The sequence below is a fragment of the Mesorhizobium sp. P2_D6 genome, assembly GCF_056404315.1.
The window spans coordinates 57,672-115,342 of the sequence record NZ_JBFUEG010000011.1; the positions used below are offsets into that span (position 1 = coordinate 57,672).

A 57,671-nucleotide genomic window follows, 5' to 3' on the forward strand; every position below is an offset into this window, starting at 1 on the left:
GAACGGCCCTGCCTAACCGATCAGAATGTCTCGACAAAGGGCCGCAGCTCGACCTCGAAGCTCCAGGCGCTGCGATGCTGGCGATGGATTGCGAGATAGGTCTGCGCGATCGCATCGGGCGACAGCTGGCTGTCCGGCCGCTCGGGCTTCTTTCCAACCGGCTCGATCTGGCCGTCGATGATGAAATGGGCGACGTGGATGTTTTTCGGCCCGAGTTCGCGCGCCATCGACTGCGCCAGGCCGCGCAGGCCGAATTTCGGCATGGCAAAGCCGGCCGAGTTGGGAAAGCCTTTGATGCTGGCGGAGGCGCCGGTGAACAGGATCGAGCCGGAGCCGCGTGCCAGCAGCCGCCGCGCCGCTTGCTGGCCGACCAGGAAGCCGCCATAGGCGCCGACCAGCAGCGCCTGCTTGACCGCATCGGCATCGACCTCGGCGATCGGGCCGCGCGTGCGGCCGCTGGCATTGAAGACGGCAAGCGCCAGCGGGCCTTGCTTGTCAGCCGCCTCGAACAGGCTGGCGACGGACGCAGGATCGGCGACGTCGGTCTCGACGGCCAGCGCGCCGGTCTCCTCGACCAGCGCCGCGAGCTTGGCCGTGTTGCGGGCGGCGAGCACCACGCGATAGCCTTCCCGGGTTAGAAGGCGGGCCAGCGAGGCGCTCAGACCCGCGCCCGCGCCGGCGATCACTGCGACTTCGGATGGCATGTGGTTTCTCCCTGGAGATTGTGTACGGACTTCGGCATATGCCGATGTCGCTCGTCCCATAGCTGGCGTCTTGAGCGGCAAGAGACAAGAACGGCGTTGCTCCATTTTCGCTGTTCGGCGAAAAAGGCTGCCGGCATACCATCAGGATCCAAAGCAATCGCCCCGGACAGGTGGCCGATGTCAGCGCCGCCCCTCATTGCCCTGCCGGGCATTTCTCCCCGTATAGTGACGGGGAGAAAGGGCTGACCGCAGCCTCGGCGCCCTTTTTGCAACGTTGGAAATTGGCGAAATCATCAATGAGAGCGCCCCTCTCCCCGTCACTATACGGGGAGAGGATGCCGGCAGGCAGGTGAGGGGCAGCGCAAACGTCACGGAAAGTTCAAATCCCGAAACGTTTGCCTTGACCAACAGGGCCAAAAGACTTGCCCGCCCGGCCGATCCGTTGGACACGTGGTTCAACGACGATTCGAGAAAAACGACCATGGAACCAATCTGGGCCGTCGGCCTGATGACCGGCACCGTGCTTGACGGCAATATCGACGTCGCGCTCATCAAGACGGACGGCGAGCGCATCGCCGATTTCGGCACCTATACGCTGGCCCCCTACCCCGCAGAGATTCGCAGCCTGCTGGAAGAGACGCTGCGCCAGGCCAGGGCGTGGAATTTCGACGGGCCGGAGCCGGCGATCTTTCGCGAGGCAGAAGAGGCGCTGACGCGGGCGCAGTCGGCGGCGGTGAAGGACCTTGTCGAGAGCTACGGCCTGACCATGACCGATATCGGCGTGGTCGGCTTTCACGGCCAGACCGTGCTGCATCGCGCCCCGCAGCCGGGACGGCGCGGCGACACGCGCCAGCTGGGCGATGGCGAACTGATGCATTCGATCCTCGGCGCCAAGGTCGCCTATGACTTCCGCTCGGCCGATGTGCGCGCCGGCGGCCAGGGCGCACCGCTGGCGGCGGCCTATCACGCCGCGTTGCTCAGGGAAGCGGACGCGAGCGGCGACACGGCGGTGCTCAATCTTGGCGGCGTCGGCAACATCACCTGGTGGGACGGCAAGGACAATGTCGTCGCCTTCGACACCGGTCCGGCCAACGCGCCACTCAACGATTTCATCAAGGCGAAGGGTCTCGGCGAGATGGACCGCGACGGCAGGCTGGGTGCGGCCGGCACCGTCGATGAAGCACGCTTAGCCAGATTGCTGCAGCATCCGTATCTGACCAAGCCCTACCCGAAATCGCTCGACCGCTTCGACTTCGGCGCCGCGATGGCCGACGGCCTCAGCGCCGAGGACGGCGCGGCGACGCTGACGGCCTTCACCGTCTCGGCCGTCGGCAAGGCGCTCGACCTGCTGCCGCGCCGGCCGAAGCGGCTGGCGGTCAGTGGCGGCGGCCGCCACAACCCGACGATGATGGCGATGCTTAACCGCCGCGCCGGCGTCGAGGTGGTGCAGGCCGAAACGCTGGGCTGGAAGGGCGATGCGGTCGAAGCCGAGTGCTTTGCCTTTCTCGCGGTGCGCGTTTTGCGCGGCCTGCCGATCAGCTTCCCCAGTACCACCGGTGTACCGCGGCCGATGCAAGGCGGACGACTGGCAGCTTAAGCGAGCCTTTTCTGCAGGAAAATGCGGCTGCGGCCGGCCGGAAAGTCCGGCAGCGTGCCGAAAGGCCGGTAGCCCTGTCGCTCGTAGACTTTGGCGGCCGTCGGATTGAACGTGTCGATCCAGGCGTTCTGGCAGCCGCGCGCCAGCGCTTCGCGCTCGGCGGCATCCAGCATGTCGCCGGCCACATGCTGGCCGCGCAGGCGTTCGTCGACCCACAGCCATTGCACATAGAGCCAGCCCCAGGCGGTGTAGCCTGAAATGCCCGCGACGACGGCGCGGTCCTCGTCGCGCACGAAGACGGCGAGCGCTTTGCGGCCGGAGGCGCCGACATCGCCGTCATTGAACGCAGTCAGCCGCTCGGCCAAAAAGGTGAGTTCCTCTGGCGAGGGATCGGCGGTGGTCTCAAGCGTCGTGTTCATCCTGATACGGCTCGCATGGTGAGCCGAACCTCTAGCGAAGGACAGGACCAGGACGCAAGCTTTGCCGCCGCCGCTTACGCCCTGACGGGCGAACGCCATGTCCCGGCCCCGGCTGCAACCAGCATCAGCAAGGCCGCGACGATCGCGCAGGCGGCAAAGCCGAATGTCGAATAAAGCGGCCCGAAGCTGGTGGTGCCGATAAAGACCGCGAGATAGGTGACCGAGCTGTTCAGGCCCATGATGGTGCCGCGGCGCGACGGATCGAGCGCGGTGAGGCGCATCACCAGCACGTTCAGGCCGAAATGATTGGCAAGGCCCCATATGGCGATCATGGCCAGGATCAGCGCGAAATTGTTGCTTGCGAGCGCAATCGCGACATAGACGGCGGCGACCAGCAGATAGGCGAAAGGCATGACGCGTCGCGCGCCGATGCGGTCGATGACGCCGTCGAGAAAGGCCGCCGTGCCGAAGCCGGCGCCATAGGCGAGAGCGGCGAGCGCGTTGGCGCTGACGGGCTCACCGAGATCCTGGTGCAGATGATCGCCGAGATAGCCGTAGACGCCGTAAAAGGCGGTCATGAAGGCGGTGCAGGCGATGAGCAGCGGCACGATGCCGGGAATGGCGAGCGCACCGAACGGCGTCGGCGCCGGGCCGCTCTTCCTGACGTCGCTGAGCGAGGTCATCGACAGAGCGGCGAGCGCAATTGCTGAAAGCACCGCGACTACCGCGAACACGGCGCGCCAGTGCACGAGGTCGGCGAGCACGGCCGACAGCGAAACGCCGGCGACCATGGAGACCGTCCAGCCGGTCAGCACGACACCGATCGTGCCGCTTTCGCGGCCGGGCGGCGCGATCGCCGCCGCACTGGCATAGATTGCCGGCATGGCAACGCCGGCGGCAATGCCGGCAACGGCCTGGGCCGCGACCAGCGCGATCACGGTCGGCGCCAGCGCACTGGCTAGAAGTGCAACCGCCAGCAACAGCAGCGCGCCCTGCAGCATGCGGCGGGCGCCGACGCCGTCGATATAGCGGGCGAGGAACAAAGCGCTGGCCGAAGTGCCGAGGCCGAAGGCAGCCGACGCGGCCATCACCGCCGGCACGCTGGTGCCGAAGGACGCTGCCACCGCCGGGGCGATCGGACCCAGAACCAGCGAGTTCGAGCCAATGACGGCGATACAGCCGGTCAGGAGATAGGCCAGCGCCGGGATCGGTGCTGTTGTTGGGAGCGTTGCTGCTTGATGCGCGTTCGTCATAGGGGCATAGTGGCCGAATTAAATTCCGCGACAACAAGGAATTTCGATATGGATGAAGAAACAGATGGTGTTCTGCAGAACAAGCCTGTCGCCCGCGAGCTGGACGTGATCGACCGAAAAATATTAGGCGTGCTGGTCGACGACGCCACGGTCAGCTACGCCGAACTCGGCGAGCGGGTCTGCCTTTCGCCCCCGGCGGCGCATGAACGGGTGAAGCGGCTGCGGCGCAGCGGCGCCATCCGCGGCACGGCGGTGATCATCGACCCCAAGGCGGTGAAGAAGCCGCTGCTCACCTTCGTGCATATCGATACCAAGGGCTGGGGCAAGACGCCGGAGCTGATGGCCGTTTCCCAATATCCTGAGGTCGAGGAGATCCATTCGGTGGCCGGCGATACCTGCATGCTGCTCAAGGTTCGCACCGAGGACACCAGGGCGCTCGAAGGCCTGCTGGCGCGTCTCTACGAAACGCCCGGCGTAACCTCGACGCGAAGCTATGTCGTGCTGTCGACCTATCTCGAACGGCCGGTACAGCCGGGCGTCACGACGGAATGGCCGACGCCCCGGCACATGGCAACGCCGCTGTATTGATCTGGGCCATCTTCGTCTTGCCGGAGCCACAACAATCCTTCACAAACGGCACCCTATACTGATTTCAGGCATTGATTTGGGGTGACGAGAGGCGCGGCTTGGAATTCGACCTGAAAACCATCGAGGCGCTGGCCCCCGATCAGGCGTCGCTGAGCGCCGCCTCGAAACTCACCAAGCGTTCGAACTGGCCGAGGCTGGAGAAGAACGAGCAGCAGGCGCTGATCTGGGGGGAATGCCAGGGCTCCGGCTCCAACCCCTACCGCACCGTGGTCGACACCGGCGACCACGGCTACAAATGCACCTGCCCGTCGCGAAAATTTCCGTGCAAGCACTCGCTGGCGCTGATGTGGATCGCCGCCACCGCGCCCGCCAGCTTCACCGCTGCCGAATCGACGCCGGAGTGGGTGAATGACTGGCTTGGCCGGCGCCGGAAGACGACGGGCCAGCCGGCCACTGCAACGCCGGGCGCGGGGGCCGGCGCGTCCGGCAAGAGCATCGGTGAGGCCGCGCAGCCGGATGAAGTCACCGCAATCGAGGACGCTGCCGCAGCGGAGCGCCGCGAGGCGGCACAGCGCAAGCGGGCGGAAGACACGCGGACAACGGTGGCGGGAGCGCTGGACGAACTCGACCAGTGGATCGCCGACCAGCTACGGCTCGGCCTTTCCGCCTTTGCCGATGCCAGCAGCGAGCGCTGCCGCCGGATCGCCGCCAGGCTGGTCGACATGAAGGCGACCGCGCTTGCCGGGCGTATCGACGAGATTCCGGCGCGGCTGATGGCGCTGCGCAGCGAGGAACGGCCGGATGCAGCGATCCGCGAACTCGGCAAGTTGGTGCTGCTGGCCAAGGCCTGGCGCGCGGCACCCGACGATCCCGAGCTGAAGCGGCTGGTGTCGGCGTCCGAAACCCGCGACCAGGTTCTGGCCAATCCCGAGGCAAAACAGGTCGACAGCCAGTGGGAGGTCATCGGCGAGAAGATCGAAACCCGCCGCGACGGTCTCGTCAGCCATTCGACCTGGCTGCTCGATCTGAAAAGTCCGACGCCGCAATTTGCGCTGCTGCTCGATTTCTTTCCGGCCTCGGCCGGCCGCCGCTCGGCGGCGTTCACGCCCGGCGACCGCTTCGATGCCCGGCTGGTGTTTTATCCCTCGCGCCAGCCGCTGCGGGCGCTGGTGGCGGAACGCAAGGGCGATGCCGCGTCCGGCGCCTGGCCGGATTTCGGCCTCGGCACCATCAAGGATCCGCTGGCGGCGCATGCATCGCATCAGGACGCCGCGCCCTGGTCCACCGATAGCCCGCTGATGCTGCCTGCCGGCGCGATCCTGCTCGACGAGCGCGGCGTCGCCTGGTGGCAAGCGGCGCACGACCCGCAAGGGATTGCCCTGCCTGTCGCCGGAACCGTCGATCAGACCGTGCTTGGCCTCGATCTCGCGGCCACGGCAGCACTTTGGAACGGTGCGCGGCTCGATCTGCTGGCCGCGCAAAGTGGCTTCGGGAGGCTCGACCTGTCATGAACGAGCTCGAGCAGACCGGCCTGGCGACGATGCGCGACTGCTGGATCACCGGCGGGACCACATTCGATCTGGCGCCGGCCGCATGGAAGGAAATCGCCGCCGGCGCAAGCCCGGACGAACGCGAACGGCAACTGCTTGCGATCGCGGCGCAAGCGCTCGATGTCGGCTTGCGGCCCGCCGCGCCGAAGACATTGAAGCGGCGCCCGCCGCTGCCAAGGCTTGGCCTGCCGATGCTGCCGGAGCGGTTGCGGCCACTGTTGCGCGCTACCCTGAAGAACGCCGCCGATACGCGGCGCAAGTCATGCGTGGCCACACTCGTCGCCAGCCGCGGCTACGTGCTGCATCCGATGGACTGGATGCCCTCCGCGTCGGATCAAAACAGCCCCGACGTCTATGCGCCGTGGATCGACTGGCAGGCCAGCGTGGAGGGGCTGAAGATCGCCCCGCAGGAGCAGCTGACGGTGCAGAACTGGGATGACTTCTATCCCGCCGCGCGCCGCATCGCGCTGGGCGAGATGCGCCGCCGCGATCCGGCGGCGGCCCGTTCGCTGATTGAGACCAAGGCGCCGGGCGAACCGGCGGAAGTCCGGCTTGCACTGATCGAACTCATGCATTTCGGCCTGACGCCCGCGGATGCGCCGTTCCTGAAAAGCCTGGCCGCCGACCGCTCCGGCAAGGTGCAGGAACTGGCGGGTCGGCTGCTGGCAAGGCTGGGCGAGCACGGCCGCGCCGGCGACGGTGGAGCCGACGATCCCGTTGCCGAACTCGCCGCCTTCATTGCAGAAGGCAAATCCGGCTTCATCCGCCGCCGCATCACCTACACGCCGGCAAAGCTGAAGTCGGCTGCCCAAGAAAGTCGTCGCGTCGACCTGTTTGCGAGCTGTTACCTGGTCGACCTTGCCGCGCGCTTCGGTAAAACAGAATCCGATTTCATCGGGGCATGGCAATTCGGTGCGGACGACAGAGCCGATCTGTCTCTCGTTCGGATGGTCGCGGTATCCGGCAGCGATGCTACGGTGGCACTGTTGGCAGATACGCTGGCCGCCGAGGGCGGCAAGTCGGCATTGTTTGTCTTCCACCTCATGTTGCGTTTGGACAGCGGCAGGAAGCGTACCCTGATCAGGCAGATCCTGAAGGACGCGCAGAATCTTGAAGCGCTCAACCTGGTCGAAGGCGCCGAAGCAAGCTGGCTTGAATGGGGCGATCTGACGGATGGCAAGGCGCTGTCGGCATTGCGCTCCAAGGTTGCGGGAAACGACGAGCCCGGGAAGCGAAGCGCAGACCACGCCCTGGAAACGATAGGCTTTCTTGCCACTGCGGCGACAGCGGAACGACTGATCGGCGACATTGTCGCGGCAGGCATGCCGCCGGCGGCGCCTTCGCTCGCTTTCCTGCGCCTCAATGCAGCCCTGACGGGAACCAACACATGACAATCCGGAGAACAGCACCATGAACGCAGCCATCCGCCTCCCGGTCGAGCAGGCCTATGCGTCCGAACTGCAGGCGCTTGCGCGCAATGACGACCGCCAGAAGCCGGCGGGATGGAGCCTGTCGCCAAAGGCCGTGCTGACCTACCTGCTCGGCGGCAAGGCCAGCGACGGCACCGTGATATCGCCGAAATATGTCGGCCGCCGCAGGCTGATGGAAACCGCGGTGGCGACGCTCGCCACCGACCGCGCGCTGCTGTTGCTCGGCGTTCCCGGTACCGCCAAGTCCTGGGTGTCGGAACATCTCGCCGCCGCCATCATGGGCGACTCGACGCTGATCGTGCAGTGCACGGCCGGCACCGACGAGAACCAGATCCGCTATGGCTGGAACTATGCCCAGCTCTTGGCCAAGGGACCGAGCCAGGAGGCGCTGGTGCCGACGCCGCTCTATCGCGCCATGGAGAGCGGCAAGCTCTGCCGGCTGGAAGAGCTGACGCGCATGGGCTCCGACGTGCAGGACACGCTGATCACCGTGCTGTCGGAAAAGATGATGCCGATCCCGGAACTCAACAGCTCGATCTACGCCCAGCGCGGCTTCAACATCATCGCCACCGCCAACAACCGCGACAAGGGCGTCAACGAACTGTCCTCGGCGCTGAAGCGCCGCTTCAATGTGGTGGTGCTGCCGCTGCCCGAAGACATGGCCGAAGAGGTGGCGATCGTTTCCAAGCGGGTCGACGAGATGGCCGGCGGGCTCGACCTGCCGGTGCCCAAAAATGTCGGCGAGGAGATCGCCCGCGTGCTGACCATCTTCCGCGAGTTGCGCTCGGGCGCGACCGCTGACGGCAAGGTGACGCTGAAGACGCCTTCGGGCTCGCTCTCGACCGCCGAGGCAATCGCCACCATGGTCGGTGGCCTCAGTCAGGCGGCGTGGTTCGACAGCGGCAAGCTCGGCGCCGAAGGCCTTGCCGCCAGCCTCGTCGGCGCCATCATCAAGGACCCGGTTCAGGACAAGGTGGTGCTGGAGGAATATCTGGAAACGGTGCTGAAGAAGCGGCCGGACTATGCCGGCTATTACGCGGCGCTGAACGCAGCGATCTGAGGTCATGAGCGACGTCGCCTATTTCGGCATCCGCCATCACGGGCCGGGCTCCGCCGCCAGCCTGGTGCAGGCGCTGCGGGACTTGCAGCCGGTCGCGGTGCTGATCGAAGGGCCGAGCGACGCGTCATCCCTGCTGCCGTTCCTGGCGCGTCCGGAAATGCAGCCGCCGGTGGCGCTGCTTTGCTATCCCGAGGACGATCCGGCCGCGACAAGTTTTTGGCCATTCGCCGAGTTCTCGCCCGAATACCAGGCGGCGGTGTGGGCGGTGGAGAACAAGGCGGCTCTGCGGTTCATCGACCTGCCGTCATCGGCGCGCTTCGCGTCGGCGACGGAGAGCGCCGACAAGACCGATGAGCCCGACAGGGCCGAGCCCAAGGAGGAAACCGGCGAGGATGGCGAGGCAGCTTCGCATCGCGATCCGATCGGCACACTGGCTGCGGCCGCCGGCTACGAGGACGGCGAGAGCTGGTGGGCCGACATCATCGAGCAGAACCCGCAGCCGGGTCCGATCTTCGCGGCCATCGCCGATGCGATGATGACGCTGCGCGATGGCGAAGGCACGATCGCGCCGTTCGAGGCCAAACGTGAAGCGCATATGCGGCTCGAAATCGCTACCGCGCGCAAGGAGTTCGACGGACCAATCGCCGTCGTCTGCGGCGCATGGCACGTACCGGCCTTGCAGGCCGCGCACACGCAGAAGAACGACCAGGCGCTGATCAAGGGAATTGCCCGGCGCAAAAGCACGATGACATGGGCACCATGGACGGGACCGCGCCTGGCGCTGGGCTATGGCTATGGCGCCGGTGTCGTTGCGCCGGGCTGGTGCAAACATCTGTGGCGCACGCGCGAGCGGCGCGATGCCGCGACGCTTTGGCTGGCGATGATCGCGGCGGTGCTGCGGACCAAAGGCCATCTGGTCTCGACGGCGTCGCTGATCGAGGCCGAGCGGCTTGCGCGCACGCTGGCTGCCATTCGCGACCGGCCGAAACCCGGCTTCGAGGAATTGCGCGACGCGGCGATCGCGGCGCTGTTCAACGGCGAAGTGGTGCTGTGGTCCCTCGTTGAAGCCGAGCTGCTTTTGGGCGCGGATGTCGGCGAGATCCCACCCGACACGCCGCTGGCCCCGCTGATCGAGGATCTGCAGCGCAACCAGAAAGCGGCACGGCTGAAGCCGGAGGCGCTCGAGCGCGAACTGTCCGTCGATTTGCGCAGCGAAAGCGGGCTGTTTCGCTCGACATTGCTGCACCGACTGAACGTGCTCGGCGTACAGTGGGGCAGGCTGGCCGACGCCGGCCGCAGCCGCGGCACCTTCCGCGAAAAGTGGACCCTGGCCTGGGAGCCGGAATATGCCGTGCGCCTGGTCGAGAACCTGATCTATGGGCCGACCATCGAAAAGGCGGCCAATGGCCGCCTGATCCAGATGCTCGGCGCCGCGGCCAGCCTCGACACCCTTGCTGCCCTTGTCCAGAGCGCCATCACGGCGGATCTGTCGGAGGCCGCGAGCGCCGGTCTTGCGGCGCTGGAGGCACGCGCCGCGCACAGCAGCGAATGCCTGGAAATCCTGGCCTCGGTGCCGCCGCTTGCCGACATCATCCGCTACGGCGAAGCGCGCAAGACCGAAACCAACCGGTTGTCCGGTTTGTTGGAACGGCTGATCGTCGAGGGCGCGATCGCCTTGCCTTATGCGGTGCGCGATCTGGACGAACAGGCCGCCACGACATTGGTCGGCGCGGTGCGCAAGGCGGACGCGGCGATCCGCCTGGTCGAGCCCGGCGAAGGCGTGCTCGATGCCTGGCGCAACGGGCTGACAGGCGTGCTGGAGGGGCAGCGTTCGACGGCGTTGCTCGCCGGCTGCGCGGCGCATCTGCTCTACGAAGCCGACCAGCTGTCGGCCGAGGACGCCGCCGGACTGCTCGGGCGCAGGCTGTCGCCGGGAACACCGGTGGCGCAGGCGGCAGGGTTCTTCGAAGGTTTCTTCAGCACTGCCGGCCAGCGGCTGATCTATGACGAAGGTCTGCGCGGCGCCGTCGATGCGTGGCTCAAGTCGCTCGACGAGGACGCATTCATCGCGCATCTGCCCCTGCTGCGCCGCGTCTTCTCCAATCTGGACAGCATGGAGCGCCGGCGGCTGATCGAGGCAGTGCTCGGCCGCACCGCAAGGCTGCCGGCCGGCCTGACGCCGGCGCCGGATGGCGGTGAAGGCTGGCGCCGGCACCTGGAGCGGCTTGGCCCCCTGCTTGCGAGCGGAGCGTGACGATGGAAGACGAGAAAGACGCGGATGGCGCCGCCGCATCTGTCGATGGCGAGCGCGAGCGCCGCTGGCGGCTGGCGATCGGCGCCGATGACGAGGCTACGTCTGCCCTTTCCAGCGACGACAAAAAACTGTCGTCGGCGCTCGATGCGCTTTACGGCGACGGCGCCAGTGCCGATGCCGACCCGCGCAAGCGGCGTGGCGGGCTCGGCCGCTCGGCGCCGCGTGTGGCGCAATGGATGGGCGATATCCGCTCCTTCTTTCCGGCGCAGGTGGTCCAGATCGTGCAGAAGGACGCTTTCGAGCGGCTGAACCTGAAGCAGATGCTGATGGAGCCGGAATTCGTCAAGGCCATCGAGGCCGACGTCAATCTCGTCGCCGACCTGATTTCGCTGCGCTCGGTGATGCCGGCCAAGACCAAGGACATCGCCCGTACCATCATCGCCGACATCGTCGCCAAGCTGATGCAGCGGCTGGAGCAGAAGACCGCCGAGGCGATCCGCGGCGCGCTCGACCGCTCGCGGCGCACCAACCGCCCGCGCCAACGCGACATCGACTGGCCGCGCACCATCTCGGCCAACCTTCGCCACTACCAGCCGGAGCACAAAACCATCGTGCCGGAAAAACTCGTCGGTTTCATGCGCAAGCAGCGCCGGCTGGTCGATCTCGACGAGGTGGTGCTGTGCGTCGACCAGTCCGGCTCGATGGCGAGCTCGGTGATCTATGCCTCGATCTTCGCCGCTGTCATGGCGTCGCTGCCGGTGGTGCGCACCAAGCTGGTCTGCTTCGATACGGCAATCGTCGACCTGACCGAGGAGCTCAGCGACCCCGTCGAGGTGCTGTTTGGCGTGCAGCTCGGCGGCGGCACCGACATCAACCAGGCGGTCGCCTATTGCGCCGATCGCATCGAGCGGCCGACCAAGTCCCATTTCGTGCTGATCACCGACCTCTATGAAGGCGGCAACGGCCAGGACTTGCTGCGGCGGCTGGCGGCGCTGGTGCGATCCGGCGTCAATGTCGTGGTTCTGCTGGCGCTGACCGATCAGGGCCGGCCGGGCTACGATCCGGCGATGTCGGCCTCGGTCGCAGCGCTCGGCATACCGGTCTTTGCCTGCACGCCGGACCTGTTTCCCGACATGATGGCGGCGGCATTGCGGCGCGAGGATATCGGCGCCTGGGCGGCGGGCGCAGACATCAAACTGATCCGCGCCGAGACGGAGACACCGCAGCAATAGAGCCGGCACAGGCTCGCTGTGGGACCTATTCAAACGAATAGGCAAACCCGTCCGCGGAAGCGCTGACCGTCACCTTGGTCATCTTCTCGCCGTCGAGCGAACGGTTCAGCACGCCGCGGCTGAGTTCCGGCAGCAGCGTGTTGGTGAGGATGGCGTCGATCATGCGGCCGCCGGACTCGATTTCGGTGCAGCGCGCCTTGACCAGCGCCATGACGCCGTCGCCGATCACCAGTTCGGCGTCGTGGCTGGCGCGCAGCCGCCGCGCGATCTTGCCGAACTGATGGCGGGTGATGGCCTCGATCATCGAATCCGACAGCGGGTAGTAGGGAATGGTCACGACGCGGCCGAGGAAGGCCGCCGGAAAGACCTTCAGCAACGGGGCGCGCAGGGCGGCGTCGAGGCCGTCGAGCTCCGCCCTCACCGTGCCGTTCTGGGTCCGCTCCATGATGACTTCGGAGCCGACATTGGAGGTCAGCAGGATCAGCGTGTTCTTGAAGTCGATGCGCCGGCCTTCGCTGTCATCCATCATGCCCTTGTCGAAAACCTGGAAGAAGATTTCGTGCACATCGGGATGGGCCTTCTCGACCTCGTCGAGCAGGATCACCGAATAGGGTTTTCTGCGCACGGCCTCGGTCAGGATGCCGCCCTTGCCATAGCCGACATAGCCGGGCGGGGCGCCTTTCAGCGTCGAGACGGTGTGCGCTTCCTGGAATTCGGACATGTTGATCGAGATCAGGTTCTGCTCGCCGCCGTAAAGTGTTTCGGCAAGCGCCAGCGCCGTCTCGGTCTTGCCGACGCCCGACGGGCCGCAAAGCAGGAACACGCCGACCGGCTTTTCCGGCGCGCCAAGGCCGGCGCGGCTCGTCTGCACCCGCTTGGCGATCATCTCCATGGCATGGTCCTGGCCGACGACACGCTCGGACAAAGTCTCGGCGAGCTTGAGCGCCTTTTCGGTCTGGCTGGACAGCATTCTCCCCGTCGGGATGCCGGTCCAGTCCTGGACCACGGCAGCCACCGCATTGCGGTCGACGGAGGGCAGGATCAGCGGTGTCTCGCCCTGCGCCGTGGCAAGCTCGGCCATGAGTTCACGCAGTCGCACGAGATCGGCGGCCGGGTCGGCTGGAGGCGTGTCGGCATCCGCCACAGCCGTTCCAGCCTTGGCCTTGGATTTTTTGCTCTTGGCCGTTTCAGCCTTTGCCGTTTCAGCCTTGGGCGGCTCGACCCTCGGCACCTTGGTCTTTTCCGCGTCCGGCGCTGCCGTTTCGGCGTCGGCCTCGGCGGTTGCTACCTCATCGAGCGGCACGCCCTCGCCGCGCAGCCGCGCGCGCAATTCGAGGATCTCGGCTACCAGCGCCTTTTCGCGCTCCCAGCGCGCCTCGGCGGCGGCGAGCGTCGTCTCGGTCTCGGCGAGCCCGGCCTCGACCCGCGCCTGCCGGTCGGCCACTTCGATGCCTATCGCCGCTTCGCGGCCGATGATGCCGCGCTCGACTTCCAGCGCCTGGCGGCGGCGCAAAATGTCCTCGACCTCAGCCGGCGTGGCATGCTGCGAGACCGCGACCCTGGCGCAAGCGGTGTCGAGCAGGCTCACCGCCTTGTCAGGCAATTGCCGCGCCGGAATGTAGCGATGCGACAAGGCCACCGCCGCCTCGATCGCCTCGTCGAGGATCTGCACCTCGTGGTGCTGTTCGAGCACGCCGGCGACACCGCGCAGCATGAGGACGGCGACCGCTTCCGACGGCTCGTCGATCTTGACCACCTGGAAACGGCGGGTCAGCGCCGGGTCCTTTTCGATGTGCTGCTTGTATTCGGCCCAGGTGGTCGCCGCGATGGTGCGCAGTTCGCCGCGCGCCAGCGCCGGTTTCAGGAGATTGGCGGCGTCGCCGGTTCCAGCCGCACCGCCGGCTCCGATCAGCGTGTGCGCCTCGTCGATGAACAGGATCACCGGCGTTTCGGAGGATTGAACCTCGTCGATGACCGCCTTCAGGCGCTTCTCGAACTCGCCCTTGACGCTGGCGCCGGCCTGCATGAGGCCGACATCGAGCATGCGCACGCTGATGCCTTGCAGCGGCGGCGGTACATCATCCTGGGCTATGCGCAAGGCGAAGCCCTCGACCACCGCCGTCTTGCCGACGCCGGCCTCGCCGGTCAGGATCGGGTTGTTCTGCCGGCGCCGCATCAGGATATCGATGATCTGCCGGATCTCCGGATCGCGGCCGACGACCGGATCGATCTTGCCGTCATGGGCGCGCTGGGTGAGGTCGGTGGCGTACTTGGCCAGCGCGGAATCCCCGCCCGGGGCCCGCCGTGGCGCCTCGGCGGCGGGAGGAGCCGCAGCCGCAGCGCCGGCTTCGAGTGAACCCTCCACCACCTCGGCGAAGCGGGCGATGACCGCGTCGGCGTCGATCTTGTCGAACTCGGCGCTGATCTTCGACACCAGGCCCTCCAGCACCGGTGTCTTCAGGCAAGCGAGCACGATATGGCCGCTGCGCACCTCCTCCATGCCGAATTCCAGCGTCGCCAGGTTCCAGGCTTCCTGGATGGCGTGGAAGATGTGGTCGGAAAATTCCTCGATCGAGGTGGCGCCATAAGGCAGTTTGTCGACAGCCCGCGTCATGTCGCTGGTCAGCCGGCTGGCATCGATGCCGGCATCGGCAAGGATCATCTGCACATCCGAGCGCTCGGACAGCACCAGCTGCTCGATGAAATGGACAAGTTCGACGTAAGGATTGCCGCGCAGCTTGGCGCTGTCGGCGGCGGCCTTGAAGGCGCGCAGGCAGACCGGATTGAGCTTGCCCACCAGTTCCTTGCGTTTGAAACCCTGCGATGACCGGCGCTGTTCCATCGAACGTGCTCCTGCAATCTGCCCGTCGACAGCCTGCCACATAAGCAGCCGCTTGACAAAGCGCGTCATTCAGCCGGCCGCTTCCCGTTGTGGAAAGTCCCGCGCCATCAAATGCAGACAACCACGAATTTTTCCAATTCTATGCGATGCGCTTCACATACGGGGGCTGGGCAAGCACGCCATAGATTGCGCCATTCGAGATGCAGTTGCACTGGCTCGCATTAGCGCCCGTTAACTTTTGAGCGGTTTGCCGAATTGTGGTAGGGTGCAACCGTGTGCTAACGTTGGGTCACGTACGGTTTTAGAGCCGGTCGCTGGGGGTAGCTGTGATCGATCTCGCACTCTGGCTTGCTCCGTTGGACGGTGAAAATCCGTCAGGCGGAGACTTGCGCAACGATCCGGCCTTTCACGAGCTCGAGCGCCTCACCGAGCCCCAGGTCAAGGTTGTCCATGACGGGCGCAACAAGCCTGCCGCGCAATCGACGATTCCCGTCGATTGGCCTGCCGTTCTTGGCAAGGCCGAGGAATTGCGTTCGCATGGCCGCGACCTGCGCCTGCTTGTCATCGTCGCCCGGGCGCTTGCCAATGAAGAAGGGCTCGCCGGGCTGGCACAAGGCCTGACGCTGATCGCGCGGACTTTCGAGGCGCATTGGGAGACCATGCACCCGGCACTGCGGCCCGGCGGCCAGCCGCGCGACGCAGCCTTGCGCCGCCTCAACGCGCTGGCCGACCTGCAGAATAACCAGGACGGGCTGCTGGCGAACCTCAGGCAAATGGTTTTCTTCGCCCCACGCCCCATGGGGCCGATCACTGGACGCGATCTGGAACAGGGCGCGCTCGACGATCGCGTCATGCTTCAGGAAGCGGCGTCGGGATTGAATGCCGCCGAAAAGGCAGCGCTGGTCAGCGCGCATGGGCAGCTTCTGAACCGGGTGGGCAGCGGCTGCGCCGCGCAGCTGGATCAGGCCGGCGAACAGATGACGGCACTGATCGCCGATACTCACGCCGCGATCGGAGCGCTCGACGCGGTGGACACGGCGCTGAATGCCCGTCTTGAAGGCAACGGCGCGGCGGTTCCGGACCTGAAGCGCTTTTTGCAGCGCGTGCTGACGACGTTGGAACGCAACACGGCGGTGGAAACGACGGCCCCGGCGGCGACGAATGGCGCAGCCAGCCCGGCGCCTGCCACGGCAAGCCCGGCAATGCCGGCCAGAAACGGTCATGGAGCCGAGACGATGGCAAGCTACGCAGAGCCAAATGCGGGGCTCCCCGACAGGATTTCCTCGCGCGACGATGTGGTGAAGTGCCTCGACCTTGTGGTGGCCTTCTACGACCGCACCGAGCCGTCGAGCCCGATCCCGCATCTCGCCCGCCGGGTGCGCCGCATGGTGCACATGGATTTCGTTGAACTGATGGAAGATCTCGCCCCGTCGGGGCTGAAGGAATTCCGGCTGCTCGCCGGCGTTCCCGACGCCAAGAAGACTGCCCAGAAGGATGAAAGGTAGCAACACATGCCAGCCGAAAGCAAAGCGAAGGTCATCGAGCGAAATCGCGCCCCGCGCGTGCAGATCGCCTACGATGTCGAAACCTACGGCAGCCCGACGACGATCGAACTGCCGTTCGTCATGGGCGTGATGGCCGACCTGTCGGGCGCATCGCAGACCAGGGAAGCGGCAAAGACGGTGCTCGACCGTTCCTTTGTCGAGACCGATGCCAACCGCTTCCCCAAATTCATGGAAGCGCTGGGACCCAGGGTCAAGGCGCGGGTGAAGAACACCCTGCCGCAGGCCGAAGGCCAGGAGCGCGACGAAGAGCTCGCGCTCGACCTGACCTTCACCAAGATGGGCGATTTCGCCCCCGACAAAATCGCCGAACAGGTTCCGCAACTGGCCGAGATCCTCAAGATGCGGCGCCAGCTCGAGGAACTGCTCGGCTTCATGGACGGTCGCGTCGATGCCGAAAAGCGCATCGCCCAGCTGCTGAACAATCAGCCGCTGCTGGCACAGATCGCCAGCCAGGCGATGTCCGACGACGACAAGGGCGAGGAATAAATCATGGCCGAACAGCAAAAGACCGCAGCATCCGTCGCCGAAGCCGAGGCCGTCGATCTCGGCGAATTCAGCCAGCTGCTGGAGAAGGATTTCAAGGTCAAGAAGGACGACAGCGAGAAGCTGCAGCAACTGGTGCGCAACCTGGCGCTGGCGGCGCAGTCGCGCTCCGAGACGACGACAATTTCGTCGAACTCGATCAAGTCGATCAAGTCGCTGATCGCCGGCATCGACAAGATGCTGACGACGCAGGTCAACGAAATCCTGCACGCCCCGGAAGTGCGGGAGATGGAAGGCACATGGCGCGGCCTTTGGTATCTCATCAACAACACCGAGACGGATGCGAAGCATCTCAAGATCCGGGTGATGAACATCTCCAAGGAGCAACTGGCCGACACGCTTGAAGACTATGAAGGCCAGATGTGGGACCAGAGCCCGATCTTCAAGAAAGTCTATACGGACGAGTATTCGATGCTCGGCGGCGAGCCGATCGGCTGCATCGTTGGCGCCTACGAGTTTTCGAACCATCCGCGCGACGTCGGCTTGCTGCGCAACATTTCCGGCATCTGCGCCTCGGCGCACACGCCGTTCATCGCCGCCGCCTCACCGCGGCTGTTCCGTATGGACAGCTGGCAGGAACTGCCCAACCCGCAGGACCTGCAGATGATCGTGAACAATCCGGCCTATGCCTCGTGGCAGTCGCTGCGCGAAAGCGAGGACGCCCGCTATATTGGCCTCACCATGCCGCGTGTGCTGGCGCGGCTGCCCTACGGGTCCGAGACCGTTCCGGTCAAGGGCTTCTCCTTCGAGGAGGAGGTGCATGGCGACCACAACAAATATGTCTGGATGAACGCCGCCTTCCCGATGGGCGTCAACATCAACCGCAGCCACAAATTGTTCGGCTGGGGCACGCAGATCCGCGGCGTCGAGAACGGCGGCACGGTGCTCAACCTGCCGGTGCACGCTTTCCCGACGGATGACGGCTCGATCGCGATGAAATGCCCGACGGAAGTCGCCATCGATGACCGGCGCGAGGCGGAACTGGCCAAGCTCGGCCTGATGCCGATCCTGCACCGCAAGAACACCGATCTGGCCGCCTTCATCGGCGCCCATTCGCTGCAGGACGACGAGACCCGCGCTGGACGCCTTGTCGATCCCGACGCACAGTCCAATGAACGGCTCTCCGCCAACCTGCCGTATCTGTTCCCGGTTTCCCGTTTCGCGCACTACCTCAAGGCCATTGCGCGCGACAAGATCGGCTCGTTCAAGGAACGCTCCGACATGCAGATCTGGTTGACCGAATGGATCAACCGGTACGTGCTGGCCAATCCGGCCTTCGCCGACGACAAGGCGCGCGCCAAGCGTCCGCTTGCCGCTGCCGAGGTGCAGGTCGACAGCGTGGAGGGCCGGCCGGGCTACTACAACGCCCGCTTCTATCTGCGCCCGCACTACCAGCTGGAAGGCATCAACGCCTCGCTCAGGCTGGTGTCGGAACTGCCGTCTGTGAAGACTTGATTGCAGCAACCAAAACTTTTTTCGTTTGAAAGCGGTGGAGAAAGAAAATGCCGACCATGAAAATCGATGGTTTTTTGAAAGTTCCGGACATTAAAGGCCCCAGCACCCGCGACGGCCACGACGACGAGATCGAGATCCATGGCGTCGACTACAAGATGGTGGCGCCCTATGACCCGAATTCGCTCTCGCGCCGCGGCCGCGTGTCGATGGGCATGATCAAGTTCACCAAGCACTATGACAAGTCTTCGCCCTACCTCGCGAAGGCCCTGTTCGAAAACAAGGCGCTGGACGAGGTCAAGTTCTCTGCACGGCGGACCATCGACGGCGAGAGCAAGGACTATCTGGTCGTCACCCTGACCGATGCTTCGATCATGGAATACGACATGTCGCAGGCCGATGACGAAGCCGACCTGATCCAGGAGGAGGTCTCCTTCGCCTACAAGAAGATCAAGTTCGTCTATGACGACAATGACGAAGCCGAAATGGATGTCTATGTCGGCAAGTGAGGGGCGTGCAAAGCGCCCTGCCGCCGACAAGGCACAGGCGGGCGGTTCACGGGCCAAGCGCGAGGCAGTACAGCCTTCGCTCTGGGACCGCCTCGTCAACGATTTGCCCGGCCTGAGTTCCGAGATAGACGGGCTCAGGCGGGCTCTGCTCGACGAACTCGGCGAGGAGCGTCTGGACGAGCTGCTGGCGGACGGACCGAGGCGCATCGACGGCGACGATGCGCTGAACCCCGATCAGAAACGCCGGCTGCACCGGCTGGCGTTTCAGAACCGGCATCGCGGGGAGCTTGAAAGCCGCGGCATCGTGGTGTCGCCCGACGTGCTGCGCGAGGCCGTGCGGCGCGACATCGAGGCGTTGTTCAACACCGAACGCTTCGAGTCGACGCCCATGCTTTCCGATCTCGAGGCCGAGCAGATGACCGACAGTCCGACAGCGCTGGCCGACTTTCCGGAGGTACGCCGCAGCGTGGTCAATTATGGCGTGCCGTCCTTCTCCGGCCGTTCGTCGCGCGACTTCGATCGCGATGTTCTGGCGCGTGAGATCCGCGCCGTGCTCGCCACCTTCGAGCCTCGGCTCAAGGAGAGCGCAACGAAGGTCTCGGTCAATCTTGGCGACAAGACCGGCCTGAAAATCGAGATCGACGCGGTGCTGATCATGACGCCGACGCCTGAGCGCATGCGCCTGCGCACGACGATCAATCTCGACAACGGCCTGGCGCGCACCGAGTTCAGGGAAACCTGAGATGGACCGGGTCTTCGTAGAATATTACGAGGAAGAACTGTCCCACATTCGCGGGCTGGCGGCGGAGTTCGCCGACATGCATCCTGCCGTCGCCCGCAATCTGTCGCTGGATACGGTGCCGTGTCCCGATCCCTATGTCGAGCGGCTGCTCGACGGCGTCGCCTTCCTCGCCGCGCGCACGCGGCTGAAGGTGGACGCCGAACGCTCGCGGTTTTCGCGCGCCATCCTCGACGTGCTCTATCCCGATCTCGTCACGCCGGCGCCGGCCACCGCCATGGTGGTGCTGAAGCCCGGCCAGCAGGTGCAGACCATGCTTGCCGGGCATGTCGTCAAGCGCGGCACGCGGCTGGTCTCCAGCCTGCAGGCCGGCCTGTCGACACGCTGCACCTTCACCACGGCACAGGACATGACGCTGTTTCCGATCGCGATCAGTTCGGTCGGCTATTTCCAGGACCGCAGTGCGCTTGCCGCCGCCGGTATTGGCCCGATCGGCGGCAGGGCCGGCGAAGCGGCGCTGCGCATCACGCTTGCTCCGATTGGAAAGGTCCAACTGGGCGAACTGGCGCTCGACCGGCTTGACCTCTACTTCGCCAACCGCACCAAGGCGCCGCTGACGTTCGACGCGATCTTCGGCGTCTGCGCGAGCGTCGGTGCAAGACCTGAAGGCAAGACCAATCCGCTGTCGCCTCTGCCGGCGCCGGAGATGGTGGGCATCGCCGATGCCGAGGCGATGATGCCGCGCACGCGGCCGACCTTCGAAGGCTACCGCCTGCTGCGCGAATATTTCATGATGCCCGAGCGCTTCCACTATGCGCGCGTAACCGGCTTGCAGCCGGTGGTGCGCAAATGCCAGGCGGGGCTTGAGATCGTCTTTTTGTTCAGGCGTCCGGTGCCCGAACTCGCCGATCTGACCCCGGCGGATTTCGAACTTTTCGCGACGCCGATCATCAATCTCTTCGAGCGCGAATGCAACGTCATCGAGCTCGACCAGCGCAAGACGCGGCAGGTGCTGCACGCCGACCGCACGCGGGCGCGCGACTTTGAAATATACCGGGTCATCCGCGTCGAAGATGCTGACGCCGAAGGTCCCGATGCGGAAATACCGGAGCTCTTCAGCCTCGGACAAAACCGTGGCAGCGGCTGGGTCTATTCGACCGAGCGGCGGCCGCGTCGGCCAACCGAGGACGAGCGCAGCCAGGGCGTGACGCGCACCTCCTATGCCGGCGACGACGTCTTCCTGGCGATCTCGCGCCCGGTCCACAGCCAGGCCAACCGGCCGCTGAAGCGCGTCGACATCGTGGCGCTTTGCACGAACCGCGACCTGGCCATCCTCGACGACACGCCGACCCTGACGCTGGAAGCCGGCGACCCGGTGGAGACGGTCCGGCTGCTCGGCGCGCTGCGGTCGCCGCAGCCGGCCATTCCCGCGGCGCTGCCGGCCGGTGCCGACGGCGAGTCGCGCGCCGATGACCTGGCCTGGCGGCTGGTGTCGCAGCTGGCGCTCAACTTCCTCAGCCTGGCCAAGGAAGGCCGCGGCGTCGATCCCCTGCACGCGCTGCTCGATCTCTATGCCGAGCGCGGCGATCCAGGGCTTGCCCGCAATGTGCGCTCGATCGTGCGCATCGACTCGCGCGCGGTGATCGAAAGGCTGGCGATCGAAGGACCGATGTGTTTCGGCCGCGGCACGGAAGTGACGCTGCATGTCGACCAGTCGGTGCTGGCAGGACAAAGCACCTTGCTGCTGTCGGGTCTGCTGTCGCGGCTGTTTGCCCGTCATGCCGGCATTAATGGATTCGTGCGCACCCGCACACGTTTGCTCCAGAAACAGGAGGATGTGCCATGGCCGATGACGCCCGGCAATCGCTACCTGATCTAGAGCGAGCCGCAACCCTGTCCGAGAGTTTCGACTTCTTCGAACTGCTGCGCCGGCTGGAACGGCAAGGCGGCCTGTTCGGCCATTCCGGCCGACCGGATCGCGAGCCGGCAAGGCTCGGCCAGAATGTGCGCCTGTCCTTCGCGGTGCAGGACGTGGTGGATTTCCGCGAGCCGACGGACAAGTCGCCGGCACGCGTTACGGTCAACAATCTCGGCCTGCTCGGACCCGAAGGGCCAATGCCGTTGCATCTGACGCGCTGGGTGCTCGATCGCCTGTCGCAACGCTGGTACGCGGGTGCGGAGGCACGGCAGACGAGCGACACGACCTTCGTCGATTTCGTCAACATCCTGCAGCACCGGATGATCGCGCTCTACTACCGCGCCTGGGCGGATGCGCATCCGGCGGTGCAGGTCGAACGCGGGGTGGGGGGCCGCGTCCGCTCCATGCTGGAAGCGATGGCCGGCATCGGTCTGCCGGGTACGCAGAATGCCGAACTCGACGCGGTGAAGCTTCGCCAGGCCGCCTCGCTCGCTGCCCAAGTCGACGGCCCCGAGCGGCTGACGCTGTTCCTGGCCGAAGCCTTCAAGGTGCCGGTGGTGCTGAAGGAGTTTGTCGCCGCCTGGCTGACCATTCCCAAGGCGCTGCAGAGCCGGCTTGCCGGCAGCTATGCCACGCTGGGCCGCAGCGCCACCATCGGCCCGCGCTCGTTCAGCCGGCAGAGCCGGATCGAACTGCGCATCGGCGCGCTCAGCTATGTCGACTACAAGGCCTTCCTGCCGGGCGGCGAGCGGCTGAAGCTGTTGAAGCAGGCGGTGCGCGACCTGATCGGCGAGACCATCGATGTCGATCTGAGGATCGTGCTTGCGGCAAAGGCCGTGCCGCCGGCGAAGCTCGGAACCGTCCAGCTCGCCCGCACCACCTGGCTGGCGCGCAATCCTGAGCGGGGAGATGCCGACGACATGCGGCTGCGAACCATCGTCGGCTGGCGGGAAGAGGTGGCGGCATGAGCCTGCTGCTGACGCTCGAACAGGGACCACGCGCGCAAGTCACGCGGCAGGCCCGGCTGGACGAGGGTGAACTGGTGATCGGCCGCAGCGCCGACGCCGACTGGCAGATCAACGATCCTGACATGTTCGTCTCGCGCGCCCACTGCAAGATCACCAGCAAGCAGGGCGGCTATTTCGTCACCGACACCTCCAGCAGCGGGCTGTTCATCGACGATGCCGCCAGCCCGCTCGGCGCGGGAAATTCGGCGCGCCTGCAAAGCGGCATGCGGCTGCGGCTGGGCGACTATGTGGTGTGGGTCGATCTGCAGACGGCGAAGACCGAAGCGCCGGCCTCCAGAGCCTCGGCGCCCGCCAGCAATCCGGCGGCGTCGCGGGCGCCGGTCAGCCTCGGCGGCGACGATTTCTTTTCGTCCACGACGCAAGAAGAGCCGGGACGGCCGCGACCCGCCGATCTGCCCGATCCGTTCGAGAAGCCGGTGCCGGGCGCATTCGCACGTGCGCAGTCCAACGAACGCAGTTCGCAGGCGTTCGACGATCCGTTCAGCCTCGACCCCGTGGCGACGCCGGCGCCCGAGCCCAATGACAGAAACGGCGCCAGGCCATCGTTCGACGATCCCTTCGGCCTCGACTCCACGCCTCTGTCGAGAGAACCGAGCAGATCCAGTTCCGAGCAGCCGCCGGCCTTCGATGACGGGTTTGGTTTTGGCCCTGCCGAGTCCACCAGCCTCGACGCCGGCGTGACGGAAGGCGGCGCAATCAGTGCGCCCTCGCCTGCCCCCTCTCCAGCGCCCTGGGATCTGCCGGTCCGCGCGGCCGAGCCACCGCGGCAGCCACCGCCAGCTCCGTCTCCACCGCCGCCGCGCGCTCCTGTCCGGCAAGCTGCGGCGCGGCCGACGGCCGGACAGTCGGACACGGAATTGCGCGCTGCTTTCCTGCGCGGCATGGGCATGGACGAGGCCGATTTTCCCGGCCGCGACCCGGTGGCCGATATGGAAAAATTCGGCCGCGAATACCGGCTGATGATGGAAGGGCTGATGCAGCTTTTGCGCAAGCGCGCCGAGGAAAAGGGCAACGCCCGCGTGGCGCAGACCGTGGTTGGCGCATCCGAGGTCAACCCGCTCAAATTTCTGCCGTCGATCGACGATGCGCTGGTGACCATCCTGGCCGAGCGCAGCCCCGGCTTCCTCGGCGCCGACGCGGCGATCAGGGATGCGGTGCGCGATCTGGCGCAGCATCACGTTCGCGCATGGCGCGGCGTGCAGGGCGCGCTGAAACGCATGATCGACCGCTTCGATCCGGCGGCGATCGAACAGGAACTGAAGTCGAGTTCGGCGATCGGCAATCTGCTGACCGGCGGACGCGGCGCAAAACTCTGGGAACTGTACCAGAAACGCCACCGTGAAATCGCTCACAGCGCGGAGACGCGTTTTCTGGGCGAGATCGGCGCTGATTTTAGGGACGCATATGAGGAGGACTAGGACATGATCGACAGACGCGAATTCATTCTTGCCTTGGGCGCGACAGGATTGCTGACGGCTTGCCAGAGCGGCCCGCCGAAACCCTCCGTCATAACGGTCAATCTTGCCGGCGACGCCGGCATGAATCCGGGACCGGGCGGCGGCGACAGGCCGGTGACCGTCATGATCCTGCGCCTGAAGAGCACCGGCGCCTTCAATTCGGCCGACTATTTCGCCCTGCAGGGCGGTGCCGGCGCGGCACTTGGCGGCGATCTGATTGGCTCCGACACGATTTCGGTCGGGCCGGGCAAGACCGCGTCGAAGACGATCACGGTCGAACCGGAAGTGGCCGCACTCGGCTTCGTCGCGCTGATCAGGGAACCCACCGGACGCAACTGGCGTACGACCAAGTCGGTGTCGCCGGGATCGAAGTTCACCGTCAATGTGAAGCTCGGCAGCGGCGGCATTTCCGCCTAGCGGAGGCAATTCCGCAAAGCCGCGCCAGGGTGATGAGCAGGAAGCAGAGAGTGCCGGCATGAGCGATGCAAACAGGGTGCTGTGGTCGGAGGGGTTGTTTCTTCGCACCCAGCATTTCCAGCAACAGGACCGCTTCTTCGAGGCGACGGTGCGCGGCGCCTTGCAGGCCGGGCATCTGCATACGTTCGGCTTTCGAACGCTGACGCTCGATCAGGCACAACTCGATGCCGGCCAGATCTCGGTGCTTTCGGCGCGTGGTATCTTTCCCGACGGGACGCCGTTTTCGATCCCCGAGACGATGGATGCGCCGCGGCCGCTGGCGGTGACGCCGGAGATGGGCGCGGGACCAGTGCTGATCGCGCTGCCGCTCGAACCGCCCGGCGGCGTCGGCTTCGACCCGGCGCACGCCGAGCCGTCCGGCGCACGCTATCGCGGCCGGATCGTGTCGGTGCGCGACGCCGTGCATGGCGGCTCCGATCCCGAGGAAATCGAGATTGCGCGACCGCAGGCGCTGTTGCTGGCGCCGGGCACCGCGGTCGGCGGCTACACCGCCCTGCCGGTGGCGGAACTCAAGGGCGTACGCGCCGATGGCGGCGTGGCGCTCGACGACACCTTCCTGCCGCCGACCTTGGTCATCGGCGCGGCGTCCTGGTACAGCCGCCTGCTGCAGGAGGTGGTCACCGGCCTCGACCAGATCGCCGAGGCCCATGGCAAGATGGTGCTGGGCGGCCCGGGGCGCAGCGTCGAGGATCTGCTGATCCTCAACCTGGTCAACGCCGCGCGGCCACGGCTGGCGCACATGCTGGCGCAGGACGTGTTCCATCCGGCCGAGGTCTATATGGAACTGGCCGGCCTTGCCGGCTCGATGGCCACCTATGGGTCGAGCGCACGGCGCTTGGGCGAACTGCCTGTTTACGACCACATGGCGCCGGGCCCGGCCTATTCGGCGCTGGCCGACGCACTGCGTTCGCTGATACTCAGCCTGCGCTACATCGAGCCGAAATCGCGGGCGCTGCCGGTCATGCGGCATGCCACCAATGTGTGGAAGATCCGCATCGACAACCCGAAGCTTCTGGTGGCGAGCCGGATCGTGGTGCGGATCGGCTCCGAACTGTCGGAGGATGCCTTGCGCAAGATTTTCGTCAACCAGGCGACGGTCGGCTCGGCCAGCGAATTCGAAGGGCTGTGGAAATCGCGCCTGCCCGGCATTCCGCTGAAGCCATTGCATTCGCAGCCGCGCGAAATTCCCTATGACGGCGACCGGCTGTGCCTCGAACTCGACCAGAAAAGCGAGCACTGGGCCTCGCTTCTCGAAGCGCCCGGCTTTGTGATCGGCGTTTCGGGCGTGCTGCCCAGCGAACCGCAGGTCGACTGCTACTCGGTCAACAGGTGAGATGATGAGCAGGGACGATCCATTCGGACTGTCCGAGGATCGGGAGCGCACGCGCATCCGCCTGAGCGGAGCGCCGACGCCGCGCGCCATGCCGCTGCCGGCGTCGGGCGTCACCGCGAAGCCCTCGTCGCGCGCGCATCCGAATGCGCTTGTCAACGCGTTCTCGCCGCTGCTCGAATTTGCGCCCGAACTGGAAAATGCGCTGCCGCCGGAAAATCCGGAAGCGCTGCGCACAAGGCTGCTCGAAGAGCTCGTGCGCTGCCGCGACGCCACTATGGCGCAAGGATCGTCGCTCGAGCGCGCCGACCAGGCCGCCTGGCTGGTGGCGGCGCTGCTCGATGATCTGGCGTTGAACACGCCTTGGGGCGGCGCCAGCGCCTGGCCGCACCAGCCGCTGGTGGTGATGCTGCGCGGTGACGTCGACGCAGGCGCGCAATTCTTCGCCCGCCTCGAAGACCTCGAGCGCCATCCCAACCGCGACCGCGAAATGCTGGAGCTGCAGTATCACTGCATGGCGCTGGGCTTTCGCGGCAAATACCGCGTTCCCGGCCGCTCCGGCGACCGCTCGCTCAATGCCGTCCGGGTGGCGGCGGCGCGTTTCCTGCGCGACAGCGACGCCGAAGGCGCACCACTGTCGCCCAACTGGAAGGGCGTGATCGCGTCCGACGAACCGCAGCGTTTCATCGTGCCGATCTGGGTGATGGCGGTGGCCGCCGCGGTGATCGCGACCGCCATCCATATTGGCCTGTCGATGGGGCTGAGCAGCCAGGCGGTCGAGCTTTCGGCGCTGGTGCGCGCGCTGCCGCCGCCGACGCGGGCCGATGTCACGCGCGCGGCACCCAAGGCCGACGCTCCGCCACCTCTGCCGGTTGCCGTCGACTACGCGCTGCTACCGGAATTCCAGAAGGCAGCGCCAGCGGAAACGAGCAAGGCGCTGAGCGGCACGGAGAGCGTCTCGCTGGCCAAGCTCGTTATCCAGGCTTCCAGCCCCGAACTCTTCCAATCGTCGCGTCCGACACTCACCCAGGGCTATGAGCCCCTGATCGAGTCCATCGCCAAGGTGATCCTCGACAACAAGGACCTGATCGGAAAGATCACCGTCGTTGGCCATACCGACAATGTGCGCCTGCAAAAGTCCAACCCGCTTGCCAGCAACCAGCGCCTGTCGGAAGCCCGCGCCGAAACCATAGCCGAGCTTCTGATACAGGCCGGCGTGCCGAAGGAGAGCATATCTTCCGAAGGCCGCGCCGAAAGCGATCCGGTGGCCGACAACTCCACGCGGGAAGGCCGTGCGCTCAACCGCCGCGTTGAAGTGCTGGTCGAGAAGAGGCTGTGACATGTTCATCCTGCGCTTCCTCTGGGCGGTCCTGACCTCGCGTTTCCTGTGGACGCTGATCGGCCTGGCGCTGCTGTCGCTGATCATCTGGGTGTTCGGCCCGATCGTGCGTGTCGGCGACTATGTGCCGATGGCGTCGGAGACGGTGCGCATCGTCATCATCGCGCTGCTGGTGATCTTCTGGCTGATCTGGCTGATCGTCGCCCAGCGCCGGGCGATCCGCGCCAACCGCATGTTCGTCGCAGAGATCGCCGCACCCGTCGAGGAAAAGCGGCTCAGCCCCGGCGAGGAAAACGTCGCCGCGGTCGGCGCCAAATTCCAGGACGTCATGGTCGAGCTGAAGCGGCGCAAGCTCGGTGGCCGCAAATTCCTGCGCGAAATGCCGTGGTATGTGATCGTCGGCCCGCCGGCGACCGGCAAGACGACGGCGCTGCGCCAGTCCGGCCTCAACTTTCCGATCGACCTGACCGACGATCTGCAAGGGGTCGGCGGCACCCGCAACTGCGACTGGTTCTTCTCCGAAAACGCGGTGATGATCGACACCGCCGGCCGCTATGTCCAGCAGGAAAGCCAGCCCGATGTCGACGCCGCCGAATGGCTGGGCTTCCTCGACCTGTTGAAGAAGCACCGCGGCCGCCGTGCGCTGAACGGCGTCATCGTCGCGCTCGGCATCGATGCGCTGTCGGAAGGCGACGAAGCCGTCAAGGCGCATGGCCGCAAGATCCGCAGGCGCCTGGCCGAGCTTGAGGAACGGCTGGAAATCCGCTTGCCGATCTATCTCATGCTGACCAAGGCCGATCTGATCAGAGGCTTCGAGGCCTTCTTCGGTGGCCTGTCGACGCAGGCGCGAGAACAGGTGTGGGGGACGACCTTCCCGCTCAACGCGCGCGTCGACGCCAAGACGATTGCGGGCGAAATCTCGACGCTGTCGAGGGAGCTGGAAAAGCGGCTGGTGCCGCGGCTGGAAGACGAAGACAAGCTCACTGAGCGGGCCGAGATCTTCCGCTTTCCCGCACAGCTGCAAAGCCTGTCCGAGCCGATCCAGGCGCTGGTCGAGGCGATGTTCGGCGAGAGCCGCTACGAGGAAGCCGCCTGGCTGCGCGGCGTCTATCTGACCTCGGCGACCCAGGAAGGCGCGCCGATCGACCGGCTGACCGCTGCACTCGCCTCTTCCTTCGGCCTGCCGGCGCGGCGCTCGGTGCCGGCGCAGCGTTTTGAAAAGCGCAGCTTCTTCCTGAAGAACCTTCTGACCGAAGTGATCTTCAAGGAGGCCGGGCTCGGCACGTTCGATCCGCTGGCGCAGCGCCGCCGTAGCTGGATCTGGCGCGGTGCCGCCGCCGCCTGCGCGGCCGCCGCCATCCTGGCCGGCTCGCTGTTCACCTGGTCCTTCTACGACAACCGCAATGCGATTGCCGCGCAGGCCGGCCAGTTCGAGGCGCTGCAGGCGCCGCTGACCTCGACCGCCACAACGCCTGCCTCGGTGCAGCAGCCGGCGATGGACGTTGCCCTCAACGCCATGGACGAGGTCGCCAATGCCAGGACTGCGCCTCCCGAGAAGGCGCAGGATCTGCTCGGGCCATCGGCTTCCGCCGAGCTGATGCGGGCGCAGACCGATACCTACGATCACGCTTTGCGCAACGTTCTCGAGCCACGCATGGTGGCGCTGCTCGAAGCGACGATGTGGCGGCAGATCCGCGATCCGGATTTCATGCTGGGCGCGCTCAAGACCTACCGCATGATGACCGGCCTGTCGCAGATGGATTCGGATTTCGTGCAGAATTGGTGGGTGAACGACCTGCCCGAATTCGCACCGGCCGCCCCCTTCCCGACCGCCGATGCTGAAGAACACCAGCTGGCCGCGATCCGCCGCATGGCGGTCGATGACAGCTACATCGCGCCCGACCAGGCGCTGGTCGCCGAAGCGTTGAAGACGGTCTGCACGATCTCGCTGCCGGCGCGCGCCTACAAGCAATTGCTGGCCGATCCGGCGGTGGCCGGATTGAAGGAATGGATCCCCGCCAATTTCGCCGGCCCGAACGGCGCCAAGGTGTTTTCGCGACGCTCCGACAAGACGCTGCGCGTCGGCATATCAGGCGCCTTCACCTATGACGGTTTCCACGATGCGATCCTCGACCGGGTCGAGGATGTCGCCGCGCAGGCTGCCCTCGATCGCGCGGTGTTTGCCGGCGGCTGCTCGGAAAATTCCGAGACCTCGGTCTCGGCGCTGTCGGAAGACATCCTCAAGCTCTACTACGACGACTACATCGCGCAGTGGGACAGTTTCCTGCGCGACATGCGGCTGGCGCCGCTGAGCGACCTCAACATTGCCTCAGAGAATCTGAAGGACCTGTCGAGCGCCGATTCCGCGCTGAAGCGGCTGCTGACGGCGGTGGTCCAGGAGGTCGATCTTACCCGCTCCGACGAGGCGCCGGCGACCGACGACAAGGCGGCGGCGAAGGGCGGCTCGAAGCTTCTGGGCAAGCTCGGCAAGCTGGGCAAGATCGTCAAGACCGGCGCCAAGCTTTTGCCGCGCGCCGGCTCGGCCAGCGAAGTCGACCTGACCGGCACGCTGGTGGCCGAACACTTCAAGCCGCTCAAGAGCACGATTGCCGAGGTCGACGGCCAGCCGCCGGCGCTCGATGCCGCGGTGGTGGCACTGACGGCGCTGTCCAATGTGCTGCAGACGGTCACCGCCAATCCCGACCCGCAGGACGCGATCAAGAAACAGGGCGGCCTTGCCGAGCTGACCGGCGCCGTTGCCCGGCAGGCGCAGATCCTGCCCGACCCCGTCAACACCTGGCTGAGCGGCATTGCCGGCGACACCAGCGGGCTGACGCAGAAGGCCGTGGCTTCCGAGCTCAACGCCATCTGGCGCGCCGACATCCTGCCCTTCTGCCAGGCCGCGCTCAACGACCGCTATCCGTTCAGCCCCGACAGTGCCGTCGACGTCAACGTGCGCGACTTCGCCCGCCTGTTCGGACCGGCAGGCATGATCGACGGCTTCATCAACGACCATCTGATCAGCTATGTCGACACCTCGGCGCAGCCGTGGAAATGGCGCGCCGATTTCGGCCTCGACCCGTCCGCACTCGCCGCCTTCGAACAGGCCAGGCGCATCCGCGACGATCTTTTCCCTGGCGGCCAGGGCCCGGTGATGGCCTTCACGCTCGAGCCGACCGACCTGTCGCCCAATGTCACCCGCGTGACGCTCAATCTCGACGGCCAGAACCTCGTCTATTTCAACAATGCGACGCGGCCGCAGCCGATGACCTGGCCCGGCAAGGATGGCACCGGCGTCATCTCGCTCGCCTTCCAGCCGATCGACGGCTCGCCCGAAATCATGCTCAACGAGACCGGCAGCTGGGCGTGGCTGAGGATGCTGCGCGGCGGCCGCTTCACCGGCACCTCGCTGTCCGACGTCTACAGCCTGCGGCTGGGGACGAAAGGCATGTACGCCGACTTCAAGCTCAAGGCGGCGAGCGTCGAAAATCCCTACAACCTCCAGATGTTCAAGAAATTCTCATGTCCGCCGCAGATCTGATCACTGGATTTTTCGGCAAGATACCGGCGACCGGGGATTTCGTCGCCGCGAACCTGCCGCGACCCTTCATCGACCGCTGGGACCGGTGGATGTCGATGGAGTTGCGCGAGAGGCCAGACGAGGGTGAGGACCTCGACGACCGAGTCTGGCGCTTCGTCGTCCAGGGCGCGATTTTTGGCGAACAACCCTGCGCCGGCGCCTGGCGCATGAGCCAGGACCGTGTCGGACGCCGCTATCCGTTCGCTGTTGTGGGCGTTGGCGCGATACCGGAGGCAACGGATCCATGGTTCCAGGGCATGGCGAACATCGCCGACCTGACTGTGAAGGAATATTGGGACCCGCAGTATGTCGCGTCGCGCCTGCGGGCGCTGGAACCGCCAAGAGAGTTCTCCACAATGAAGCGCATAGTCTTCTGGACGGATGACTGGGAGGTGCGTGAACTTGCCTTCGCTGACATTCATGACCTCGCGGACAACGCCCTGCCGGCGATGCGAGCGGCGCGTGCCGTGCCGCAGGAGTTCTGACCATGGGTCTCAGCGTCTATGCCGAGAAGATGGGCTTTTTCCACAAGGGCAGCAACGGCCAAGGCATCGCGCCCGGCGATGTCTGTCTCTCGCCGCCATCCCCGCCCGCTGGCCCGGTTCCGGTGCCCTACGTCAATATGCTGTCATCGTCCGATCTGACCAAGGGCACCAAGAGCGTCAAGATCGATGGCGAGCCGACAGCAATCGAGAATGCGTCGGAAATCGCGACCAGCACAGGCAACGAGCCGGCCACCCAAGGCCTAGGCGCGGGAGTCATAACCCATAAGATCAAGGGGAAGGGCGTCTTCAAGCTGTGGTCGTTCACGGTAAAGGCGGAAGGCAAGGGCGTCGACCGTCATGGCGACATGATGGACCAAAACACCGCAAGCGACCCGCCGCCCAATTGCGTCAATGTCGCCGCGTTTAACGCATTCCTCGCGTACCTGATGGACAATTATGTTCTGGGTCCATGTCCAGCCAACCCGAAGTTTGAGCGGACCGAAAAGCGAACGGCTGCCCAGCGGGACAAGGTGAACGGCAAAGAATGTTGGCAGTGCAAACAGGACAGCGGAACGAGCAACACCACTTGGAAAGCCTCAGAACCGGGGAAGGTAGAGCCGACAGGGCCCGACAAGCCGTTGAAAGACAAGCCGTACATGACCCATGACCATCAGCCGCCGCAGGTTCTGGCTTGGCACATGGGTGGTTGCCACATGGGGCTGGAAGATTTTCAGAAGTATTTCGACACGCCTGAGTCGGTCATGCCCCACTGCAACAAGTGCTCCAACAGCCAAGGCTCGAGGGCCCGCAAATACGCAAAGAACTTTAACGGTAGCGCAGCAGCGCTGTGAGGGACGCACAAATGACCAACATTGCCGATATCCGTGACCGCTACATCGAAGAACTTCGCGGGGTGTTGCCTACGTTGCAGGCGTGGTGGGACAAGATGGAAGCTGACGAGGGCGAAGTGGTCTGGAAGCGTTGGCCGACCGGCCTGGCCGGGCACCCGCGGGTGCTGGCGATCTTCCGCAAATATTATCTAGAGATTGACGCCGTGGATCGCGAACAATCCATGCCGGAAGAGGAGCCGGTCGAGAAATGGGGCATCGACAGCATGGGCGAGGAAATGGGCTCTGTGCGTCCAGCCAACGTCCTTCTTTTCGACCTTCCGTCATTCGCGCCTGATCTCACAGACGTCACGGAAGGCATCTGCTTTCTACCGATCGCGCTCGACGAGAAAGAGGAGGTGGTCTGATGGCTCCGCTGATCACGCTTTACAGCAACGATCTCGGCACGCGTCGCCTGCTGACGCAGCCGCGCTATGTCGCTCCGCCTGGGGACATACGGGTGGCCCGCGGGTTCGACGAAGCAAGCGCCACGCACCAGACCTTATTTGGCGAGTATTTGGCAGACCTCAAGCACGCCTACGACATAGCGACGTCATGGTGGGCAGGCATCATCGACACGGAGGAAGAGCGACACGGCAGCCGTGAAAAGGCGCTGGAAGAAGCCTTCAACGATCGCGTGGCTGGGGCGGCCTCCAATCCGCACGTTGTCTGGGTCGTGCGTCGCTACTGGCTGAAATGCGTCGCGGTGAACGTCACGGCCGGAGAAGCCGAAGGGGTCGCGGCCGAGACCTTCCTGCTGCAATGGTTGATCGATACTGGCGAGACTGACCTGGCAAAGCTGATCGCCTGCATGCCCTACTGGCCGATCGGCCAGGACGAAAACGGAGCCTGGTGCTGATCCATGACGTTCGCTGTCTGGATCGAGAATCGCACGCCGTTCGTCGCTGGTACCTTTGTCCAGACGAATGCCGATGGCAGCGAGGTGTTCCTCGCCGTTTTCTCGGCCAGCTTCGATATGTCAAAGGATGCGACGCAGTTTCAGCCGGCGGTGGAGCAACTGCCGATAAGCTTCGGCGACGTGCCATTCGGCGACCCTGCCTGCTCGTCAACGCGTTATGAAGGGGAGATCGCGTGGACCAAGCCGGGGATCGACATTATCATGAACGGCCAAGCACACGCGCCGCGCGAGGGGCGCGTGCATGAAATGCAGGTCGGGTTGAAGCTCGCCAGCATCCGCAAGGTGCTGAACGTGACCGGCGATCGCTTCTATGATGCGGGCGGCTATAGCCAGCCACATCCCTTCGCCAGGATGCCGATCATCTACGAGCGCGCTTACGGGGGTACCGACGACAACGGCAGGACCGATCTGCGTAATCCGCTCGGCGTCGGTTTCCATCATGCCCGCTCCGCGGATAAGGCCGTGAAGACGCATGCACCCAATGTCACCTATGCGAATGAGCCTTTCCGTAGCCCATCTGATCAGCCAAGGCCGGCGGGGTTTGGAATAGTTGGCCGCGGCTGGCATCCAAGGTTGCCGTTAGCGGGCACCTACGATCAGGCTTGGATCGACAATCAGTGGCCTCTTCCGCCAAGGGATTTCGATCCACGCCACAATCTCTGCGCGCCCGCCGATCAGCAGTTGCAGCAGCTGAATGAAGGCGAAGAGGTCAGCGTCATCGGCATGACGCCGGATGACCGGTGGAACTTCCGCCTGCCGCGTGTCGTGGCGCCGATCCGCCTTCTTTACGACGACCGGATTGAGGATAGTCCCTTCCGCATCGACACGGTTGTCATCGAGCCGGATCTACGCCGCGTCACGCTCAAGTCGCGCTTGTCTTCGGTCACCAGGCGCAACACGCCAGCGCTCAGGGAGATTGTCTTCGGCCATGTGACGCCGGCCTTCCTCCTCGCGCGACGCAAGCGCAAGGTCTATCTGAACCCGCGCGGCGGCAGCGGCGTTATCGCTGAGAGGGCGACATGGCTGGCCTGAGGGCGCCCATCTACGTCATGGGCGGCGGCGCCGTGACGCCCGCGGGCTTGAATGCACGCCAGACATTGGCGGCAATCCGCGCCAGCCTCTCGGCCTACGAGCAGCACATCCTCGCCGACCCCTTCGGCCGGTTTCAGACCGTCTCCCGCATCCCCTCGCATTATTCACTGCGCCACACGGAGAATACCTGGCTGACCAGCATGGCGGCGCGCGCGGTGGGCGAGGCGCTCGAAAAGGGCGGCGTTGCCGCTGGTACCAGCGCTCTGCTGTTGGTCACGCCGGAGGCATTCCGGGAACATCTGGCCTTCTCGGAGATGCCGGCTAGCGATTTTCTCGCCGGCCTGCAAGACAAGCTGGGCGAAAGTTTCCATCCCACCTCGCGCGTGGTCGACGGGGGCGCGGCGGCCTGCATCGGGCTGCTGGATCAGGCGGCGGACCTTCTCGCAACGCCGGGAGTAGAGCAGGTTCTGCTGGGTGGCGTTGACAGCCTGGTAAACGACAAGGATATCGCCCGTCTTATGGCCGCCAACCGGCTGAAGGCCAAGGATAATGCGCAAGGCCTTGTACCGGGCGAAGGCGCCGCCGTCGTCTGCCTGCGCCGTTCGCCCGGTCGGAATTTGCCCGCCCAATGCGCCATTCACGGCGTCGGCGCTGCGTTGGAGGAAAACTCCGTGCTGTCGGAAAACCACAGCCAGGGCAGGGCATTGGTGGCGGCCTGCCGTGCCGCGATCGAGGGCAAGGGCCCAACTGAGTCTGACATCAAATTCATTGTTAGCAACGACAATGGCGAACGGTATAGCGCCTGGGAAGCCTTGATCGGGCGTGCGCGCTTCTACCGGACGCGCCGCGAGACCTTTCCCATGGCCTATCCCGCGATGACGATGGGCGACATCGGCGCCGGTGCCGGCGCGTTGACACTACTCATTGCCGCTGACAGCTTCGCCAAGGCCTATGCCCCCGGCCGTGTGGCCATGTGCGAAGCCACATCGGAAGCCGGCATGCGCGCCGCCGCGCTTGTGAGCGAGGTCGTCGGCGCCTAATCGCATCTCCCTGCGCACCTGGACGGATATTCACATCCACGCCGGAATCGGGCGTGAACGGCGCCAGTTGGTCAGCGCGATCTCCGCATTGGCAAGCGCACCCCTCATGGCGTCCAGTTTCAGCCGCCGCATCGACTGGAATTTGTCGAGCCTCGTCGGGCCTCGCCCATTGTCCCACCAAGTTTGGGCCTGCGAAGCGGAGGGCAGCGGCGTCGCCCCTATAGTCTCGAACTCCGGCCCGAGCTTGGCCGGGTCCGTGACGAACACGTCGGTGTCGTTAAAGTCAATCTCGATCAGGTCGCGCAGCGCGAGCCCCGCCGCATAAGCGAGTTCCGGCGACCGCATCTTCTCGATCAGCCAGGGCATGATCGCCATGTCACCCAGCAGTCCGCTCGCCGCCACTGCCGCCTCCCGCGTTGCTGCGGAGGATACCAATTGCTGCCACCACTTGCGCGCCGCAATCGACGGCGTGGTGAGCAGCCGGATTTCCATGACGGCTCCCGCAAGCTCTGGGTAGCCGATCAACATCTTGTCGAGCACGGGTTGCGCCAGCCGCGTCTCGCCCAGCAGGCAGGCCGCTACCGCTGCCTCCAGCCGTTCCTCTGCACCACGCGCCTCCAGGCATACCACAACTTCCGCGATCAAATCCCGACGCCGTCGCGCACCCGCAAGCTTCAGCGCCCTGCGGCGCACTTCGGTATCGCGGTCGGTCAGCAACTCCTTGAGCCTAGGCCCGGGATTGACCCCGTGGTGATGCAGCGAGCCGACCCCCAACGCACGCTCCAATGCCACTGCCGAATCCAGCCAGCGCGCAACGAACGGCTTCAACCTGTCCGGCGAGCTGCGCGCAACCGCGCCGGACAGCGCCGATAGCCCGCGCTTCCCGAGCGGCCCCGCGCTCTCAAGGGCAAACTTGATGGCGGGCGCGGATTGCCATTCGAACGCCAGAGCCCCCAACAGAAACAGTTCGGGCGGCTCCTGGTAGTCGGCAAAGCGTGCCGACGCGAGGTCCCACGCCGCCTGGCCGGCCGCGAACAGCCCGTCGAGATTGGCGTCGAGCCGCTGGTCAATGCGGCCGATGTCGAAGGCACCCATCACTGGGCCGTCGATCTCCCGCGCACGACGGTGCCACAGGAACGCTGCATCCTCCACATGCTGCTCGATAATCGCCGGGATCGTCGCAATCCGCTGCATGGACTTCTCAGTTGAGGTGAACAGCTGCACCCCGCACACGGTTCACGCCGCTTGCCTGGCTGCTCAACTGACTGCCTCGGATCGAGATGCGGCCGTTCTTTTCCAGAATGATGGAGGCCAGGCCGCAACGCAGCTCGATGCGCTCCTTGGCGTTCAGCGTCACCGTTTCGCCGTCGCGAACCACCTGCACTTGTTCGGTTGTATGTGTCGGTTCCACGATGCGTCCGACGACCAGAGGGCGGCCTGGATCGCCGCCTTCGAAAAGCAACGCCACCTCCGCGCCTACTGACGAGGAGTCGAGCCTCGCCAGGCTGCGGGCCCTGAGTGCCGTCTCGCCGGGATTGCCGACGAACACCACCAGCGGCGCGGCATCCTCGAAGCCGATCAACAGCCCGATGACGACCCCGTCGATGCGTTCGACCGATTCGTCGCGTCCAGTCATTTCAGTTGTTGAAGACATTGCTACCCTTGATCTTGACGTCGCCGTCAGCTTTGACCTGGACATTGCCGCTGCCTTGGATGCGGATATCCTTGCCCTTGATGGAAATCGTGCCATCCTTTTTCATGTTGATCGAGGCGTCGCCGCATTTGAGGGTAATCTCGTCGCCGGCATCGATCATCAGCTTCTTGCCGACCTTGATCGAACTGTCTTCTGCAACCTGAATGCCGCTGCCCTTGCCGACCTTGAGCGCATGTGCGCCTCCGACATCGGTCGCGTCGTCAGCGGCGATTTTTGCCGACCTGGCTTTGCCGATCTGCGACGACTGCGCACCACCGACAGCGAAACTTTGGTCCGCGGCGACCTTCACGCTCTGGGCGGCGCCAATTATCCAGCTGTCCGTCGCACCTATCGTGTGCGTCTGTCCGGCCCCCACCGTCATCGAGCGCGATGCGCCGATCTGATTCGTCTGGACGGCGCCAACGCTTCGGGTTTCTGCCGCGCCCACTGAATCCACACGCGCGGCGCCGACCGTGATCGTCTGGACGATCGCCACGGTCTGCGTGTGATTGGCGCCGATCGTCTCCGTCGAGTTCGAGCCGATGTTGATCGTCTCATCGACCCCCACCGTCAGTGAGCGGTTCTTGCCCACCGTCTCGGTGTCGTTCGACCCGATATTGGTGGTCTGGTCGACGCCGACCTTGACCGTCTTGTTGTTGCCGACGTCCTCGTCGAGGTTGTGGCCGACGGAGTGCTTGGCGTCGTGGTCGATGCGGTCCGATTGGTCATGCTGCACCGTCTTGTTGCGGTCGTTCTTGATCAGAAGGTGGTGGTCCTTCTGCGCCTGGAAATTGACAAGCTCCGAGCCGGCCTTGTCCTCGAACATCAGCTCGTTGTAGCCGCCACCGCCCTTCGACGAGTTGGACTTCCAGCCCGACTGCGTGGCGTTGCTGGGCAGCCCGTAGGGCGGCATCTGCGAGGCGTTGTAGACCCTGCCGGTGATGATCGGCAGATCCGGATTGCCTTCGATGAAATCGACAATCACTTCCTGGCCGATGCGCGGGATCTGGATGAAGCCCCAGCCGCTGCCGGCCCAGGTCTGCGACACGCGCACGAAGCAAGAGCTCTTCTGGTCCTTCTTGCCCAGGCGGTCCCAGTGGAACTGCACCTTCACCCTAGCATATTTGTCGGTGAAGATCTCCTCGCCGGACGGACCGACGACCGTCGCCGTCTGCGGCCCGCGCATGATCGGCCGCGCCGTGATCCGAGGTGGCCGATAGGCGACTGAAGTCGGCGCCACGCCGAGCACGACCTTGAAATTCTCGCCGTCGGTGTCGACGCCGGCGCGGTAGCCCGGATCGAACAGCCGGTATTCGGCGCTGACCACCAGATACTCCTTGTTCTGGTCGTCGCGCGGAAAGCCGTCGAGCTTGAAGGTGCAGCCGGAGAACAGGCCGCGCACGGTGCCGACGGCGGCAATGCGCATATGCGGCGCCTGGATTTCCTCGCGCCTGATCGCCGCCAGGCTGTCGCCGCGGCCGACTTCCAGATGCGCGCCGGGATGGCGATAGTTCTCTCCGGCGGCCTGCTTGTGGCCGAAGGGCTGCGCCGACTTCGCCATCAGGTCGGCGGCAGGCTTCTCGAAGTCATAGTCGGTGTGGGCATAGGCGCCCGGGCGCACCGCGCTGCCTGGGATCCATTCGGTGATGTATTCGACGTCGCGGCGCGAGCCCTGCCCTTCGAACTGATACAGCACCGTCTCATAACCCGGCGCTGGCTTCAGCTTGCTCATGGCGTCGGCCAGGATCAGTTTGTGCTCGCCCTCGGCGTGCTCGAAGAAGTACATTATGCCTTCGTGCTCGAGCAGCCGCTGCACGAAATCGAGGTCGCTCTCATCGTATTGCACGCAATATTCGCGCGGCGGATAGGATCCCTGCAGGCGCTTTTCGAATTTGGCGATGCCGCCATACTTGGAGAAAATCTCCTCGACGATCTCGACGGCGGTCTTGTCCTGGAAAATGCGGCAGTCGGTGGTGTTGCCGAGGAACCACAGCCACGGCCTGACGACCGCCTCGTAATAGGCCAACCGGTCTTCGATGCGGGTGAGGCGAAACTCGGCGATGAGGCCGCTGAACCAGCGCTTGGGATCGGACTCGCCTTCGATCGAGACAACGCCGCCCAGCATCTTCAGCGGATCGATATCCGCATTGGTGCTGACAAATCCCACGGTGTAGGCAAGACAGCGGCTGATCTCGTCGCGGCCGACGAGATGCGTGAAGGTCAACAGCTCGGCGCCGACCGGCGTCTGCACAAGTGCGGCGCGTTGTTCACTCGGCATGGGTCGTGCCCCTCCTGGACCCTAGTGTGGCAGGTTCGAAGCCCTTCTTGTGTTAACGACCTCACGTTCAGGGACATTTCGCAACTTGCCATCCCAGGCCATGTTGAGCCTACCACAGGTTCCGTGGCAGACCAAAGAGGACAAGCAGTGTTTGCGCCGCTTTCGCCAGTGTGAAACGCCGCTCTCCCGCTGTGCCCGCAAACTGCTAGACTGTCGCATCGGATCAATGGGAACGCCGGCGGTCGACAGGCCATATTGCATGTTCATCAGTCTGCAGATCAGCAATGTCGATGTCCTGCCTGCCGGGCTGCCGCCCGGTTACGCATCGCGCGACCGCAGCTTCGAGATCGGGCGCGAGCACTGCGCCTGGACCTTGCCCGATCCGGACAAATTCATCTCCGGACGGCACTGCGAAATCCGTTATGAAGGCGGCGCTTACTTTCTCTACGACGTCTCTCGCAACGGCACCTTCGTCAACGGCTCGAGCCAGCGCCTGGCTGGCCCGCACCGGCTTGCGCAAGGCGATCGGCTCAGGATCGGGCGCTATATCGTGTCGGTATCGATCGATGACGGGAACGCGGCCTTCGGTGGCCATGGCTCAACGCAACGGCAGATGCCGGTCGCCGGATCCTTTCCGGACCATGTCGCAGCGCCACGGTCACCGACCGCGCCACCGGCTTCGGTCTCCAGCCGGCCACAGCAAGCCGACGAGATCCTGCGCGCGATTGCCGCCGGCGCCGGAATCCCGCCGGAAGTGCTTCTGCTGCGCCAGCCGAATGAGGTGGCAGGCGAGATCGGCGCCGTATTGCGGATCGTCGTCGACGAGCTGGTGCTGCTGTTGAAGGCGCGCGCCGCGGCGAAAGTCCTGGCCAAGACCAGCGATCGCACGATGATCAACGCCGCCGACAACAACCCGCTGAAGTTCGTGCCCGGGACCGACGAAATTCTCGACATCATGTTTGCGCGGCGCAGGGCCGGCTATCTCGACGCCAGGCACAGCATCGAAGACGCCTTCCACGACCTCAAGACGCATGAGTTTGCCACCTTCGCCGCGATGCAGGCGGCGCTGGCGCGGCTGCTCGACGATTTGTCGCCCGAGGCGATCGCCAAGAAACTGCCGCCATCTTCCTTTGCCTCGAAAAAGACGCGCGCCTGGGACGCGCTGGTCGCGACCTGGCGGGCCAAGGAGGAAGCGCACGAAAACGGCCTCCTGGACATATTCCTCACCTATTTCAGCGAAGCCTATGCCAAGGCCGCCAAACAGAAACCGACAGGCAAGAGCTGACCTCCCTGCCGTAAAGCCGATCAAGGGACCGGCCGGCGACCAAAATTGCGCCGGGTTTCAATCGGAACCTTCTGAGACTACGATCACATACGACAATTGAGCACGCGGGTACGGTTGGTCGACCTCGGGGGTCTGCGGCGAATGTCATGTCACGGCGAGATAGCGTCCTGCGGTCTGCGTTCGCGCGGGCGCAGCGCTATGCGTCGCCTGGCCGTGCGGGCGTAGAGGCGGGGATCGGCGATGAGCTCGAAGGACGATCCTTTCGATCCGGCCGGCAAGACCGTCATCCGCCCCAGCCGCGCCAACCCCGGCCGCAAGCAAAAGACCGTTCTCGCCCGCGATGCGCCGGCGCCCGACAGCACCGTGATCGCCCCTGCCAGCATCCCGGAATCGACGGTTTTCGATCCCAACGCCGGCCGCCAGCCGCCACCGCAGGCCGACGTCACGGGGACTGTGATCTATCAAGGCGCGCCTTTCGTCGCAGCGCCCGTCGATCCGTCGTTTCATGGTTCGGCTGGGACGGCAGAGAAAACGCCGTGGGATGTGTTGCTCGGCGCCAGCGACGGCGTCGACTATGGAACGGCCAACCCGATCGTTGCTGCCGCGGCGCCCTTGCTGATGCTGCTTGGGCACCTGCGGCTGGTGGCCGTCGAAAGACAGGCTGAGCCGCTGGCTGCGCATGTCGCCGGCCTGATCGAGGAGTTCGACCGCAAGATCGCCAGGACCGATACCTCGGAAGAGGATGCGCGCATCGCCAGCTATGTGCTTTGCGAAACCGCCGACGATATCATCGCCAACCTGCCCGGCTCCGGCAGGGAGATGTGGGCACAGCACGCCATGCTGTCACGCTTCTTCCAGGTCAAACCCACTGGCGCCGGTTTCTTCCAGGCGCTGAACACAGTGCTGGCGACGCCGGAACCTCACCGCAATCTGATCGAGCTGATGCATGTCTGCCTGTCGCTTGGCTTCGAAGGCCAGTATCGCGGCCAGGCGCGCGAGAGCCTGGAGCGTGTCCGCCGCGACGTCTACGAAACGCTGGCCTATTTCCGCGTCCCCGGTGACGACGACATCTCGCCGCGCTGGCAAGGCCTGTCGCTGACGTCAGCGCAAGGCTCCAGGCGAATTCCGCTCTGGGCCATCGCCGCCGCGACGGCGGCGGTTTTGACAGCAGCCTTTTTCACGCTGCGGGTTCTCATCACCAATGATGGCGAGGCCGTTGCCGGCGAATTGCTGGCGCTCAATCCGGCGACGCCGGTCACCATCGAGCGCGCCGGTTTCGTGCCGCTGACCGAGGAGGTGAAAGTCGTCGCAGCACCAGCGGCGATTGCGCAGGTCGACCGCATCCGCGCCGCGCTGGGCAAGGAGATCGAAGCCGGTGGCGTCAGCGTCGGCACCAAGGGCGATTTCATCGTCGTGGAAATCAGCAACGCACTGCTGTTCCAGTCCGGACGAGCCGACGTCAAACCAGAATTCGAACCCGTGGCCGTCAGCATTGCGGCGGCTCTCAATGCCGAGCGCGGGCCGATCCGGATCGTCGGCCACACCGACAACGTCAAACCGAAGAAGACGAGCGCCTTCAAGTCGAATTTCGACCTCTCCGTCGCCCGCGCCCAGTCGGTCGAAAAGATGATCGCCGCGCATTTCAGCGATCCGACGCGGACAAAGGTCGAGGGCAAGGGCGAGGACGAGCCCATCGCCGACAATGCAACGCCGGAGGGCCGCGCCAAAAACCGCCGTGTCGATGTGATGATCCCGCGGGAGGAGACATTGTGACCGGCTGGCTGCTGCGCATCTTCAGCACGCTCGCGCTGGCCGGCTTTGCCGCCGCGGTCTGGTTCGCGGGCCCGTTGATCCGCTTCGCCGGCGCCCGGCCGCTGGACCCGGTCTGGCTGCGGGCGGTGATCATTGGCGTTGTCGTAGGCACGGCAGTGGTCATTTATGCAGTCAGGTTCTGGCGCAAGCGCAAGGCACAGAAGGCGCTGGAAGCCGCCATGGCCGCCGCCGAGGATGACGGCAGCGATGCAAAGGTGCTGGAAGCCCGCATGAGCGAGGCGGTTGCGACGCTCAGGCAGTCGAGCGGCAAGCGCAATTTCCTCTACGACGTGCCCTGGTACATCGTCATCGGCCCGCCGGGCGCCGGCAAGACCACCGCACTGGTCAATTCCGGGCTGAACTTTCCGCTTGCCGGGTCGGGCCAGGCGCAGCCTGTGGCAGGCGTCGGCGGCACGCGCAATTGCGACTGGTGGTTCACCGACGAGGCGGTGCTGATCGACACGGCCGGGCGCTACACGACGCAGGATTCGCATGCTGGGACAGACAGCAAAAGCTGGCTCGCCTTCCTGTCACTGCTCAAGCGGCATCGGACGCGGCAGCCGATCAATGGCGTCATCCTGGCGATCAGTCTCGCCGACCTGATGGCGGACGGCGAGCAGACGGCCCGTGTCGCCGAGATCCGCAGCCGATTGCAGGAAATCCACGCGGTCCTGAAAGTCCGCTTCCCGGTCTATGTGCTGTTCACCAAGGCGGACCTGGTCTCCGGATTCATGGAGACTTTCGGCGGTTTCGACGAAGCACGCCGGCGCAAAGTGTGGGGCGCAACCTTCCAGACCGCGGAGCGCGGCCTGAACATGGTTGGCGAGGCGCCGGCCGAATTCGACGCGCTGGTGAAGCGCCTGAGCGAAGAGATGAGCGAGCGGCTGCAGGCGGAGACCGATCCCGTCGCCCGTATCGCCATTTTCGACTTCGCTGCGCAACTCGGTGCGCTGAAAGGCCGGATTGTGCATTTCCTCGACGGCGTCTTTGAGCCGACGCGCAAGCAGCTGAACGCGCCCTTGCGCGGTCTCTATTTCTCCTCCGGCACCCAGGAAGGCACACCGATCGACCAACTGCTCGGCAGCATCGGCCGCAGTTTCGGCAAGAACGCCCAGGCGCATCTTTCCGGCACCGGCAAAAGCTTCTTCCTGCACGATCTGTTGAGCCGCGTGATTTTCGCGGAGTCCGGCTGGGTCTCCTATGACAGGGCAGCCGACAGGCGGGCGACCATCGCCCGCTATGCCGGTCTGGCGGCGATCGCGGCCATAGCGGCTGCCGGACTTGGCGTTCTCGGCCTGAGCTTTACGACCAACAAATCGCTGATTGCCGCGACCAGCCAGGCGGCCGGTCAATATCGCGAGACGGCAGCCCCGCTGCTCGCAAGCACGACGGTGTCGGACGCCGACCTCGAAACCGTCATAGGTGCGCTCGATGCGCTGCGCAGCCTGCCGGCCGGCTATGACGCAAAAGACCAGCCGACGCCGGCCAAGGCGACATTCGGCCTCAGCCAGCGTGAGCGTATCCTGTCCGCATCCGAGACCGCCTACCGGCAGGGGCTGGAGCGGATGTTCCGCTCGCGCCTGCTGTTCCAGCTCGAACGCACGATCGAGGCCAGGATGGCCGATCCGATGGCGTTGTACGAGCCGTTGAAGATCTACCTGATGCTGGGCGGCAAGGCGCCGAAAGTGGACGACGAACTGGTCGTCACCTGGCTTAAGCGGGACTGGGAAAAGAACCGCTACCCCGGCGCCCACAATCGCGACGGGCGGGCGCAATTGGAGAAGCATCTGCGCGCCATGCTGGCACTCGACGACGACCAGGATCCCTCGTTCGAGCTCAACCGTTCGCTGGTCGAATCCGCCCAGCGCTCGCTCGGCCGCATGAGCCTTGCCGACCGGGCCACCGCGCTCATCCAGTCGGCCACCTATGCGGCGGCGCTGGACGATTTTTCGGTGTCGCAGCAGGCCGGCCCAGAAGCGCCGGTACTGTTCGAGCGCAATGACGCCAACGACCTGGCCTCGCTTCGCGTCCCCGGTCTCTACACACATGCCGGCTTCGATTTCTATCTGGCGCAGCTCGCCAAGGTGGCGCAGGCGCTGGTCGACGATCAATGGGTGATCGGCAGCGGCGGAGAGCAAGGCGGCTTCGACCAGGAGTTACTCAAGCTCGGCCCCGAGCTTCTCGATCGCTACGGCAAGGGTTTTGCGGCGGCGTGGAACGAGGTTCTCGACAGGTTGAAGTTCAAGGCGATGGCCGCCGACAAACCGCAATATCTGGCGCTGTCCGCGGCCGGCTCGCCGAGCTCGCCGCTCATGCTGCTGTTCGAGGCGATCGCGCGCGAAACGGCTTTGACGCAGGAGCGCAATCCGGCTGCGTCTCAAGACAGCGATCAGGAAGCCGCCGCGCGCGCCAAGGGGCTCGCCCGCATCGGTATCGAGCTTGCCGCGCGCAAATCGCAAAGCCGGGCCGGGACCGCCTTTGTGAGCACGCAGAGCCAGGATCCGGGCGCCAACATCGAAGCCCAGTTCCGGTCCGTTCAGGCTTTGGTGGCCGGCGCACCCGGCCAGCGCCCGCTCGATGCCCTGACCCAGAACTTTCGCGAAATCTATCAAAGCGTACGGCTGGCAGCTGATGTCCCCGCGCAGACGGACCAGGCCAACGCCAATCTGCAGCTGCAGATATCAACGCTGCGCGCCAATGCCTCGCGGCTGCCGAAGGCACTGGCCAGGATGGTGAGCGCGGCGGCGGATGATTTCGAGGGCACTGTCGCCGAAACATCGACCACGCATCTCAATGAAATGCTGGAAGAGACGGTCGGCCGTCCGTGCGAAGAGGTGATTGCCGGGCGCTTCCCCTTCGCCCCTGCCGGCACCGACGATGTAGCGATGGCGGATTTTGCCAGGCTGTTTTCTCCAGGCGGGGTTCTCGACCGGTTCTTCGCGCAGAACCTGGCGTCGCTGGTCGACATGAGCGGCCAGGACTGGGACTGGAAACAGGACACCAAGTTCGGCCGCAATCTGGCGAAATCGACGCTGAGGAACTTCCAGCTTGCGGCACAAATCCGCGCCGCTTTCTTTCCGCTTGGCGGGCCGGTGCCGTCGATCAACATCACCTTCACGCCGCTGTCGCTGCATGGCGATGCCGACATGGCGCTGCTCAACATCGATGGCCAGGTGCTGCAGGCCACCCAGGCCGGCAACACGCCGGGCCTGATCCCATGGCCGGGCAAGACCGGCTCGGCAAGTCTCAGCCTGACGCCGGAGCTGCCGGGGCGCGAGTCGGCAATCAAGTTCGACGGTCCCTGGGCGTTGAAACGATTGCTGGACAAGGGACAGGTCACCGCCAATGGCGACAGTCTCGAAGCGCATTTTGTCATCGGCGGACGAGATGTCGCCTACACGATCAAGACCGGGGAGGACGGCAACCCGTTCACGCTGCCGGCGCTCTCCGCCTTCAGCTGTCCAAAGGCTTTCTGATGGGAAATTGTATGGCAGGATCGGCGGTTGCGGGGCGCAGAGACAGCAGCGGCATCCTACCGTCCGTCATCGGCGGCTTAGATTTCGATACTCTAATGGATAGGCCTGTGGCAGACTGGCCATGCACGTCAGCCAAGGCGTTGCGGAGGGTAGGCAAGTGAGCGGTGCCGCCTTTGAGAGCTACGGCGTGAGCCACAAGGGCTGCGTGCGCGACCACAATGAAGACAGCTATCTGGTTGAGCCGCAGATCGGCCTCTGGGTGGTTGCCGATGGCATGGGCGGGCATGAGGCCGGAGAAGTGGCCTCGGCAAGCATCGTCGAGCATCTGGCAACGATCGGCATCGCCAGTTCGGCACCGGATCTGCGCGCGCGTTTCGAGGACCGGCTGAACCGGGCCCATGCCGAGATCCGCCGGATCGCACGGTCACGCGGCGTGACCATCGGCTCCACAGTTGCGGCACTTCTGGCCATGGACGGCAGGTTTGCCTGCCTGTGGTCTGGCGACAGTCGGGTCTATCTCGTGCGCGACGCCGCGATCTCGCAGATTTCGCGCGACCACACGGAGGTCCAGGAGCTTCTCGACAGCGGCGTAATCAGCGCCGCCGAAGCCGAGAACTGGCCGCGCCGCAACGTCATCACGCGCGCCATCGGCGTCAACGACGAGATCGCCATCGACTTCCAGCAAGGCGAGACGCTGGCCGGTGACATTTTCATCCTGAGCACGGACGGCCTGACGGCGCATGTCAGCGACGCCGAGATAGCGACAGCAGCACTGTCGGCGGCGCCACAGGCTGCTTGCGAAAAGCTGCTCTCTATGGTTCTCGAGCGCGGCGGCACCGACAATGTCACCATCGTGCTGGTCAAGATCAGAGACAAAGGCAATGGCCTGTCCCAAGCAGGAGGCCACGACCGATGAGCTCCGACGACAAGACGCGGCTGTTGCCCAATATGGCGGATACCAGCGTCGGCACGCAGCTCAGCGGGATCTACGAACTCGACGAACGCATCGCCTCGGGCGGCATGGGCGAAGTCTATCGCGGCCACAACATCCAGACCGGCGATCACGTCGCGATCAAGATCGTGCTGCCGGAATTCGCCCGCGACCAGACGATCCTATCGCTGTTTCGCAAGGAAGCCTCGATCCTCAACCATTTGTCGCATGACGCTGTCGTGCGCTATCACGTCTTCACCATCGATCCCGGTATAGGGCGGCCCTATCTGGCGATGGAATTCGTCGACGGCCAGTCGCTGTACGACGTCATGCGCGGCGGCGCGATGGCGACGCAGGATGTGCGCAAGCTGTGCCACCGGCTGGCATCGGGCTTGAGCGCAGTGCACCAGGCCGGCGCCATCCACCGCGATCTTTCGCCCGACAACATCATCCTGCCGGGCGGCCGGGTCGATCGCGCCAAGATCATCGATTTCGGCATTGCGCGATCGGCGACGGTCGGCGGCGAGACGCTGATCGGCGGCAAGTTCGCCGGAAAATACAACTATGTCTCCCCAGAGCAGCTCGGGCTCTATGGCGGCGAGGTCAGCGAACAGTCCGACATCTACAGCCTGGGGCTGGTGCTGGCGGCGGCACTGCTCGGCAAGCCGATCGACATGGGCGGCTCGCAATATGAGATCGTCGAAAAACGGCGGACCGTGCCTGATCTCTCCGGCATCGATGCCGATTTCAGGGACATCGTCGAAGCGATGCTGCAGCCTGACCCGAGTGATCGACCGGCCAGCATGGCCGAAATCGCCCGGTTGACGCGTGATGACAGCGACGCCACCTTGCCGCCAGCCTCGCTTGCGCCCCGGCCGGGTCTGCCGCGAACCGGGCAGACCGCCGGGCCGGTCTCGAAGGTCGAGGGCTCGCAGACACAAGGGCTCAGTGCGGTCCCCGCAAGCGGCACGGCAGGGCCATCCTTCGTGCCGCACGTGCGCCCGGCGCTTCTGTCGCAACCGAAGCCGGCAGCTGAAATTCCCAGGCGAGCAAGCACACCGACGAAGCCTGCCACCACAGGCCGAAACCTGACGATCGCGGCGTTGGCGACGGTGGTCGTGGCATCGCTGGGGGGGCTCTATGCCTCGGGTATCGTGGGATTCGGAGACCGGCCTCCGATCACCGACACCGGCAAGACACCGCCGCTCCAACCCGAGCTGACCAAGCCGATCGTCGCCGACAAGCCCGCTCCGGACGCTGCGCCGGTGGAAGAGCCGAAGCCGCAACCAGCAGAGACTCCGGCCGAAGATCAGGCCAAAGCGCCGGTCGCGCCGCAGCCGACGCCGCCAGTCGCGTCGAGCACTACGGCGCCGCAGCCAGCCGAACCAATCGACAAGACCATCGCGTCTCAACCGCCTTCCAACCCGACGCAGCCCGATGCCGCGAAGAACCCCGAGCCCGTCAGCCCGCCGGTAGAGACCAAGGCAACAGAGCCGACCACGCAAACACCTGAACCAACGGCCGAGGCACCTAGACCCTTAGCGCCGACGCCTCAGCCCACTCAAGCGCCCGAGCCCGAGGTGCAGACACCTGAGCCGACCGCACAGGCGCCCAAGCCCGACACGCAGGCGCCTAAACCGACCGCAGAGCCCAAGGCCGACAAGCCGGCAGAGCCCGACATTGCCATGAATGTGCCCAAACCGGAGGTGCCGCCGCCGGCCGCTGCGGCCGCGGAGCGGGTCACCTGGGTAAGCGCGTTCAATGGTGGTGATTGTTTCTACGCGGCGGTGACATCGGCCACCGACAAGGGTGTCGCGATCGAAGGCTTCGGCACGTCGGTGCCGCCCTTCGAACAGTTGCTCGGGGAGTTCCAGGCGAAGTTCCATGTCGAGCCGGACATCAGCGTCCGCCTCATCCAGCCGACGCAATGCGGGATCACCGACTTCCTGCGTTTCATGGGGGCAAGCACGGCTGACAGACCGCAGCTGGTGCTCGACCAGACATCGGTGCCGGACGGTTCGCCGATCGACGGCACGCTGGTGACACATGGCGGGCTAGTGTCGAGCGTGATCCTGATCGACCACAGGGGCATTGCCTTCAACCTCGACGACCGGGTTGTCGTACAAGCCGACAAGGCGACCTTCTCGATCCCGATCGGGCTCGGCGCAGCCGACAAGATGGCAGGCAAGGCCCTGCCGCAGATCATCATGGTGATCACCGGTCCGAACGAGATCAAGGCGGCGGACTTCTCGACGCCGACGCCGGCCTCGGTGCTGTTGCCAAGGATTCTCGACGAGATCGGCGCCAGGAGCTCGGAATTCTCGGCGACCGCCAAATATTTCCGCCTCGGCGGGTAGCACGGACGCCGATGCAACGCCGTCGCCGTGATCCCGTCCTGCTTGCCCTGAATGCGCGCGCGAAGCTTGCCGCGATTGCGCTTGCGACGCTCTTGCTGGCGCTTCTTTCCACTGGGCAAGCACGCGCCGAATTCACCGTCTGCAACCAGACGCTCGACGTCGTCAATCTCGCCGTCGGCCAGAAGGTCGACGATGCCGACCAGACCGATGGCTGGTGGACCATCGGCGCCAATCAATGCATCAACGTCATCCGCGAGGAGCTGACCAACCGCTACATCTACATCTACGCCACGGATGTCTTCGGCCACGCCATCCTGGCAGGCTCCACCGAGATGTGCATCGAGCGGCGGCGGTTCTCCATCCGCGGCATCACTGAATGCTGGCAACGCGGCCATATCGCCGCGAAGTTTCTCGAAGTCGACACGCTCGAACAGGTGCGCTGGACCTTCTTCCTGACCGGAAGCGCGCCGTGACGCACAGCATCGACACCAGCTTCAAGGCAAAGAAGCAGGCGCGCGCCGCGCTGCGCAGACGCAGGATCTGGCTCGGGCTGGCGGTTGGTCTGGCGACAATCGTCCTTGCCGCGATCACCACTGGCTTCTACCTCACCGCCGACTACTGGTCGTTTGGCGACGAGGATGAGGAGTTGCACGCGGTCGAAGGCTCGGACGACGTGCCGGCCGACGCATCGGTCTATGTGCCGGCCATCATCGATCTGGCCGGCGACCCGATGTGGATCACGCTGGCGCCCGAGGCCGGCGCTGCAACCAAGGGCCGCGTGATGCCGCGCCCGGCGGAGCTCGACCAGGCCGGCATCTCGCCGGAAATCGAAGTCCTGTCCGACGTGATGCTCAGCGCCAGCGAAAAATTCATGACGACGATCCCGTCGACGCAGGAGGATTTCGCCTTCTTCCAGGCACAGCGAAAGACCGCGGCTGCGCCGACCGAACCCAGCGATCCGCAGAATGACCTGCAGAATGATCTTCAACCCTCGCCCGGCGCGGACGAAGCCCCTGCGGCTCCCGGCCCAGCTCCTGATCCGCAGTCCGCTCCGGGTGCCTCGGCGGCAGCCGATGACCCCGAAGCCGGCTGGGGCGAGACCATCGATGAAGGGGAAGCAGCACTCCCCGCCTTTCAGAAGACAGCGGTCGAGAACAATACCAGCGTCGCCACCGTCACTTCGGAATACCAGCGCTTCGAGGCGACCGAGGACACGTTCGTGAAAATCCTCAACGACCGTAGCCTGGACAGCGTCGCGCTCGATGCGCATTTTTCCGCCGAGGACGCAAAGCTTGCCGGCGAAGCGCTGAAGGCGCTGTTCGACAAGGACGGCCTGCAGCCCGGCTATGTCGTGGCGATGCGCGGCTTCAGGCCGACGCGCGAGACCACGACAATGTCGCTGATGCAGGTTTCGATCTACGCCAAGAATGTCTTTGTCGGCACACTGACGCGCAACGCGGCCGGCGCCTTCGTGTCGGGTGTCGACCCCTGGGTGCGCGAGGATCTGTTCAATTATTCGGGTGCCGAGACCGAAGGTACGCAGAAACGGCAATACCGCCTGCTCGACGCGATCTATTCGACGGCCGCGCGCAACAACGTGCCGAGCGGCATCATCGGCGAAGCCATCATGTATCTGTCGCGCGGACAGGATCTGGACGCCTTCGCCAGCGAGGACCAGCGCCTGGTGCTGATCTATTCGCAGACGCCGCGCGGCAAGAACGAGACCGACGGACGGGTGCTCTATGTCGGCGTGCAGGGCGCGCAAAAGAGCCTCGACTGTTTCGTTTTCCAGCAGAGCGACGGCCAGTTTTCCTGCGTCTCGGGCGACGATCAGGTGCGCTCGCTGACGGTGGCCAACGGCATGGTGACGCCGGTCAGCGGCGTCATGACGTCGACCTTCGGGCCGCGCAAGCATCCGATCCTCGGCGTGGTCCGCATCCACAAGGGCGTCGACTGGGCGGCACCTGTGGGCACGCCGATCGCCGCCGCCTTCGATGGCGAGATCATCTTCCAGGGCGACGGCGGCGGTTACGGCAATGTGGTCAAGATCGCGCATGCCGGCGGCCGCGAGACGCGCTATGCGCATATGTCGAAATTCGCCATCGCCAGCGGTGTCGGCACCAAGGTGAAGGCCGGCGACATCATCGGCTATATCGGCACCACCGGCCTGTCGACCGGGCCGCATTTGCATTTCGAACTCTATCAGGGCGGCCAGGCGATCGATCCGCTGGGCACCGCGACCGCCGCGATCGCCGCCACATCCAGCGATCCCGCCGTCGAAACGCTGACCGACCGCATCGTCCATGTCGAATCGGGCGGCAGCGCGCGGGCGAAGAACCCGCTGTCTTCGGCAACCGGCGCCGGCCAGTTCATATCCAAGACCTGGATCCGGATGATGAATACCTATCGTCCCGAACTGGCGCGCTCGCTGTCGACCGCCGACCTGCTCGCGCTGCGCTACGACGCCACCATCTCGCGCGAGATGGTGCGCAATCTGGCGCGAGAGGGCGAGGCCTATCTCAAGGCGCGCGGTCACCAGATCACCGCCGGCCGACTCTATCTCTGCCATTTCCTCGGCATGGAAGGGGCGCATCAGGTGCTGGCGTCGCCGGGATCGGCGCAGTTGAGCGCGGTACTCGGCTCGGCGGTCATCCAGGCCAACCCTTTCCTCACCGGCAAGACCGCCAGCTACGTCGTCGACTGGGCGGAACGGAAAATGGGTCGCAAATTGCCCACGCCCGCGACGACCGATGCAGGCCAGACGACAACGACGGAAGTCCGCCAGACATCGCCGGAGTTCGAAAAATACAAGCAGGCCATCACGGCGTTGGTGGGTTCGCTTCAGAACAGCCTTGAGCCGGGCTAGCCGCAGTTCAGTGCGCAGCCGCCCCGGTTTTCGCCAGGCCGATTGGTTTTGAGGCCGGCGGATGGTATATTAGCGGGCATTTAGAGAGCTTTTTTGGGTCCGTCGTGAACCAAAACTGTGGTTGGGATCACATACGCCCAAGAGCCATTTTGGCAGAAGCGACTGTGTCGCTGGTGAAATTTAGCATGCGCAGACATCCATAGTGCGCCCCTGTGGGGCGGAGGGCTGATCCATGAAAGCGTTTGCCGTCCTTTTGAGCGGATTTTTTCTGTTAATGCTGACCGCGCTTGGCACCGTCCAGGCTGCAGCGCCGGATGCCGGCGCACCAGGCGCCAAACGCGTTGCGCTGGTCATCGGCAACAGCAAATACGTCCATGCCGTCGAGCTGCCCAATCCGGCCAATGACGCGCATCTCATCGCATCGACGCTGCGCAATGCCGGCTTCGAGGTGATCGAGGGCGTCGACCAGGACAATGCCGGCATGCACGGCCTGATCAGCAAGTTCACCGAGCAGTCCTACGATGCCGACCTCGCCGTCATTTTCTATGCCGGCCACGGCATGCAGGTCGACGGCAAGAATTTCCTGATCCCGGTCGACGCCGAGCTGACATCGCCGGCCTATCTCAAGACCCGCACCGTCCAGATCGACGACTTCATGGCCGCCTTGCCGCCCGACCCGGCGGTCGGCGTCATCATCCTCGATGCCTGCCGCGACAATCCGCTGGCAAGGACGCTGGCTGCCTCGCTGCCGAAGACGCGCTCGCTGGGCTCCGGCCTGGCGCCGATCGAAGCAAAATCGGAAGGTGTCGGCACAGGCGGCATCCTGATTGCCTATGCCACGGATCCGGGCGCCATCGCCTTCGACGGCAACGGCGTCAACAGCCCCTACTCCACCGCACTCGCCAGACACCTGACCGAACCTGGTATTGAGATCCAGAGCGCGCTAACGCGCGTGCGCGGCGAAGTGACCGAGACCACCCAAGGCCGCCAGCGGCCATGGCACAACGCATCGCTGGGGCGCGAGGTCTTCATTGGAAAGCCCGTCGTGGCAGCGGCGCCTGCGGCAAAGCCAGCCACCGACGCAGCCGGCGCCGCGGCAGCAGCCGATCCCGCCCTGGTCGTTGGTGAACCTCCCTCGTGGGAAGTCGAGCAGCGGCTGTGGGACGAGGCCTCGAAGCGCAACACCGCGCCATTCTACGAAGCCTATCTCGAGCAGTTCCCGAATGGCCGCTTCGCCACGGTGGCGCGGCTGAACATCGACGCGCTGAAGGATCCGAAAGCCCAGGAGCGGGAAGTAGCCGCGCTTGATGCTGACGAAGCGAATCCCGGATCTGCCGTGCGCACCTCGGTCGGCGTTTCGGACGACATGAAGAAAGTGCTCGGCACCGCGGAGACTGAGAACGCCATCGGTCTCGATCGCCAGGGCCGCATCGACCTGCAATTGCGCGTCGAGGCGCTGGGCAACGAGCTTGGCCGCGTCGACGGCAACATCGGCGCCAAGACCCGGCAAGCGATCGGCGACTGGCAAGAGGAGAACGGGCTGCCCCCGACCACTTTCCTGACGCGTGAGCAGCTGGCGTTCCTGGAGATCCAGACCGATCCGATGATGGAGGCCGTGCGCGCCAAGCATGCGGCCGACCAGGCCGGCGTAGACAAGCCGAAGAAACAGGTGGTGCAGAAGGCCCGCACGCTGAAGCCGGTGGCGGAGAAACCGCGCAAGAAGCAGTACGCCCAGAAGCCACGCACACAACAGCAGTTCGTGCAGAAAAGGCGCAACCGCGAGGTCGTGCGCGAGGAAGGTCCGCCGCCGCAAGACAACAATGATTTCCTGACCAAGGCGCTGATCTTCGGCACCGGTGTAGCGGTCGGCGGCGTGCTCAAGAACTGATCGACCACGTCAAACGGCAAAAACGCCGCGTGTCCACTGGACGCGCGGCGTTATGTTTAGTCACGGCCGAAAGACGCAGCCAGCGAAGCTACTGCGCCTTGATCCGCATCTCGACCCGGCGGTTGACGGGAGCGTAGGGGTCGGGATTGCGCGGATTGGCCTCGCCCAGCCCGACCGCCGTGATGCGGGTGGACGCGATGCCGTTGGATTCCAAGAAAGCCGTCACCGATTGCGCCCTGCGCTGCGACAGGCCCTCATTGTAGGTCGCCGAGCCGGACGCGTCGGTATAGCCTTCGACGACGAAGGACAGCTTGCTCAGCCGATCGTCCCTCAGCGCCTTGGCGAATTCGTCGAGTTCGCTGCGCGCCTTGGCGTCGAGCTCGGACGAATCCAGGCTGAAATTGATCAGCATATCGAGGCTGGCCTTCTCCGACGGCTTATCTTTCTGGCCGGTCTTGCTCTTGCACTCATCCTCGGTGCCGACGCAAATCCCGCGCGCCGCGCCGTGATCGATCGCGCCGGCAAAAAACTTCACGATGTCTTCCGATTTCTGAAGTGGGTCGGCATAAGCGTGCGTGGAGAAAAGCACGGCCGCCAACACTAAGACTAAACTGCCCCGCTGCATGACGGTTACTCCTCCTCTGACTCATTGTTTCGTCGCAATTCCGGACGGAAAGCCGCTTCTTCCTGGAATTGCTCTGAGCTTCCGATGTCACCAAAGCCCGATCCGTCGGACCAAGACGGTCAGGCTCCATGTTCCGTTCGACCCAAATCTTCTCCGAAAGCCGGCTTCGCCTTTTTTCGGATCGGAGGGTCTGTTTGTGGAATATACCAAAGCGCGGCGCGTTTGTCTGTGAACAACGTCATGGACATGTGGCGGTCGACAGGCTTGACCCGCGGCTCGCAGGCGAGTTGAGTGAGAGCTGCCCTGGGGGGAGGACAACAGCAGCGATGGTCAACGGGCTTCGATTCCAGACCGCACGCGATCTCTTCGCCGCAAACAGCGCCGTTGCCCGGGACATGACGGCTCTTCCCACCGACCAACCCTCGCTCGAGTTCTGTCGCCGGCTGATGGCCGGCCGCATCCCCGAAGAAGCGATCACCTTTTGCGCCTATCTCCTGCCCGACCGGGCAGCGATCTGGTGGGGCCATGAGTGCCTTGATCATCTGACCGAGCTGCTCGAGGAGCAGGATCTCGAAACGCTGGCGCTGATCCAGGACTGGGTCGGCGAACCCGGCAATGCAAGCCGCCGGGCGGCTGTCGCCGAGGCGGCGATGGCGCGGCAGCAAACCCCTGCCGGCTGGATCGCGCTGGCGGTGCAACGGCATGTCAATGACTCGGCGGATCAGGCCAACGGGCCGAGGCTACGGCCGCTGCCCGCTGCCCATGCCGTCAATGCCGGCATTCTGGCCGGACTGGCGCGGGTTGCGGTGGCGGATCGTTTCTCGGTGCTCACCGCCTTTGTCGAAATGGGCATCCATCTGGCCGAAACCGAAGCGCTGCGCAGAGCCTGATAGCTCTTACTTGCGCAATCACGAGCGTCTCGGTGCTGCCTATCGAACGCGCGGAGAACGCCCACGACTTTCTTTTATAGCCTTGGTTATATTAGTATATTAGCAATTTCTTGACAATTGCCCAAAGCTCTGGTTTTCTTGACATATTAAACAAAGTTCGTTGCGTTTTTTACGGACGGTGTTCACATGTCTGCCCTGGTTGTAGCAGACCCGCGGGGGGTCTATCTCGCCGGTCTAGAGTGGGTTTTGCGTAAGGCGGGACACAGCGTTGTCGCAGAATGCCACCGCACGATTGAGGTTCTCCCCTTGGTGGAGCGCCACCGGCCTGATCTTGTCATCATAGGGTTGGATGTTGTGGACCGGCAGACGGCCGGTCTTTCCACAAGGCTGAGAGCCACCAGCGGCGCTTTGGGCATCATCTACATCCTGCAGCCAAACGGCGGATTCGACTTCAACGAAATCCCGGGGCTCGATGCCGACGGCCTACTGATGGACGGCATCAGCCACAGCTACCTTGTCGAATGCGTCAATGCGGTGGCAGCCGGCCGAAAGTGGGTCGACAACCACATCCTCCAGCATCTGCTGACGCCGAGACCGCTGCCTCAGCCCGCGCCGAAGCTGACGGGGCGCGAGACGGAAGTCGCCGGCCTTGTTTCACGCGGCCTGCGCAACAAGATCATCGCGCAGCGGCTGCACGTATCCGAAGGCACGGTGAAGATGCACCTGCATCACGTCTACGAGAAGCTCCACCTCGGCAGCAGGGCGGAACTCGCCTGGGCGACTTTTGGCGAAGGTGCCGACCATCTGGCACCAGGTCACAAAAGCGGGCTTTGATCCCTCCCTTCGGCCAGCTGGCAAGGCAGGTTGCGTCGACAGGATACCGGTGGCGGGCCGGAAACCCACGGCATATCGATCGATCCTCCAAACCAACGCGGTTACCCGCGAGCGCCTGTCGCGGCTCGATCTGTCGAAGGATGTATATCCTTCGATCAGGGTAGGGCCATTCACCACAACACTATCGAACCGCGAATGGACGCGCCTCCTCTTCGACGGGACAATAGGGATCAAGGGCCGCAATTCAGTGCACGATCTTCCGTTAGAATGGGCGCCTTCAGGAATCGATCTTTGGCTTGGGGATGCACTTCGGCGGGGCTGTTTCAGCGGCCATTCATACGATTGGGGGAACAGGTGTCGATCATTCTCAACGACGAGGTCCTCAACGACCAGGCCGCCGGGGCGCAAACCGGCGACGGCGGCAGCTTTGTCGTGCTTCCAATCAGCAGGGCGAGACGACAGCCTTCAGCTTTGCCGGAGCGCCCTCCGGCAGCACCCTTCCTCACGTTCGGCCATCCAAACTCCACCATTCGCGGCACCTTTGAGAGGAAAAGACAATGGCACTGACCATCAATGTTATCGGAAGCACGAAAATCGACGAAACGGCCGGCTTGCAGGATAATGACGTCGCGCTGGCCAGCGTGCCGTCAAATGTCTCGACCGCGTTCAGCAACGCGGGAGTCAACCTCGCGAGCGCAATTCAAATCGCAGGCGGCGGGGGCGATGATCTCAGCGTCACGCCTGACTCGGGTTTCACCGTCAATGGCCTCGGCTTCGTCGACGCGACCAACGGTGCGCTCGACGGGGATGCCAGCGGGCTTTTCACCCTCGAGGGCAAGCAGATCTTCCTCTACACGGACCCCAATAACGACAACGTCGTCCTCGGCAGGGAGGGTGCCGTCGGGGGGGTGGCAAATCCAACCGGCGACATAGTGTTTGCGGTCTATCTCGAAGAGACCACGACCAATTCATTGATCACCGGCGGCAAGTTCTGGACCGTGCTCTTCGAGCCGCTGCAGCACACGGACAACAACAATCACGATTTCACTGTCAATCTCGACAACCACCTCAAGGTCGCGGCGACCCAGACAACGACCTTCTCCTTCGACAATGCGCCATCGGGCGCCAACGAGTTCATGATGTTCGGCAACAACCCCGCGGGCGTCAGCACCAGTGGTATCGTGGTGACGGGGCGCGCCCCCGACCCGAACACCGAGGACAATGACCATTCAGGCGACACGGTCAGCAGCAGCCAGGCCGGACCCCACGCGACGGTTGGCGTGAACGGCCAGCATCTCGCGCCGGGCAATGGCATGAATTTCACCTTCGTGGATAATCCGGCTGAAGATTTCACGGTAGCCCCAAACCCCGATCCGCACTTACCCGAAGGTCTCAACGCAACGGAGGCAGACCACGAAGGCAATATCCAGTTCACCGGCTATACCACAGGTGTCACCTCGGCCTCGTTCACGGTCGCCCAGGTCAACCCGACCGGTAACGCCGTCAC

45 protein-coding genes (1 of these 45 only partly in view) are annotated in these 57,671 nt (G+C 64.8%); 37 read left to right on the plus strand and 8 right to left on the minus strand.

Annotation, left to right across the window (positions count from 1 at the left end; translation table 11 throughout):
• Positions 1–20: 20 nt before the first annotated feature.
• On the minus strand, positions 21–704 hold the full coding sequence (locus AC1D1L_RS22400; protein WP_477343631.1) for an SDR family NAD(P)-dependent oxidoreductase: 684 nt from the start codon (positions 702–704) through the stop codon (positions 21–23).
• 481 nt (positions 705–1,185) lie between these two features.
• Between AC1D1L_RS22400 and AC1D1L_RS22405 the strand changes: the two genes are divergently transcribed.
• Positions 1,186–2,301, plus strand: coding sequence for an anhydro-N-acetylmuramic acid kinase (locus AC1D1L_RS22405; RefSeq protein WP_477343632.1), 1,116 nt, complete (start codon positions 1,186–1,188; stop codon positions 2,299–2,301).
• Here the strand turns inward: AC1D1L_RS22405 and AC1D1L_RS22410 are convergent.
• Complete coding sequence (locus AC1D1L_RS22410; RefSeq protein ID WP_477343634.1) at positions 2,298–2,720, minus strand: GNAT family N-acetyltransferase; 423 nt, start codon at positions 2,718–2,720, stop codon at positions 2,298–2,300. The two genes, AC1D1L_RS22405 and AC1D1L_RS22410, sit on opposite strands and share 4 nt — an antisense overlap.
• Positions 2,721–2,794: 74 nt before the next feature.
• The gene (locus AC1D1L_RS22415) at positions 2,795–3,973 is read right to left on the minus strand and encodes an MFS transporter (protein ID WP_477343635.1); all 1,179 of its coding nucleotides are present in this window, start codon (positions 3,971–3,973) and stop codon (positions 2,795–2,797) included.
• A 48-nt stretch (positions 3,974–4,021) separates the two neighbouring features.
• Between AC1D1L_RS22415 and AC1D1L_RS22420 the strand changes: the two genes are divergently transcribed.
• From AC1D1L_RS22420 to AC1D1L_RS22445, 6 genes are all read left to right on the plus strand, one after another.
• Positions 4,022–4,561 (plus strand): Lrp/AsnC family transcriptional regulator, encoded by a 540-nt coding sequence (locus AC1D1L_RS22420; protein WP_477343636.1) that lies wholly within the window; start codon positions 4,022–4,024, stop codon positions 4,559–4,561.
• A gap of 98 nt (positions 4,562–4,659) precedes the next feature.
• The gene (locus AC1D1L_RS22425) at positions 4,660–6,072 is read left to right on the plus strand and encodes an SWIM zinc finger family protein (protein ID WP_477343637.1); all 1,413 of its coding nucleotides are present in this window, start codon (positions 4,660–4,662) and stop codon (positions 6,070–6,072) included.
• Positions 6,069–7,502, plus strand: a complete 1,434-nt coding sequence (locus tag AC1D1L_RS22430; RefSeq protein ID WP_477343638.1) for a DUF5691 domain-containing protein — start codon at positions 6,069–6,071, stop codon at positions 7,500–7,502. The genes AC1D1L_RS22425 and AC1D1L_RS22430 overlap by 4 nt, the downstream gene beginning before the upstream one ends.
• A gap of 19 nt (positions 7,503–7,521) precedes the next feature.
• Positions 7,522–8,601, plus strand: coding sequence for an ATP-binding protein (locus AC1D1L_RS22435; RefSeq protein ID WP_203279944.1), 1,080 nt, complete (start codon positions 7,522–7,524; stop codon positions 8,599–8,601).
• 4 nt (positions 8,602–8,605) lie between these two features.
• The gene (locus AC1D1L_RS22440) at positions 8,606–10,855 is read left to right on the plus strand and encodes a DUF5682 family protein (protein WP_477343640.1); all 2,250 of its coding nucleotides are present in this window, start codon (positions 8,606–8,608) and stop codon (positions 10,853–10,855) included.
• Positions 10,856–10,857: 2 nt separating this feature from the next.
• The gene (locus AC1D1L_RS22445) at positions 10,858–12,087 is read left to right on the plus strand and encodes a VWA domain-containing protein (RefSeq protein ID WP_477343642.1); all 1,230 of its coding nucleotides are present in this window, start codon (positions 10,858–10,860) and stop codon (positions 12,085–12,087) included.
• 25 nt (positions 12,088–12,112) lie between these two features.
• On the opposite strand, the gene tssH is transcribed toward AC1D1L_RS22445, so the two are convergent.
• Positions 12,113–14,929 carry a type VI secretion system ATPase TssH gene (gene tssH, locus AC1D1L_RS22450; protein WP_477343755.1) on the minus strand — a complete coding sequence of 939 codons (2,817 nt, stop codon included), beginning with the start codon at positions 14,927–14,929 and terminating at the stop codon, positions 12,113–12,115.
• A 326-nt stretch (positions 14,930–15,255) separates the two neighbouring features.
• Between tssH and tssA the strand changes: the two genes are divergently transcribed.
• The 18 genes from tssA to AC1D1L_RS22540 are packed head-to-tail and all read left to right on the plus strand — an operon-like array spanning position 15,256 to position 35,229.
• Positions 15,256–16,434: a type VI secretion system protein TssA gene (tssA, locus tag AC1D1L_RS22455; protein ID WP_477343643.1), complete on the plus strand. Its 1,179-nt coding sequence runs from the start codon at positions 15,256–15,258 to the stop codon at positions 16,432–16,434.
• Positions 16,435–16,440: 6 nt separating this feature from the next.
• Positions 16,441–16,980 carry a type VI secretion system contractile sheath small subunit gene (tssB, locus tag AC1D1L_RS22460; RefSeq protein WP_112565907.1) on the plus strand — a complete coding sequence of 180 codons (540 nt, stop codon included), beginning with the start codon at positions 16,441–16,443 and terminating at the stop codon, positions 16,978–16,980.
• Positions 16,981–16,983: 3 nt separating this feature from the next.
• Positions 16,984–18,492 (plus strand): type VI secretion system contractile sheath large subunit, encoded by a 1,509-nt coding sequence (gene tssC / locus AC1D1L_RS22465; protein WP_112565910.1) that lies wholly within the window; start codon positions 16,984–16,986, stop codon positions 18,490–18,492.
• A 56-nt stretch (positions 18,493–18,548) separates the two neighbouring features.
• Positions 18,549–18,998 carry an Hcp family type VI secretion system effector gene (locus tag AC1D1L_RS22470; protein ID WP_192256823.1) on the plus strand — a complete coding sequence of 150 codons (450 nt, stop codon included), beginning with the start codon at positions 18,549–18,551 and terminating at the stop codon, positions 18,996–18,998.
• On the plus strand, positions 18,985–19,740 hold the full coding sequence (tssE, locus tag AC1D1L_RS22475; protein ID WP_477343756.1) for a type VI secretion system baseplate subunit TssE: 756 nt from the start codon (positions 18,985–18,987) through the stop codon (positions 19,738–19,740). The genes AC1D1L_RS22470 and tssE overlap by 14 nt, the downstream gene beginning before the upstream one ends.
• 1 nt (position 19,741) lies before the next feature.
• Entirely contained in the window at positions 19,742–21,616 is a 1,875-nt protein-coding gene (gene tssF, locus AC1D1L_RS22480; RefSeq protein ID WP_192256030.1) for a type VI secretion system baseplate subunit TssF, read from the plus strand.
• Positions 21,580–22,623 carry a type VI secretion system baseplate subunit TssG gene (tssG, locus tag AC1D1L_RS22485; protein ID WP_477343644.1) on the plus strand — a complete coding sequence of 348 codons (1,044 nt, stop codon included), beginning with the start codon at positions 21,580–21,582 and terminating at the stop codon, positions 22,621–22,623. The genes tssF and tssG overlap by 37 nt, the downstream gene beginning before the upstream one ends.
• The gene (tagH, locus tag AC1D1L_RS22490) at positions 22,620–24,101 is read left to right on the plus strand and encodes a type VI secretion system-associated FHA domain protein TagH (protein WP_477343645.1); all 1,482 of its coding nucleotides are present in this window, start codon (positions 22,620–22,622) and stop codon (positions 24,099–24,101) included. Before tssG ends, tagH (AC1D1L_RS22490) begins: the two co-directional genes overlap by 4 nt.
• A gap of 3 nt (positions 24,102–24,104) precedes the next feature.
• Positions 24,105–24,557 (plus strand): type VI secretion system lipoprotein TssJ, encoded by a 453-nt coding sequence (gene tssJ / locus AC1D1L_RS22495; protein ID WP_477343646.1) that lies wholly within the window; start codon positions 24,105–24,107, stop codon positions 24,555–24,557.
• A 58-nt stretch (positions 24,558–24,615) separates the two neighbouring features.
• A complete protein-coding gene (gene tssK, locus AC1D1L_RS22500) occupies positions 24,616–25,950 on the plus strand; it encodes a type VI secretion system baseplate subunit TssK (RefSeq protein WP_477343647.1) in 1,335 nt (444 codons plus the stop codon).
• Between the two features lie 4 nt (positions 25,951–25,954).
• On the plus strand, positions 25,955–27,286 hold the full coding sequence (icmH, locus tag AC1D1L_RS22505; RefSeq protein WP_477343648.1) for a type IVB secretion system protein IcmH/DotU: 1,332 nt from the start codon (positions 25,955–25,957) through the stop codon (positions 27,284–27,286).
• A 1-nt stretch (position 27,287) separates the two neighbouring features.
• Positions 27,288–30,827 (plus strand): type VI secretion system membrane subunit TssM, encoded by a 3,540-nt coding sequence (gene tssM, locus AC1D1L_RS22510; RefSeq protein ID WP_477343649.1) that lies wholly within the window; start codon positions 27,288–27,290, stop codon positions 30,825–30,827.
• On the plus strand, positions 30,809–31,351 hold the full coding sequence (tagF, locus tag AC1D1L_RS22515; RefSeq protein ID WP_477343650.1) for a type VI secretion system-associated protein TagF: 543 nt from the start codon (positions 30,809–30,811) through the stop codon (positions 31,349–31,351). Before tssM (AC1D1L_RS22510) ends, tagF begins: the two co-directional genes overlap by 19 nt.
• Positions 31,352–31,353: 2 nt before the next feature.
• Positions 31,354–32,202 carry a DUF4150 domain-containing protein gene (locus AC1D1L_RS22520; RefSeq protein WP_477343651.1) on the plus strand — a complete coding sequence of 283 codons (849 nt, stop codon included), beginning with the start codon at positions 31,354–31,356 and terminating at the stop codon, positions 32,200–32,202.
• 11 nt (positions 32,203–32,213) lie between these two features.
• The gene (locus AC1D1L_RS22525) at positions 32,214–32,606 is read left to right on the plus strand and encodes a hypothetical protein (RefSeq protein WP_477343652.1); all 393 of its coding nucleotides are present in this window, start codon (positions 32,214–32,216) and stop codon (positions 32,604–32,606) included.
• Positions 32,606–33,097 (plus strand): hypothetical protein, encoded by a 492-nt coding sequence (locus AC1D1L_RS22530; RefSeq protein WP_477343653.1) that lies wholly within the window; start codon positions 32,606–32,608, stop codon positions 33,095–33,097. The genes AC1D1L_RS22525 and AC1D1L_RS22530 overlap by 1 nt, the downstream gene beginning before the upstream one ends.
• Positions 33,098–33,100: 3 nt before the next feature.
• Complete coding sequence (locus tag AC1D1L_RS22535) at positions 33,101–34,189, plus strand: DUF2169 family type VI secretion system accessory protein (protein ID WP_477343654.1); 1,089 nt, start codon at positions 33,101–33,103, stop codon at positions 34,187–34,189.
• Positions 34,177–35,229 (plus strand): hypothetical protein, encoded by a 1,053-nt coding sequence (locus tag AC1D1L_RS22540; RefSeq protein WP_477343655.1) that lies wholly within the window; start codon positions 34,177–34,179, stop codon positions 35,227–35,229. The genes AC1D1L_RS22535 and AC1D1L_RS22540 overlap by 13 nt, the downstream gene beginning before the upstream one ends.
• A 30-nt stretch (positions 35,230–35,259) precedes the next feature.
• Here the strand turns inward: AC1D1L_RS22540 and AC1D1L_RS22545 are convergent, their stop codons facing one another.
• Genes AC1D1L_RS22545 through AC1D1L_RS22555 form a run of 3 tightly spaced genes read right to left on the minus strand, consistent with a single transcriptional unit; the run spans position 35,260 to position 39,200 of the window.
• Positions 35,260–36,423, minus strand: coding sequence for a hypothetical protein (locus tag AC1D1L_RS22545; RefSeq protein ID WP_477343656.1), 1,164 nt, complete (start codon positions 36,421–36,423; stop codon positions 35,260–35,262).
• 7 nt (positions 36,424–36,430) lie between these two features.
• Positions 36,431–36,865, minus strand: a complete 435-nt coding sequence (locus AC1D1L_RS22550) for a DUF6484 domain-containing protein (protein ID WP_477343657.1) — start codon at positions 36,863–36,865, stop codon at positions 36,431–36,433.
• A gap of 1 nt (position 36,866) precedes the next feature.
• A complete protein-coding gene (locus tag AC1D1L_RS22555) occupies positions 36,867–39,200 on the minus strand; it encodes a type VI secretion system Vgr family protein (RefSeq protein WP_477343658.1) in 2,334 nt (777 codons plus the stop codon).
• 259 nt (positions 39,201–39,459) lie between these two features.
• Here AC1D1L_RS22555 and tagH (AC1D1L_RS22560) point away from each other — a divergent pair, with 259 nt between their 5' ends.
• The 8 genes from tagH (AC1D1L_RS22560) to AC1D1L_RS22595 all read left to right on the plus strand — a co-directional run bounded on the left by tagH (AC1D1L_RS22560) (position 39,460) and on the right by AC1D1L_RS22595 (position 53,815).
• Positions 39,460–40,485, plus strand: coding sequence for a type VI secretion system-associated FHA domain protein TagH (gene tagH / locus AC1D1L_RS22560; RefSeq protein ID WP_352589079.1), 1,026 nt, complete (start codon positions 39,460–39,462; stop codon positions 40,483–40,485).
• A gap of 240 nt (positions 40,486–40,725) precedes the next feature.
• The gene (gene tssL / locus AC1D1L_RS22565; protein WP_477343659.1) at positions 40,726–42,258 is read left to right on the plus strand and encodes a type VI secretion system protein TssL, long form; all 1,533 of its coding nucleotides are present in this window, start codon (positions 40,726–40,728) and stop codon (positions 42,256–42,258) included.
• Positions 42,255–45,773, plus strand: coding sequence for a type VI secretion system membrane subunit TssM (gene tssM, locus AC1D1L_RS22570; protein ID WP_477343661.1), 3,519 nt, complete (start codon positions 42,255–42,257; stop codon positions 45,771–45,773). Before tssL ends, tssM (AC1D1L_RS22570) begins: the two co-directional genes overlap by 4 nt.
• Positions 45,774–45,930: 157 nt before the next feature.
• A complete protein-coding gene (locus AC1D1L_RS22575; RefSeq protein WP_477343662.1) occupies positions 45,931–46,689 on the plus strand; it encodes a PP2C family protein-serine/threonine phosphatase in 759 nt (252 codons plus the stop codon).
• Entirely contained in the window at positions 46,686–49,061 is a 2,376-nt protein-coding gene (locus AC1D1L_RS22580; RefSeq protein WP_477343663.1) for a serine/threonine-protein kinase, read from the plus strand. The genes AC1D1L_RS22575 and AC1D1L_RS22580 overlap by 4 nt, the downstream gene beginning before the upstream one ends.
• An 11-nt stretch (positions 49,062–49,072) precedes the next feature.
• Positions 49,073–49,534 carry a DUF1036 domain-containing protein gene (locus tag AC1D1L_RS22585; protein WP_477343664.1) on the plus strand — a complete coding sequence of 154 codons (462 nt, stop codon included), beginning with the start codon at positions 49,073–49,075 and terminating at the stop codon, positions 49,532–49,534.
• Entirely contained in the window at positions 49,531–51,927 is a 2,397-nt protein-coding gene (locus AC1D1L_RS22590; protein WP_477343665.1) for a M23 family metallopeptidase, read from the plus strand. Before AC1D1L_RS22585 ends, AC1D1L_RS22590 begins: the two co-directional genes overlap by 4 nt.
• 274 nt (positions 51,928–52,201) lie before the next feature.
• Positions 52,202–53,815, plus strand: coding sequence for a caspase family protein (locus AC1D1L_RS22595; RefSeq protein ID WP_477343666.1), 1,614 nt, complete (start codon positions 52,202–52,204; stop codon positions 53,813–53,815).
• Between the two features lie 88 nt (positions 53,816–53,903).
• On the opposite strand, the gene AC1D1L_RS22600 is transcribed toward AC1D1L_RS22595, so the two are convergent.
• The gene (locus AC1D1L_RS22600) at positions 53,904–54,440 is read right to left on the minus strand and encodes an OmpA family protein (RefSeq protein ID WP_112565989.1); all 537 of its coding nucleotides are present in this window, start codon (positions 54,438–54,440) and stop codon (positions 53,904–53,906) included.
• A gap of 326 nt (positions 54,441–54,766) precedes the next feature.
• On the opposite strand from AC1D1L_RS22600, the gene AC1D1L_RS22605 reads away from it, so the two are divergent.
• The 4 genes from AC1D1L_RS22605 to AC1D1L_RS22620 all read left to right on the plus strand — a co-directional run.
• Entirely contained in the window at positions 54,767–55,330 is a 564-nt protein-coding gene (locus AC1D1L_RS22605; RefSeq protein WP_477343667.1) for a DUF6931 family protein, read from the plus strand.
• 186 nt (positions 55,331–55,516) lie between these two features.
• Positions 55,517–56,164: a LuxR C-terminal-related transcriptional regulator gene (locus tag AC1D1L_RS22610; protein ID WP_477343668.1), complete on the plus strand. Its 648-nt coding sequence runs from the start codon at positions 55,517–55,519 to the stop codon at positions 56,162–56,164.
• A gap of 354 nt (positions 56,165–56,518) precedes the next feature.
• Complete coding sequence (locus AC1D1L_RS22615; RefSeq protein ID WP_477343670.1) at positions 56,519–56,731, plus strand: hypothetical protein; 213 nt, start codon at positions 56,519–56,521, stop codon at positions 56,729–56,731.
• Positions 56,722–57,671, plus strand: the start of a protein-coding gene (locus AC1D1L_RS22620) for a DUF5801 repeats-in-toxin domain-containing protein (protein ID WP_477343671.1). Its footprint extends 2,659 nt past the window's final position; 950 of the gene's 3,609 nt are visible here — the first part of the coding sequence; the start codon lies at positions 56,722–56,724; its stop codon lies beyond the right edge, outside the window. Before AC1D1L_RS22615 ends, AC1D1L_RS22620 begins: the two co-directional genes overlap by 10 nt.

What these genes read in the sequence shown, in the direction of transcription:
- AC1D1L_RS22400 (WP_477343631.1), bottom strand. Translation starts at nt 704, where the DNA reads ATGCCATCCGAAGTCGCAGTGATCGCCGGCGCGGGCGCGGGTCTGAGC.
- AC1D1L_RS22405 (WP_477343632.1), top strand. Translation starts at nt 1,186, where the DNA reads ATGGAACCAATCTGGGCCGTCGGCCTGATGACCGGCACCGTGCTTGAC.
- AC1D1L_RS22410 (WP_477343634.1), bottom strand. Translation starts at nt 2,720, where the DNA reads ATGAACACGACGCTTGAGACCACCGCCGATCCCTCGCCAGAGGAACTC.
- AC1D1L_RS22415 (WP_477343635.1), bottom strand. Translation starts at nt 3,973, where the DNA reads ATGACGAACGCGCATCAAGCAGCAACGCTCCCAACAACAGCACCGATC.
- AC1D1L_RS22420 (WP_477343636.1), top strand. Translation starts at nt 4,022, where the DNA reads ATGGATGAAGAAACAGATGGTGTTCTGCAGAACAAGCCTGTCGCCCGC.
- AC1D1L_RS22430 (WP_477343638.1), top strand. Translation starts at nt 6,069, where the DNA reads ATGAACGAGCTCGAGCAGACCGGCCTGGCGACGATGCGCGACTGCTGG.
- AC1D1L_RS22435 (WP_203279944.1), top strand. Translation starts at nt 7,522, where the DNA reads ATGAACGCAGCCATCCGCCTCCCGGTCGAGCAGGCCTATGCGTCCGAA.
- AC1D1L_RS22440 (WP_477343640.1), top strand. Translation starts at nt 8,606, where the DNA reads ATGAGCGACGTCGCCTATTTCGGCATCCGCCATCACGGGCCGGGCTCC.
- AC1D1L_RS22445 (WP_477343642.1), top strand. Translation starts at nt 10,858, where the DNA reads ATGGAAGACGAGAAAGACGCGGATGGCGCCGCCGCATCTGTCGATGGC.
- tssH (WP_477343755.1), bottom strand. Translation starts at nt 14,929, where the DNA reads ATGGAACAGCGCCGGTCATCGCAGGGTTTCAAACGCAAGGAACTGGTG.
- tssB (WP_112565907.1), top strand. Translation starts at nt 16,441, where the DNA reads ATGCCAGCCGAAAGCAAAGCGAAGGTCATCGAGCGAAATCGCGCCCCG.
- tssC (WP_112565910.1), top strand. Translation starts at nt 16,984, where the DNA reads ATGGCCGAACAGCAAAAGACCGCAGCATCCGTCGCCGAAGCCGAGGCC.
- AC1D1L_RS22470 (WP_192256823.1), top strand. Translation starts at nt 18,549, where the DNA reads ATGAAAATCGATGGTTTTTTGAAAGTTCCGGACATTAAAGGCCCCAGC.
- tssE (WP_477343756.1), top strand. Translation starts at nt 18,985, where the DNA reads ATGTCGGCAAGTGAGGGGCGTGCAAAGCGCCCTGCCGCCGACAAGGCA.
- tssF (WP_192256030.1), top strand. Translation starts at nt 19,742, where the DNA reads ATGGACCGGGTCTTCGTAGAATATTACGAGGAAGAACTGTCCCACATT.
- tssG (WP_477343644.1), top strand. Translation starts at nt 21,580, where the DNA reads ATGGCCGATGACGCCCGGCAATCGCTACCTGATCTAGAGCGAGCCGCA.
- tagH (WP_477343645.1), top strand. Translation starts at nt 22,620, where the DNA reads ATGAGCCTGCTGCTGACGCTCGAACAGGGACCACGCGCGCAAGTCACG.
- tssJ (WP_477343646.1), top strand. Translation starts at nt 24,105, where the DNA reads ATGATCGACAGACGCGAATTCATTCTTGCCTTGGGCGCGACAGGATTG.
- tssK (WP_477343647.1), top strand. Translation starts at nt 24,616, where the DNA reads ATGAGCGATGCAAACAGGGTGCTGTGGTCGGAGGGGTTGTTTCTTCGC.
- icmH (WP_477343648.1), top strand. Translation starts at nt 25,955, where the DNA reads ATGAGCAGGGACGATCCATTCGGACTGTCCGAGGATCGGGAGCGCACG.
- tssM (WP_477343649.1), top strand. Translation starts at nt 27,288, where the DNA reads ATGTTCATCCTGCGCTTCCTCTGGGCGGTCCTGACCTCGCGTTTCCTG.
- tagF (WP_477343650.1), top strand. Translation starts at nt 30,809, where the DNA reads ATGTCCGCCGCAGATCTGATCACTGGATTTTTCGGCAAGATACCGGCG.
- AC1D1L_RS22520 (WP_477343651.1), top strand. Translation starts at nt 31,354, where the DNA reads ATGGGTCTCAGCGTCTATGCCGAGAAGATGGGCTTTTTCCACAAGGGC.
- AC1D1L_RS22525 (WP_477343652.1), top strand. Translation starts at nt 32,214, where the DNA reads ATGACCAACATTGCCGATATCCGTGACCGCTACATCGAAGAACTTCGC.
- AC1D1L_RS22530 (WP_477343653.1), top strand. Translation starts at nt 32,606, where the DNA reads ATGGCTCCGCTGATCACGCTTTACAGCAACGATCTCGGCACGCGTCGC.
- AC1D1L_RS22535 (WP_477343654.1), top strand. Translation starts at nt 33,101, where the DNA reads ATGACGTTCGCTGTCTGGATCGAGAATCGCACGCCGTTCGTCGCTGGT.
- AC1D1L_RS22540 (WP_477343655.1), top strand. Translation starts at nt 34,177, where the DNA reads ATGGCTGGCCTGAGGGCGCCCATCTACGTCATGGGCGGCGGCGCCGTG.
- AC1D1L_RS22545 (WP_477343656.1), bottom strand. Translation starts at nt 36,423, where the DNA reads ATGCAGCGGATTGCGACGATCCCGGCGATTATCGAGCAGCATGTGGAG.
- AC1D1L_RS22550 (WP_477343657.1), bottom strand. Translation starts at nt 36,865, where the DNA reads ATGACTGGACGCGACGAATCGGTCGAACGCATCGACGGGGTCGTCATC.
- AC1D1L_RS22555 (WP_477343658.1), bottom strand. Translation starts at nt 39,200, where the DNA reads ATGCCGAGTGAACAACGCGCCGCACTTGTGCAGACGCCGGTCGGCGCC.
- tagH (WP_352589079.1), top strand. Translation starts at nt 39,460, where the DNA reads ATGTTCATCAGTCTGCAGATCAGCAATGTCGATGTCCTGCCTGCCGGG.
- tssL (WP_477343659.1), top strand. Translation starts at nt 40,726, where the DNA reads ATGAGCTCGAAGGACGATCCTTTCGATCCGGCCGGCAAGACCGTCATC.
- AC1D1L_RS22580 (WP_477343663.1), top strand. Translation starts at nt 46,686, where the DNA reads ATGAGCTCCGACGACAAGACGCGGCTGTTGCCCAATATGGCGGATACC.
- AC1D1L_RS22585 (WP_477343664.1), top strand. Translation starts at nt 49,073, where the DNA reads ATGCAACGCCGTCGCCGTGATCCCGTCCTGCTTGCCCTGAATGCGCGC.
- AC1D1L_RS22595 (WP_477343666.1), top strand. Translation starts at nt 52,202, where the DNA reads ATGCTGACCGCGCTTGGCACCGTCCAGGCTGCAGCGCCGGATGCCGGC.
- AC1D1L_RS22600 (WP_112565989.1), bottom strand. Translation starts at nt 54,440, where the DNA reads ATGCAGCGGGGCAGTTTAGTCTTAGTGTTGGCGGCCGTGCTTTTCTCC.
- AC1D1L_RS22605 (WP_477343667.1), top strand. Translation starts at nt 54,767, where the DNA reads ATGGTCAACGGGCTTCGATTCCAGACCGCACGCGATCTCTTCGCCGCA.
- AC1D1L_RS22610 (WP_477343668.1), top strand. Translation starts at nt 55,517, where the DNA reads ATGTCTGCCCTGGTTGTAGCAGACCCGCGGGGGGTCTATCTCGCCGGT.